Origin of the sequence: Kitasatospora sp. NPDC059599, from assembly GCF_042735125.1 — a bacterium.
Taxonomy (GTDB): Bacteria; Actinomycetota; Actinomycetes; order Streptomycetales; family Streptomycetaceae; genus Kitasatospora.
Window position 1 is genome coordinate 1 of sequence record NZ_JBHWCL010000082.1, and the last position, 41659, is coordinate 41659.

General features: G+C 74.3%; 33 protein-coding genes. 16 read left to right on the forward strand and 17 right to left on the reverse strand.

Annotation, left to right across the window (positions count from 1 at the left end; all coding sequences use genetic code 11):
- Positions 1–387: 387 nt before the first annotated feature.
- On the forward strand, positions 388–1809 hold the full coding sequence (locus ACFV04_RS25955; RefSeq protein WP_380350182.1) for an acyl-CoA synthetase: 1422 nt from the start codon (positions 388–390) through the stop codon (positions 1807–1809).
- 293 nt (positions 1810–2102) lie between these two features.
- Positions 2103–2969 carry a C40 family peptidase gene (locus ACFV04_RS25960; RefSeq protein WP_380350185.1) on the forward strand — a complete coding sequence of 289 codons (867 nt, stop codon included), beginning with the start codon at positions 2103–2105 and terminating at the stop codon, positions 2967–2969.
- Between the two features lie 81 nt (positions 2970–3050).
- Here the strand turns inward: ACFV04_RS25960 and ACFV04_RS25965 are convergent, their stop codons facing one another.
- On the reverse strand, positions 3051–3965 hold the full coding sequence (locus ACFV04_RS25965) for a PfkB family carbohydrate kinase (protein ID WP_380532730.1): 915 nt from the start codon (positions 3963–3965) through the stop codon (positions 3051–3053).
- A gap of 458 nt (positions 3966–4423) precedes the next feature.
- Here ACFV04_RS25965 and ACFV04_RS25970 point away from each other — a divergent pair, with 458 nt between their 5' ends.
- Together ACFV04_RS25970 and ACFV04_RS25975 are read left to right on the forward strand one after the other, a co-directional pair.
- Complete coding sequence (locus ACFV04_RS25970; RefSeq protein WP_380532733.1) at positions 4424–5491, forward strand: NUDIX domain-containing protein; 1068 nt, start codon at positions 4424–4426, stop codon at positions 5489–5491.
- A gap of 150 nt (positions 5492–5641) precedes the next feature.
- Entirely contained in the window at positions 5642–6499 is an 858-nt protein-coding gene (locus ACFV04_RS25975; RefSeq protein ID WP_380532736.1) for a DUF4184 family protein, read from the forward strand.
- Here ACFV04_RS25975 and ACFV04_RS25980 read toward each other — a convergent pair.
- Positions 6475–7839 carry a dipeptidase gene (locus ACFV04_RS25980; RefSeq protein WP_380345117.1) on the reverse strand — a complete coding sequence of 455 codons (1365 nt, stop codon included), beginning with the start codon at positions 7837–7839 and terminating at the stop codon, positions 6475–6477. The two genes, ACFV04_RS25975 and ACFV04_RS25980, sit on opposite strands and share 25 nt — an antisense overlap.
- Before the next feature lie 273 nt (positions 7840–8112).
- Between ACFV04_RS25980 and ACFV04_RS25985 the strand changes: the two genes are divergently transcribed.
- The gene (locus tag ACFV04_RS25985) at positions 8113–9375 is read left to right on the forward strand and encodes a geranylgeranyl reductase family protein (protein ID WP_380345115.1); all 1263 of its coding nucleotides are present in this window, start codon (positions 8113–8115) and stop codon (positions 9373–9375) included.
- A gap of 135 nt (positions 9376–9510) precedes the next feature.
- Here the strand turns inward: ACFV04_RS25985 and ACFV04_RS25990 are convergent, their stop codons facing one another.
- Complete coding sequence (locus ACFV04_RS25990) at positions 9511–11781, reverse strand: glycosyl hydrolase family 18 protein (RefSeq protein ID WP_380532739.1); 2271 nt, start codon at positions 11779–11781, stop codon at positions 9511–9513.
- 324 nt (positions 11782–12105) lie between these two features.
- Complete coding sequence (locus tag ACFV04_RS25995; protein ID WP_380345111.1) at positions 12106–13092, reverse strand: ArsR/SmtB family transcription factor; 987 nt, start codon at positions 13090–13092, stop codon at positions 12106–12108.
- A gap of 104 nt (positions 13093–13196) precedes the next feature.
- Between ACFV04_RS25995 and ACFV04_RS26000 the strand changes: the two genes are divergently transcribed.
- The gene (locus ACFV04_RS26000; RefSeq protein ID WP_380532742.1) at positions 13197–14621 is read left to right on the forward strand and encodes an MFS transporter; all 1425 of its coding nucleotides are present in this window, start codon (positions 13197–13199) and stop codon (positions 14619–14621) included.
- 80 nt (positions 14622–14701) lie between these two features.
- Here ACFV04_RS26000 and ACFV04_RS26005 read toward each other — a convergent pair whose 3' ends face one another.
- Both ACFV04_RS26005 and ACFV04_RS26010 read right to left on the reverse strand, forming a co-directional pair.
- A complete protein-coding gene (locus tag ACFV04_RS26005) occupies positions 14702–15106 on the reverse strand; it encodes a RidA family protein (RefSeq protein WP_380345107.1) in 405 nt (134 codons plus the stop codon).
- Positions 15107–15170: 64 nt separating this feature from the next.
- Positions 15171–16037 carry an ATP-grasp domain-containing protein gene (locus tag ACFV04_RS26010; RefSeq protein ID WP_380532745.1) on the reverse strand — a complete coding sequence of 289 codons (867 nt, stop codon included), beginning with the start codon at positions 16035–16037 and terminating at the stop codon, positions 15171–15173.
- Between the two features lie 428 nt (positions 16038–16465).
- Between ACFV04_RS26010 and ACFV04_RS26015 the strand changes: the two genes are divergently transcribed.
- Complete coding sequence (locus ACFV04_RS26015) at positions 16466–17239, forward strand: enoyl-CoA hydratase family protein (protein WP_360262565.1); 774 nt, start codon at positions 16466–16468, stop codon at positions 17237–17239.
- Between the two features lie 102 nt (positions 17240–17341).
- On the opposite strand, the gene ACFV04_RS26020 is transcribed toward ACFV04_RS26015, so the two are convergent.
- On the reverse strand, positions 17342–18106 hold the full coding sequence (locus tag ACFV04_RS26020) for a maleylpyruvate isomerase family mycothiol-dependent enzyme (RefSeq protein WP_380532748.1): 765 nt from the start codon (positions 18104–18106) through the stop codon (positions 17342–17344).
- Positions 18107–18277: 171 nt separating this feature from the next.
- Between ACFV04_RS26020 and ACFV04_RS26025 the strand changes: the two genes are divergently transcribed.
- The gene (locus tag ACFV04_RS26025) at positions 18278–19033 is read left to right on the forward strand and encodes an acyltransferase (protein ID WP_380345101.1); all 756 of its coding nucleotides are present in this window, start codon (positions 18278–18280) and stop codon (positions 19031–19033) included.
- Between the two features lie 120 nt (positions 19034–19153).
- Positions 19154–19477, forward strand: a complete 324-nt coding sequence (locus tag ACFV04_RS26030) for a peptidoglycan-binding protein (protein ID WP_380532751.1) — start codon at positions 19154–19156, stop codon at positions 19475–19477.
- Between the two features lie 256 nt (positions 19478–19733).
- Here the strand turns inward: ACFV04_RS26030 and ACFV04_RS26035 are convergent, their stop codons facing one another.
- The gene (locus tag ACFV04_RS26035; protein WP_380532754.1) at positions 19734–21203 is read right to left on the reverse strand and encodes a helix-turn-helix domain-containing protein; all 1470 of its coding nucleotides are present in this window, start codon (positions 21201–21203) and stop codon (positions 19734–19736) included.
- A gap of 222 nt (positions 21204–21425) precedes the next feature.
- Here ACFV04_RS26035 and ACFV04_RS26040 point away from each other — a divergent pair, with 222 nt between their 5' ends.
- The gene (locus tag ACFV04_RS26040) at positions 21426–22322 is read left to right on the forward strand and encodes an esterase/lipase family protein (protein WP_380532791.1); all 897 of its coding nucleotides are present in this window, start codon (positions 21426–21428) and stop codon (positions 22320–22322) included.
- 182 nt (positions 22323–22504) lie between these two features.
- Here ACFV04_RS26040 and ACFV04_RS26045 read toward each other — a convergent pair whose 3' ends face one another.
- Together ACFV04_RS26045 and ACFV04_RS26050 are read right to left on the reverse strand one after the other, a co-directional pair.
- Positions 22505–23086 (reverse strand): HutD family protein, encoded by a 582-nt coding sequence (locus ACFV04_RS26045; protein ID WP_380532757.1) that lies wholly within the window; start codon positions 23084–23086, stop codon positions 22505–22507.
- Positions 23087–23290: 204 nt separating this feature from the next.
- Complete coding sequence (locus ACFV04_RS26050) at positions 23291–24688, reverse strand: MFS transporter (protein WP_380532760.1); 1398 nt, start codon at positions 24686–24688, stop codon at positions 23291–23293.
- A gap of 68 nt (positions 24689–24756) precedes the next feature.
- Here ACFV04_RS26050 and ACFV04_RS26055 point away from each other — a divergent pair, with 68 nt between their 5' ends.
- Complete coding sequence (locus ACFV04_RS26055; RefSeq protein WP_360262583.1) at positions 24757–25989, forward strand: ROK family protein; 1233 nt, start codon at positions 24757–24759, stop codon at positions 25987–25989.
- Positions 25990–26223: 234 nt separating this feature from the next.
- Positions 26224–27426 carry a PLP-dependent cysteine synthase family protein gene (locus ACFV04_RS26060; RefSeq protein ID WP_380532763.1) on the forward strand — a complete coding sequence of 401 codons (1203 nt, stop codon included), beginning with the start codon at positions 26224–26226 and terminating at the stop codon, positions 27424–27426.
- 204 nt (positions 27427–27630) lie between these two features.
- Here ACFV04_RS26060 and ACFV04_RS26065 read toward each other — a convergent pair whose 3' ends face one another.
- The 5 genes from ACFV04_RS26065 to mscL form a co-directional block, all read right to left on the reverse strand.
- Positions 27631–27945, reverse strand: coding sequence for a DUF6191 domain-containing protein (locus ACFV04_RS26065; protein WP_380345089.1), 315 nt, complete (start codon positions 27943–27945; stop codon positions 27631–27633).
- Between the two features lie 102 nt (positions 27946–28047).
- Complete coding sequence (locus tag ACFV04_RS26070) at positions 28048–30582, reverse strand: right-handed parallel beta-helix repeat-containing protein (protein WP_380532766.1); 2535 nt, start codon at positions 30580–30582, stop codon at positions 28048–28050.
- Positions 30583–31012: 430 nt separating this feature from the next.
- Positions 31013–31888 (reverse strand): MOSC domain-containing protein, encoded by an 876-nt coding sequence (locus tag ACFV04_RS26075; RefSeq protein WP_380532768.1) that lies wholly within the window; start codon positions 31886–31888, stop codon positions 31013–31015.
- 199 nt (positions 31889–32087) lie between these two features.
- Positions 32088–32873 carry a DUF6643 family protein gene (locus ACFV04_RS26080; RefSeq protein ID WP_380345083.1) on the reverse strand — a complete coding sequence of 262 codons (786 nt, stop codon included), beginning with the start codon at positions 32871–32873 and terminating at the stop codon, positions 32088–32090.
- Positions 32874–33333: 460 nt separating this feature from the next.
- On the reverse strand, positions 33334–33780 hold the full coding sequence (gene mscL, locus ACFV04_RS26085; protein ID WP_380532771.1) for a large conductance mechanosensitive channel protein MscL: 447 nt from the start codon (positions 33778–33780) through the stop codon (positions 33334–33336).
- A gap of 562 nt (positions 33781–34342) precedes the next feature.
- Here mscL and ACFV04_RS26090 point away from each other — a divergent pair.
- The 3 genes from ACFV04_RS26090 to ACFV04_RS26100 all read left to right on the forward strand — a co-directional run bounded on the left by ACFV04_RS26090 (position 34343) and on the right by ACFV04_RS26100 (position 37398).
- Complete coding sequence (locus tag ACFV04_RS26090) at positions 34343–35506, forward strand: glycosyltransferase family 4 protein (RefSeq protein WP_380532774.1); 1164 nt, start codon at positions 34343–34345, stop codon at positions 35504–35506.
- A 165-nt stretch (positions 35507–35671) separates the two neighbouring features.
- A complete protein-coding gene (locus ACFV04_RS26095) occupies positions 35672–36346 on the forward strand; it encodes a thiol:disulfide interchange protein DsbA/DsbL (RefSeq protein WP_380532777.1) in 675 nt (224 codons plus the stop codon).
- A gap of 176 nt (positions 36347–36522) precedes the next feature.
- Positions 36523–37398, forward strand: a complete 876-nt coding sequence (locus tag ACFV04_RS26100; RefSeq protein WP_380532780.1) for an alpha/beta fold hydrolase — start codon at positions 36523–36525, stop codon at positions 37396–37398.
- Positions 37399–37431: 33 nt separating this feature from the next.
- On the opposite strand, the gene ACFV04_RS26105 is transcribed toward ACFV04_RS26100, so the two are convergent.
- Both ACFV04_RS26105 and ACFV04_RS26110 read right to left on the reverse strand, forming a co-directional pair.
- Positions 37432–38178 (reverse strand): SAM-dependent methyltransferase, encoded by a 747-nt coding sequence (locus ACFV04_RS26105; RefSeq protein WP_380532783.1) that lies wholly within the window; start codon positions 38176–38178, stop codon positions 37432–37434.
- A 91-nt stretch (positions 38179–38269) separates the two neighbouring features.
- The gene (locus tag ACFV04_RS26110; protein ID WP_380532785.1) at positions 38270–39418 is read right to left on the reverse strand and encodes a glycosyltransferase; all 1149 of its coding nucleotides are present in this window, start codon (positions 39416–39418) and stop codon (positions 38270–38272) included.
- Positions 39419–39475: 57 nt separating this feature from the next.
- Between ACFV04_RS26110 and ACFV04_RS26115 the strand changes: the two genes are divergently transcribed.
- The gene (locus ACFV04_RS26115) at positions 39476–40246 is read left to right on the forward strand and encodes a glutamate racemase (RefSeq protein ID WP_380532788.1); all 771 of its coding nucleotides are present in this window, start codon (positions 39476–39478) and stop codon (positions 40244–40246) included.
- The last annotated feature ends 1413 nt before the right edge of the window (positions 40247–41659 follow it).

A 41659-nucleotide genomic window follows, 5' to 3' on the forward strand; every position in this document is an offset into this window, starting at 1 on the left:
GAGCTGGTCGACTACGGCGTGGTCGGTGACCTCTTCGAGGTCCTGCCGCAGCTCACCGCCGAGGTGAAGGCCCGCAAGGCCTGATCCCGCGGGAAGGTTCGGAGGGCGTGGCGCCGGGTGCTCGGTGCCACGCCCTCCGTCGTCGTCCCCGGAGCACGGCGGGTGGTGCCGCGGCCCGTAGAGTCTGCGCGAACGCGTGTGACGTGCGGGCATGAGCCGTACTCATGTCGGGGGATGAGCGGGGCTCATGACCCGATCGTGTGGCGGGCGGGGCATGAGCCGTCCTCATACCCCTGACCTGTGGCGTCCGGGGCATGAGGTGAACGCATGACCCGGACGTGTGACGTGCGGGACGCGACAGCGTGGGACGAGGGCGAGGACGGTGGCATGGCACTGCTGACGGCACTTCAGGGCGGATTCGGCGACGCGGCGGACGCGCTGCGGATCGACGGTCGGACGCTCTCCCGGGAGGAACTGCTGGGCGCGGCGACCGCCGTCGCGGACCGGGTGGCCGGCGCCCCCGCGCTGGCGGTGCTCGCCCGGCCCACCGTCGAGACGGTCACCGCCGTGGTCGGCGGCCTGCTCGCGGGCGTCCCGGTGGTGCCGCTGCCGCCCGACTCGGGGCCCAAGGAGCGCGAGCACATCCTGCGCGACTCGGGCGCGACGCTGCTCGCCCACGCCGCCGGGGAGGCGCTGCCCGGGTCCGGCCCGGTGGAGGGCCTGCCGGTCGATCCGCTGCAGCGCTCCGCCGCCACGTACGCCGAGCCGGCCGCGGACTCCACCGGCTTCGTGCTCTACACCTCGGGCACCACCGGCGCGCCCAAGGGCGCGGTGATCCGGCGCGGGGCGATCGCCGCCGACCTGGACGCGCTGGCCGCGGCCTGGCAGTGGACCGCAGAGGACACCCTCGCCCACGGCCTGCCGCTGTTCCACGTGCACGGCCTGTTGCTCGGCGTGCTCGGAGCCCTGCGCACCGGCAGTCGGCTGGTGCACACCGGCCGGCCCACCCCGGCCGGGTACGCGGCGGCCGGCGGCAGCCTGTACTTCGGCGTGCCCACCGTCTGGTCCCGGCTGGCGGCGGACCCGGAGGCGGCGGCCCGGTTGGCCCCGGCCCGGCTGCTCGTCTCCGGCAGCGCGCCGCTGCCCGTGCCGGTGTTCGAGAAGCTGGCCGCGCTCACCGGGCACGCCCCGATCGAGCGGTACGGGATGACCGAATCGCTGATCACCGTCAGCACCAGGGCCGACGGCGAGCGGCGCCCCGGCAGCGTCGGCCTGCCGCTGGACGGGGTACGCACCCGGCTGGTCGGCGAGGACGGCACGCGGCTGCCGAACGACGGGGAGACCGTCGGTGAGCTGCAGGTGTCCGGCCCGACACTGTTCAGCGGCTACCTCAACCGGCCGGACGCCGACGCCGAGGCCTGGACGGCGGACGGCTGGTTCCGCACCGGCGACGTCGCGGTGATCGGGCCGGACGGCTTCCACCGGATCGTCGGCCGGGCCTCGGTGGACCTGATCAAGAGCGGCGGCTACCGGATCGGCGCGGGCGAGGTGGAGGCCGCGCTGCGCGACCACCCGTCGGTCGCCGACGCGGCGGTGGTCGGCGTGCCGGATCCGGATCTCGGACAGGCGGTCGTCGCGTACGTCATCCCGGACGGCGCCGTGACGGGGGAACAGCTGACGGCTTTTGTGGCGGAGCGGCTCTCGGTGCACAAGCGGCCGCGCCGGGTCGTGCTGGTACCCGAACTGCCCCGCAACGCACTGGGGAAGGTGCTGAAGAAGCAGCTGCTGACGGAGGCCGACGGCCGGTGATGAGGGGGCGTCGGACGCCTCCCCGGTGACGGGTGTTCACCCTGATGCGGCGTCGGTGCTCACCGCCCGTGACCCCTTCCATTGGCGCACTCCACTGCGCGCCGTGAGCGGATGCGTGCCTAACGTGACGAACAGGCAGGCCTCGGTCTGCCCGGCCGTGGGAACCGGTGGTACCGGGACCACGGCGGTTCGAATCAGTACCGCAGCCGCCCGTTCCGGCGGCAGTCCGCAGCGAGTCGCGGCGATCCGCAGCCTCTCGCTGAGATCCACAGCAGTGAAGGAAGTCAGCAGGGATGACCACCGTCAACACCGGCGCACCGGATGCCGCCGACGAACCGACCGCGCAGCAGGCCGCTGCCACCGCCCGTTCCTCCCGTCCCTCCAGGGCCGCGCGGCTCCGCCGGGGGATAGGCATGGTGGCCGTGATCGCGACCGGAGCGGGCGTGCTCGGCCTCGGCACCGGCGTGACCCCGGCGGCGGCCGAGACCGCGCCGGCGCACGCCGGGTGGGACGGCTCGCGGTACTGGTTCAAGAACAGCCAGGGGCAGTGGCGCTGGACCTCGCACTACGACGTGTACGTGGCGCGGACCGGTGGCGGGACGAAGTCCACGACCACGTCGTCGAGCGGGGGGATCAAGCAGGGCTGGGACGGTTCGCGCTACTGGTTCCGCAACAGCAAGGGCGAGTGGCGCTGGACCACGCACTACGACATCTACCTGGCGCGGACCGGGGGCGGTTCCTCGTCCTCGTCGGGTCCCGCGGGCTCGGGTTCGTCCGGCGGCTCGGTGGCCGCGGACCCGGACGTCGAGACCGCCGTGCAGTACGCGCTCGCCCAGCTGGGCAAGCCGTTCCGGACGGCGGGCAACGGGCCGGACGGGTACGACTGCTCGGGCCTGGTCCAGCAGTCCTTCAGGCGCGGCGGCATCAGCCTGCCGCGGGTCGCCAACGACCAGTTCGCGGCGACCACGCCCGTCAAGGCGAGCCAGCTGCGCCGCGGTGACCTGCTGTTCTGGTCGCCGGACGGGACTGCGCGGGGCATCCAGCACGTGGCGATCTACCTGGGCAACAACCAGTACGTCGAGGCCGCGCGACCGGGGACCACCATCCGGATCTCGGCGATCAGCAGCGGCTACTACCCGGCGTTCATGGGGCGGCCGTAGCGCCGTCGCGGGTACCCGGGTTCGCGCGTCGGGGGCGTCCGGCAGGGCCGGCGCCCCCGATGCGGCTCGTTCGGCGCGCGGTCAGAGGTCCGTCGGCCGGGGGAGTGCGCCGCGGGCGCCGAGGGCGGTGACGGCGAAGGCCCCGGCGGCGACGGCGGTGGCCGCCGCTCCGGGGAGGTCGGCGCCGCGCGCGAGGCCGGCGGCGAGGGCGCCGCAGAAGGCGTCGCCCGCTCCGGTGGTGTCGACCACCCGGACGGCGGGGGCCGGCAGCCGGCTCGACCGTCCGTCCGTGAGGACCAGGGCGCCGTCCCCGCCGAGGGTGATCACGACGCCCTCGGCGCGGTCGGCGAGGAGCCGGGCGGCTTCGGTGACGTCGGCGGCCCCGGTCAGCTGGCGGGCCTCGACCGCGTTGGCGACGACCAGGGGGCGGCGCCCGGTCGGGCCGGTGTCGGGCAGGGCTCCGGCCGGAGCGGTGTTGTGCAGCCACCGGGTCCCGCCGGAGGGGCCCGCGGCGGGCAGCGCCGCGGCCGTCGCGCGGATGCACGCCGCGGGGACCTCGTTGCTGGTGAGGACCACGTCGACGGGGAGCAGACGCAGGCGACCCAGGGCGGCGGTGACCTCCTCCGGGGTGAGGTGCGCGTTGGCGCCGGGGACGACGACGATGCTGTTCTCCCCGGACGGGTCGACCATGACGATCGCCTGGCCGGTGGGCGCGTCGGGGTGCGTCAGCACGGCGCCCGTCTCGACCTCCGCGCCGTGCAGGTCGGCGAGTGCCGCCTCGCCCTCGGCGTCGTGCCCGATCTTGGCGACCAGGTGCGTCGCCGCGCCCATCCGGGCCGCCGCCACCGCCTGGTTGGCACCCTTGCCGCCGAATCCCCGGGTGGCGGTGTCGGCGAGGACGGTCTCGCCGGGGGACGGGAGTACGGGGCAGCGGAGGATCCGGTCGGTGTTGACCGATCCGATGACGACGACCCGGCCGACTGGCAGCAGCTTCATCGTTCCTCTGTACGTGCCCGGGTGCGCGCTGCGCAAGCGGGCGGGGCGGGCCCGGCGGGCGGGCGCGGGGCGAGGGGCGGTGGCGGCGCCGGCAGGAGCGGACGGGTGCCGAGGGGTGCCGAGGGGTGCGGACGGGGCAGGTCGGCGGCGCGGGAGCCGGGGCGCGAGCGGTGAGCGGGTGGTTGTGCGCGGGAGGTCGACCCATCCGGCGTCCTGTGCGTGAGCAGTGGTGAAGGGGTGCAATTTTGATGTAGACCGGTCTGCATATTTCCGCGCGCGAGCGCCTGGCCTGGGCACATGCCGCTGTCACTGGGCAATTCGGGGCGCGCGGGCGGGCGCGTCGGAGAGGCATGGGGAGCGGCGTGGCGCGGGTACCACCACGGGTGGCGCTGGTTCGGCTGACGGGGGCGCTGCCCGGTGCGATCGGCATCGGGGGAAGTCGAGGGGCAGGGGACGTTGTGATCGTCTGGGTCAATGGCACGTTCGGGGCGGGCAAGACCAGTGCCTGCCGCGAGTTGGTGGAACTGCTGCCCGGGAGCGTGCTCTTCGATCCCGAGCTGGTGGGCTTCGGTCTTCGCCGGATGCTCCCGGCCGACCGGCTGGCGACGGTGTCCGACTTCCAGGACCTTGCGGCCTGGCGCCGGCTCGTCCCCGAGACGGCGGCCGCACTGCTCGACGAGGTCGGGGGGCCGCTGGTGGTCCCGATGACCCTGCTCAGAGAGGACTACCGGGACGAGATCTTCGGCGACCTCGCCTCCCACGGGATCACGGTGCACCACTTCGTGCTGGACCCAGAAGAAACGATCCTGCGCGAGCGCATCGCCCACCGCGAGGAATGCCCGGACGACCCGGAGGCCAGCGCACGGGTCCGCACCTGGTGCATCGAACACCTGCCCCGCTACCGTGCCGCCCGCCGCTGGCTGGTCGGCGACGCCCGCATGGTTGACACCAGCGCGCTCACGCCGCAGGAGACCGCCCGCCGGATCGCCGAGCTGGTCCGGGTCGGCGCAGCCCGCTGCCCGATCGTCCAGAGCCCGGACCCGACGGGGGACACCGTGGCCTCCGCCGTCCTGTTCTTCGACGAGCAGGACCGCGTCCTGCTGGTCGATCCCGTCTACAAACCCGACTGGGACTTCCCCGGAGGCGTGGTCGAGCGCGGTGAGGCCCCCACCGACGCCGCGCTGCGCGAGACCGCCGAGGAACTCGGCCTGCGCCTCGACCCGGCCGGGCTGCGCCTGCTCGCCGTCGACTGGGAACCGCGCACCGGTCCGCGCCGCGGCGGCCTGCGGCTGATGTACGACGGGGGCCTGCTGGACGAGGCGGGCCGCCAGAACCTGCTGCTGCAGCCGGAGGAGTTGCGCAGCTGGCGCTTCGTCACACTGGACGAGGCCGCCGAACTGCTGCCGCCGAGCCGGTACCGGCGCCTGGCGGCCGCCCTGGACGCCCGGCGCGGTGGCGAGCTGCGGTACCTGGAGGCGGGGTGCCGGGTGGCCGTCGGGATGGCGAGCGCGGCGGACGCGGCGTAGCGGGGGCGCGATCGGGCCGTGGGCGGCCGGGCGGCCGGGCGGTTGGGCGGTGGCGCGGCGGGCGCGGCCGGGCGGTTGGGCGGTGGCGCGGCGGGCGCGGCCGCACCTCCGGGTTCGCCCGGCCGTCGGCGTCGGCGGGAGGATGGGGTCATGCCCTTCACGCTGAGCCACCCCGCCGCCGTCCTGCCCCTGCTGCGCCGTGCCGGGGTGCGCGGGCCGTTGGTGGCGTCGGCGCTGGTCGCCGGGTCCATGGCGCCCGACGTGCCGTTCTTCGCCGAGTCCCTGCTGCCCGGGGTGTACGGCCACGGCGGGCTGACGCACCGCTGGTGGGCGGTGCCGACGCTGGACGTGGCGATCGCCGGCTCACTGGTGGCCGGCTGGCACGGGCTGCTGCGGGGACCGTTGGTGGCGCTGCTGCCCGAGCGGTTCGCGGGCGGCGCCGAGGCGCTGACGGCCCGCCGGGTCGGAGCCGGCGGTGCCCGGGCGGGTGGTGTCGCAGGTGCGGACGCGGCCTGGTTCGCGGCGTCGGCGGCGATCGGTGCGGCCACCCACGTCGGCTGGGACGCGTTCACGCACGGGGGCCGGCTGGGCGTCCGGCTGCTGCCCGTACTGGACCGGTCGGTGGCCGGTGTGCCGGTGTACGAGGCGCTGCAGTACGGCAGTTCGGCGCTCGCGCTGGTGGCGATGGGAGGGTGGGCGGCGCGTGCGGTGCGGGCCGTCGAGCCGGCGCGGCCGGAGGTGGCGCTCGCTCCCGGGACGCGGCGGGCCGCCGTCGCGCTGCTGGGAGCGGCGACGGCGGCCGGGGTGCTGCACCGGCTCAGCCCGCTGAAGCGGAACCTGGTGCCGGAGGTCTGCTTCGGCGCCGGGGCCGGCCTCGCGGTCGGTGCCGTCGGGTACGCGGCGGTGGTGGCGGCCGTCCGACGGGTGCGCGGCGGACGGCCGGGACCGGGAGCCGCGAGCGGCGGCTCCCGGCCGGACGTCCGTCAGACGGAGCGCAGCTCGGCGTAACGACGCAGGAAGAGGGCCTCGGTGAGGGCCATCCGCTCCAGCTCCTGCGGGTCGACGCTCTCGTTGACCGCGTGGATCTGGGTGGTCGGCTCCTCGACGCCGATCAGCACGATCTCGGCCTGCGGGTAGAGCGAGCGCAGCGTGTTGCACAGCGGGATCGAGCCGCCTTCGCCGGAGGCCACCATGTCGGTGCCGAACGCCTCGGCCATGGCCTCGCCCATCGCCTCGTACGCCGGGCCGGTGGTGTCGGCGCGGAAGGCGGAACCGCTGCCCTGGCGCTGGACGGTCAGCTTGGCGCCGAGCGGGACCTGCGCCTCCAGGTGGGCGACCAGGGTCTCCTGGGCGGCCGAGGCGTCCGTGCCCGGCGGGACGCGCAGGCTGATCAGGGCCTTGGCAGCGGCCTGGACGGAGGAGGTGGCGCCGATCACCGGCGGGGCGTCGATGCCGAGGACGGTGACGGACGGGCGGGCCCAGAGGCGGTCGGCGATGGTGCCGGTGCCGGTCAGGGCGACGCCGTCGAGCACCTTGGCGTCGGCGCGGAACTGCTCCTCCGGGTACTGCACGCCCTCCCAGGTCTGGTCGGAGGACAGCCCGGCGACCGCGACGTCGCCGTTCTCGTCGTGCAGCGAGGCGAGGATCCGGACCAGGGACTGCAGCGCGTCCGGGGCGGCGCCGCCGAAGGCGCCGGAGTGCAGGTTGCCCGCCAGGGTGGTGACCGAGGCCTCGACCACCGTCATGCCGCGCAGCGAGGCGGTCACCGTGGGCAGGCCGGGGGCGAAGTTGCCGGTGTCGCCGATGACGATGGCGTCGGCGGTGAGCAGCTCGGGGTGGGCCTCCGCGTAGCGCTCCAGGCCGCCGGTGCCCTGCTCCTCCGAGCCCTCGACGATGATCTTCAGACCGACCGGGTAGGAGTCCCCGTACACCTGGCGCAGCGCCCGCAGGGCGGTCAGGTGCATCAGGATGTTGCCCTTGCAGTCGGCGGCGCCGCGCCCGTACCAGCGGCCGTCACGCTCGGTCAGCTCGAACGCGGGGCTGATCCAGGCGTCCTCGTCGAGCGGGGGCTGGACGTCGTAGTGCGAGTAGAGCAGGACGGTCGGCGCGCCCTCGGGGCCCGGCAGCTCGGCGTAGACGGACTGGGTGCCGTCCGGGGTGTCGAGCAGTCGGACGCCGGTCAGGCCCTCGGCGGCGAAAGCGTCGGCGACCCAGCGCGCGGCCTTCTCGCACTCCTCGACCGGGAACTGGCGCGGGTCGGCGACCGACGGGAAGGCGACCAGCTCGGCGAGGTCGGTGCGGGCACGGTCCATCAGGGACCGGACGGCGTCGGCCAGGGGCTGTGACATCGGGGCTCCGAGGGGGTGGGGCCACCCGCGGGGTACCGCGGGCGGAGCGGGGCGGTTGGGGTACTGCCGATCATAGGTGGCGCGGATCCGGGCGGTCCGGGGCGGGCGTCCGGCCGGTTCCCGGCAGGGCGACGGCGGCGCGGGGGTCTGCGTGGCGCGACAGGGCCGAGTGGCGCGGCGGGGTTCGAGTGGCGCGGAGGGGTTCGAGCGGTAGGGCGGGGTTCGAGTGGTGCGGCGTCCGGTGGGGCGGGTGGACGCATAGGATTGCTCGACGTGACTGACTCCGGAAGCTCCGATTCCCGTAGCCCGCTCGACAGCCCGCTCGAAGGGACGGCCTCGCCGCTCGACGACGCGGTTTCGCCGCCGGACGGCGTCTGGGACGTCGTGGTGGTCGGCGCCGGACCGGCCGGCTCCTCGGCCGCGCACGCCGCCGCCGTCCAGGGCCGCCGGGTGCTGCTGCTCGACAAGGCCGAGCACCCCCGTTACAAGACCTGCGGCGGCGGCATCATCGGCCCCTCCAGGGACAGCCTGCCGCCGGACTTCCAGCTGCCGCTGCAGGACCGGGTGCACGCCGTCACCTTCGCGTACGACGGGCGGTACACCCGGACCCGGCGGTCCCAGCGGATGCTGTTCGGCCTGGTCAACCGGGACGAGTTCGACCTGCGCCTGGTGCAGGCGGCCAAGGCGGCCGGGGCGGTGCTGGTCACCGGCGTGACCGTCACCGGTGTCGAGCAGCGCGGCGGCGAGCACCGGACCGCGCTGGTGACGGCGGCCGACGGGCGCACCTTCGAGGCCCGCGCGGTGGTCGGTGCGGACGGCAGCGCGAGCCGGATCGCCCGGCACGTCGGCGTCACCTTCGACCAGATCGACCTCGGTCTGGAGGCGGAGATCCCGGTACCGCCGCAGGTCGCCGCGGACTGGGCCGGCCGGATCCACCTCGACTGGGGCCCGTTGCCCGGCAGTTACGGCTGGGTGTTCCCCAAGACCGAGACCAGCAGCCTCACCGTCGGCGTCATCTCGGCGCGCGGCGACGGCGAGCGCACCAAGCGGTACCTCGCCGACTACGTACGGCGGCTGGGCCTGTCCGGCTTCACCCCCACGGTCGAGTCCGGGCACCTGACCCGCTGCCGGGCCGAGGACTCGCCGCTCTCCCGCGGCCGGGTGCTGGTCGCCGGCGACGCGGCCGGGCTGTTGGAGCCGTGGACCCGTGAGGGCATCTCGTACGCGCTGCGCTCGGGCCGGCTGGCCGGCGAGTGGGCGGTGAAGGTCGCCGAGGCGGGCAACGCGCCCGCCGTGCGGCGCGAGGCGCTCAACTACGCGTTCGCGGTCAAGGCCGGGCTGGGCGTGGAGATGCGTGCGGGCAAGCAGCTGCTGGGTGCCTTCGAGCAGCGGCCGTACCTGTTCCACGCGGCGGTGTGCCTGGTGCCGGCGGCCTGGCGGGCCTTCGCCCGGGCCACCCAGGGGCACACCACCTTCGCCCAGCTGCTGCGGCAGAACCGGGCGGCGCGCAAGCTGATGTCGATGGCGTCGCGGTAGGTGGCGGTGGGCGGCCCGTCGTGCCGGTGCGGGGCCGGTGCTCCTCCCGTGGTGGAGGAGCACCGGCCCCGTTCACCTCGCGTGCCCGGACCGAGGACCGGGGACCGGGGGGCCCGGGCCGGGTGGCGGTGAGCGCTACCTGAGACCGGTGTCGAGCGCGGTCATGAGCGCGCCCGACGGGGTGTCGCCGGACATCTCCCAGATCATGCCGCCGAGCAGGTTCTTCGACTTGAGGTAGGCCGTCTTCTGGGCGATCGACCAGGCGTCGTCGAACGTCCACCACTGGCCGCCGGCTCCCGTGTAGCCGTACGTGGCAACGGACTTGGGGTCGTGGTAGACGGTGAGGCCGGCCAGGCCGGTGATCAGGTTGTGGTACCCGCGGGTGCCGGCCTCCTCGGCGAACTGGCCCGGTGCGGCGCCGTTCGCGGACTGCCACACGCCCTTGGCGCCGCCGTCCGCCACGCCCTGCCAGCCGCGCCCGTAGAACGGGAAGCCGATGGTCAGCTTGCGCGGGTTGACCCCGGCGCCGAGGTAGGCCTGGACGGCCGCGTCCACGCTGAAGTGGAAGCCGTACGGGTCGTTCGGGTCCGCGTACAGGTTGGAGGCCTGGCCGGTGCGGTCGGGTTCCCACGAATTGTCGCTGCCGGAGCCGTGGAAGTCGTAGCCCTGGACGTTGGCGATGTCCAGCGAGGTGAAGATCCTGCCCAGGTCCCAGCCGGTGGCGACCTTCGCCGGGTCGGCCGGGGTGAAGGCGGTGAGCAGCTTGTGCGAGCCGCCCGACGCGTCGAGCTGCTTGCGGAACTCGGCCAGCAGCAGGGTCAGGTTGTCCTTGTCGTCGGCGCTCCAGTGGTTGCCGGCGTGGCCGTCGCCGGAGCCCGGCCACTCCCAGTCGAGGTCGACGCCGTCGAAGATCCCGGCCGCCACGCCGTCGCCGCCGGCGCCGTTGTAGACCGGCAGGTTGCCCTTGATCCAGGTGTCCACGCAGGACTTGACGAACTTCTGGCGGGAGGCGTCGGTGGCGGCGACGTCGGAGAAGTACTTGGAGTACGTCCAGCCGCCGAGCGAGACGACCACCTTCAGGTTCGGGTACTTGGCCTTGAGCTTCTTCAACTGGTTGAGGTTGCCGCGGAGTTTGCCCCAGCCGTCGTCGGCCACGCCGTCCACCGACTGGTCGGCGCTCATCGGGCGGGCGTAGTCGGCGTCGGCGTCGCCCGCCCCGGTGCCCTGGTCCGGGTCCTGCGGGTTGGCGGTGGTGCCCCTGGTGACGCCCGCGAGGCAGGTCAGGTTGACCGGATCGATGTTCTCGAAGGCGTAGTTGACGACGTCGAGCTTGGCGGCGCTGCCCGAGGTGTCGAGGTTCTTGACGAAGTACTGGCGGCCGTAGATGCCCCACTGGACGAAGTAGCCGACCCGGGCGTACTTCCCGGCGCCGACGAGGTCCGAGGTGGTCACGGAGAGCGGGGCGGAGGCGGGCGAGGCGTTGTCGGCGGCGTCGCGGGCCTTCACGGTGAAGGTGTAGGCGGTGGACGGCGACAGGTTGCCGACGGACGCGGTCAACGTGCCGCCGGTGACCGTCGCCACCGGCGCGCCGCCCTGGTAGACGTCGTACGCGGCGACCCGGACGTTGTCGGTCGCGGCGTTCCAGGCGAGCGTCACGTCCGTCGAGCCCACGGCCGTGGTCCGCAGGGCGGTCGGAGCGGTGGGCGGCACCCGGTCGGTGGACGGGTCGAAGGTGGCGGCGGTGACGGGTGCGCTGAGCGGGCCGGTGTTGCCGCGGCTGTCCCTGGCCCTGACCGTCAGGGTGTAGGAGGTGGCCGGGGTGAGGCCGGTGACCAGGGCGCCGGCGGTCGGGCCGGAGGCGAGGACGGTGCTGCCGTTCAGCACGTCGTACGAGGCGACCGGGAAGTCTCCGCCGGTGGCGGCCGGCCAGCTCAGGGCGAGCGTGTGCGCGGTGGACTCGGTGACCGTCGGGGTGCCCGGGGCGGACGGCGGGACGTCCGGGGTGCCGTCGCACTTGTCGCCGTTGATGCGGCAGTTGAGCGGCGTGGTGACCGGGCCGGTGCCGACGAACCAGAAGCTGTACGGCTCGGTGGTGCCGTGGGCCTTGACGGTGGAGTTGTAGAACGCGGCGACCACGCTGACGTGCCGGCCGGTGACGGTGGCGGTGCCGTTGTAGGTGCTGCCCAGGGTGACGCCGGCCGGGAGGTCGAAATCGAGGGTCCAGCCGGACACGGCGGTCGCGTTGTCGTTGTGGACGATGTAGGTGCCCTGCCACCAGGAGCCGTTGTCGGCGGTGGTGAACGTGGCGGTGAGCTTCCCGGCGGCGTTTGCCGGGGCGGCCAGTGCGGTGAGCGCGGCGAGGGGGAGGAGCAGGACGCTGAGCAGTGCGAGCAGTCTGCTGCGCATGCGCGGGCGTCCGGCCCGGGACCGAACGGACATGGTTCTCCCTGTGGCTGTGGCTGTGGGGGTTGGAACAGGGGGCGTAGAACCGGGGTACGTGGAGCCGGGGTGCGCGGGGCTGGGTACGTGGAGCCGGGGCGCGTGGGGTCGGGGTGTGGGGAGCCGGGGTATGTGGAGCCGGGGTTGATCCGTGTGCGATCGGTGCCCGCGCCGTGGGGAGGCGGGGCATGGGCACTGTAGGAGGACTGGACCAATGCGTCAACAGGTCTGTACCACTTGGGAGTTGGCGGACGGTCGCCCGTCATCCCGCCGCGGGCCGGCCCTCGCCGGTCACCTGTTCGCCCCCGTCAGCTCGTCCCCGAGCGGGCTGCGCCGGTACAGCACCGACCGGCCGTGCCGGGCCCGGGTGACCAGGCCGGTGGCGGCGAGGACGGACAGGTGCTGGCTGACCGCGCCCGGAGTGACTCCGAGGCGGTAGGCGAGGTCCGTGGTGGAGGCCGGTTCGGCCAGCAGGGCCAGCAGCCGGGCCTTCGGTGCCCCGACCAGCGACTCCACGGCCCGCGACGGCACCGGCGCTCCCCGGCCGACCATGCCCGCCTGCCCGCGCGCCGGGTAACTGATCTGCGGCGCCCGGTCGTTGCTGATCATCGTGATCGCGCCGCGGACGAAGAAGGTCGGGCAGAGCACCAGCCCGCGTCCGTCCACGGGCGTCTCCACGTCCCCGTCCGTCCAGTGCCGGTTGATCGACAGGACGCCGTCCTCCCAGCGGAGCCGGTGGTCCAGATCGGCGAAGAGGGCCACCGCGCCGTGCCGGGCGAGCAGCCGGGCGCGGTAGACCAGGTCGGCCTCCAGCACCGCGCGGGCCTGCGGCCACCACGCGGGGGCGAGACACACCTCCCAGTACTCCTCCAGCGCGTCCGCGATCCGTTCCAACAGCCGCTCCGGGTCGGCGAGTCCGGCGTCGAGCGAGGCGGGCAGCGGTTGGCCGTGCGGGAGGAAGGCCTGTTCCAGTTCGGCGCGCAACTGCTCCGGCGGCAGGGCGCGGACGGTAGCGAGTTCGGAGCGGAACTCGGGGGAGGGCGAGGCCGGGCGAGGCGTCAGGAAGTCCGGGACCCAGCGGTTCCCGGCGACCAGCGAGAGCAGCAGCCGGGAGTCCAACCGCTCGAAGGCGGGCCTGAGTTGCTCGAAGGCCCGGCTCTGGAGGTGGTAGACGCCCGGGTGGGTCCACATCCGCAGGCTGAGCACGGCCTCGTGGATCGGGGAGGCGGCGAACCAGGTGGTGGCGAGGTCGGCCAGGCGGAGCGTGAACCGGTGCACGGGTGTCCTTCTACTGGGATCCGGGCGGGCGGGCGGCCCGACTGAGGATTCAGCCAGAGCCTAAAGGAGTACTGCTCGGGGCCGGGGCGCGGTGGGATCCCTGCATGACCACCTCGACGACGGAGTCCTCCGCGCCCTCCCCCTCCTTGCCCGAAGACCCGGTCGGGTCCGCGGTACCCCGCAGCGCCGGCGCCGGCGTCGTCGGCGCCGTGCGACGGCGACTGCACCCGGACCCGACGGTCCGTCGGCTGGCCGGGATCACCCTGGTCAACACGATGGGCAACGGTCTCTCCCTGGCCGTCTCGGTGCTGTTCTTCACCCGGGTGCTCGGTCTGAGCGCCGCCCAGCTGGGCCTCGGGATGACCGCCGCCGGTCTGTGCGGGGTCCTCGCGAGCGTGCCGGCCGGCCGCGCCGCCGACCGCTGGGGCGCCCGGCGGGTGCTGGTGGTGCTGGTGTCGGTGGAGGCCGTCGGCACTGCCGGGTACGCGCTGGTGCACAGCTATCCGGCCTTCGTCGCGCTGGCCTGCGTGGTCTCCGCCGTCGACCGGGGCTCCGCCGCCGTGCGGAACGCGCTCTACGCCGAGGTGTTGCCCGCCGACCGCCGGGTGGCCGGCCGGGCCCACCTGCGGGTGGTGACCAACCTCGGGATCTGCCTGGGCACGGCCCTCGGAGCGGTCGCGCTCCAGGTGGACACCCGGCCGGTCTACCTGGCGGCGATCCTGGCCGACGCCGCCTCCTTCGTGGCCGTCGCCGTGCTGTTCCACCGGCTCGCCGTGCCGCAGCGGGCGGTGGTGGTCCAGTCGTCGGCCGGAGCGGCCGGAGCGGCCGGGGCGGCCGGAGCTGCGGGGGCGGCGGCGGACACCGGTACCCCGAACCCGTCGGACCCCTCGCACGAGGCCGCCGAGCAGGGGCGTCGGCGCAACCCGGCGCTGCGGGACGGCCCGTTCCTGGCCGTGACCGTGCTGAACGCGGTGCTCTGCCTGCAGTTCGCCGTCCTGGAGGTCGGCGTGCCGCTCTGGATCGTCCAGGAGACCGACGCGCCGAGGATCACCGTCGCGGGCACCCTGATCGTCAACACCCTGCTGGTCATCGCCCTGCAGGTGCGGGCCACCCGGGGCACCGAGGAGCGGACGGCCGCCGCCCGGGCCTGCGGACGCGCCGGGGTGCTGCTGGCCGCCTCCTGCCTGGTCCTTTCACTGGCGCACGGTCTGCCCGCGATCGGCGCGGCGGTGGTGGTGCTGGGCGGGGTCACGCTGCAGTCGCTCGGAGAGGTGGTCGGCCAGGCGGGCGGCTGGGCACTGAGCTACGACCTCGCGGGCGAGCGCGACCACGGCGCCTACCAGGGAGTCTTCAACGCGGGGACCGCAGCGGCGATGATGGCCGGGCCGGCGCTGGTCAGCACCCTGGTGATCGGGTACGGCGCGGTCGGCTGGGCGGTCCTGGGCGCGGTGCTGGCGGCGGCCGGACTGGCGATGCGTCCCGTCGTCCGGTGGGCCGGACGACGGGACGCGGGCCTCCGGGCGGGGTGAGCCCCGTCGGTCTGCGCCGGCGCCTGCCGGGTTCAGCCGGCTCCCGTCGGCTCCCGTCGGCTTCTGTGGGTTTCCGTCGGTTACTCGGGGAGGACCGCCACCGCCTCGATCTCGATCAGCACGTCGGGCTTGAACAGGGCCACCACCTGCATCGCGGAGGCGGCCGGCAGGGGCAGGGAGCCCAGGTACTCGTCACGGGCCTCGCGGATGTCCGCGAGGTAGGCGATGTCGGTCATGAAGAAGGTGAACTTCACGACGTGCTCGAACCCGGCCCCGGCGGCGGCCAGGCAGCGGCGCAGGTTCTCGAAGACCTGCCGCGCCTGCGCCTTCGGGTCGCCCACGCCGACCAGGTTCCGCTGCTCGTCGAAGGCGACCTGGCCGGACACCTGGACCAGCCGGCCGGTGCCGGTGACGACCTGGGTGTAGCCGGTGCCGGGCGCGACCCCGGGCGGCTCGGTGATGTGGGTGAGGTGAGTGGTGGTCATGGCGCGGATAGTGCGCCATGATCCGTCCGCCCCGCAAGCCCCGGCTCCGTACCGCCGACCGGCCTCAGCGCACCACCTCGGGCAGCTCGCGCAGGAACGGGCGGTCGGTGGTGAGGAGTCGGGCGGCCGGCCCGCCCGACCGCAGGACCACGTCGAGGACCGCGGCCGGGTCGGCTGCGTAACCACCGCTGGCCCATGCCGCGTTGGCCTCGACGACGGCCCAACGTCCCTTCTCCGTAAGGCCGACGTCCACCACGGAGGCGCTCGGCAACGGAGCGCCGGCCGCGGCCGCGGCCAGTACGTCGCGGGTGAACGCGAGCACCTCGGCGGCCTCCCCGGCGGGCACTCCGCCGGCGTCCCCGCCGGCCTCCCCGGCGCCCTGCCCGGCAGCAACGCACGCGGTCTCCAACGGTGCGACGGACAACTCGCCGTCCACCGCGTACCGCGAACCGGCCCGCACCTCACCGTCCAGCACGAACAGGCGGTACTCCACGCCGAACCGCACCACCTCGCTCACCAGCACCGGCGTGTCACCGTCGAGCACGTCCGGCCCCGGCAGTGCGCCGCCGTCGGGGTAGACCCGGGCGGCGAACAGCTTGTCCGCCGGCGGCTTGACGAAGGCCGGCCGGCCCAGCCGGCGCGCCTCGGCCAGGGTGGTGGAAACGACCCGGCGCCCGGTCAGGGCCGGTGGCAAGCGGGTCAGCCAGTCGGCGGACGGCTCCAGCAGACCGAGTCCGAGGTCCCGTCCGACGGCGTCGCCGAACAGCGGACCGCCGTACACGTGCACCCGCTCGCCGAGCAGTTCGCGCGGCGCCTGCCAGGACGTCGCGACGCATGCGCGCAGGCCGCGGCGCCCTGCGGCGGTGCGCAGCTGGAGGCCGGTCTCGTTGATGCGCGGCGCGAGGAGCAGGACGGGAGTGTCGGCGGTCATGGCGACGATGCTGCCGTGGGCGCGGTGGCCGTGACCACCGGATTTCGGCCGGGGGCCGCGGTTCGTCGGCCTCGGCCGGGCGGGACGCCACCCCGGCGTGCGCGGGAGGCAGGGGCCGGTGGGTGATGGCTCCGCCGCCGGTACAGGACAGCCGGTGCGGGACAGCCGGTGCGGGGCAGCCGGTGCAGGGCAGGGTGCCCGCGGCACGCGGCGGGTCGGCTCCGGCACGCGGGAGGTCGGACGCTCCTGAACGGCGGGTCGGCCGCCCGTACCCGGTAGGTCGGCTCCGGCACGTGGCAGGTTGGCTCTGGCCGAGGGGCGGGTGGGCGTGCCAGAGTCGTCCGGGCGCCGTCCGGCACCCCGGACCGCGCCCGCAGTCCCGTAGTCCGCAGTCCGACCCACCCTCAGCCGGAAGGCAGGCCCCGCCGATGACCAGCGCAGAGCCCCTCGTCCGCGTCAGCACCGCCGACGCCGTCACCACGCTCACCCTCGACTCGCCGCACAACCGCAACGCGCTCTCCACCCGCCTGATGGCCGAGCTGCACGCCGGGCTGGCGTCGGCCGCGGCCGACGCGGACGTCCGCGCCGTGATCCTCGGGCACACCGGCAAGGTGTTCTGTGCGGGCGCCGACCTCTCCGAGGCGACCGGCGCGGACCCGACGGTCGGCCCGCGCGGCCTGGTCGAGCTGCAGCGGGCGATCGTGGACTGCGCGAAGCCGGTGATCGCGGTCATCGACGGGCACGTGCGGGCGGGCGGGCTCGGCCTGGTCGGTGCGGCCGACCTCGCCGTCGCCGGACCGGCCTCGACCTTCGCCTTCACCGAGGTCCGGCTCGGCCTCGCGCCCGCCGTCATCTCGCTGCCGCTGCGCCCCAAGCTGGATCCGCGCGCCGCCTCCCGCTACTACCTCACCGGCGAGGTCTTCGACGCCGCCGAGGCCGCCCGGATCGGCCTGATCACCAGCGCCGGCGGGTCCGCCGAGGACACCGGCGTGATCCTGAAGGGCCTGCTGGACGCGCTGCGCCAGGGCTCCCCGCAGGGGCTGGCGGAGTCGAAGCGGCTGGCGAACGCCGAGGTGGTGCGCTCCTTCGAGCGGGACGCCGACGAACTGGTGGAGCTGTCGGCGCGGCTGTTCGGCTCGGAGGAGGCGCAGGAGGGCATGCGGGCGTTCCTGGAGAAGCGGCCCGCGCGCTGGGTGCGCTGACCGTTCGCGGTGGTGACCGCGGGTGCGCCGGCCAGTGGCGTCGTGCCGGCCGGCGCATCCGGGGCGGGACGTGGGAGGCGTCAGGCCTCGGCCCTGTCCGGCCTAGCCGATCACTGCGGTGTCCCGCCAGAGGTCGAGCAGGCCCCGGTCACCGGTCCGCTCGACCTCCCCGGCCTGCTCGGCGGGCAGCCGGTTCCACAGCAGCCGGTAGAGCTCGCGGGCCGGGCCGGCGAGGGTCAGGTCGGCCGGTTCGGCGCTCGCGTCGGTGGTGACGGTCAAGGGTTCCCGGGTGATCGTCACGTGCCAGGAGCCGGGCCCGTCGGTCGCGCGGACCAGGAGGGTTCGCCGGTGGTCGCTGCGCAGGGTGCTCCGGCTGCCGGTCATGAAGCCGCGCAGCAGTTCGTCGATGCCGTCGAGGGCGAGCACGGTGTCCACGGGCGGCCCGGGCACACCGGCTGCGGCGTCCGCGTCCTGCCGGTGGATGGCGGTCTCGTGCGCCTGCCGCCGGGCCCAGAACGCGAGCGGGCTGGGCGTGGGCAGGAAGCTCCAGCACGCGAGGTCGGCCGGGGCCGTGGTGAGCGTGTCCACCAACGTGGCGTGGCCCTCGCGGTACCAGTCGAGCAGTGCGGTGTCCGAGGGCACCGGCCCGACGGCCGCCTCCGCAGTGGCCTCGTCCGGCGGCGCCGACAGGCCCCGGGCGGTGATGGTGGCGGCCCAGCGGTGCACGGAGCCGACGTGTCGGAGCAGGTCCCGCACCTGCCACTCCGGGCAGGTGGGGACGAGGGCGGACAGGTCGGTACGGGCGGCGGCCTCGGCGAGCCGGGTGCCCTCGTGTCGCAGCGCGTCGATGTGCGCGGTGATCTCCATGGAGCGGAGTCTTCCATCGCGGAGCCGGATGGTCCGCGATTTTCGGACAGTCATTCGAATGGTCGGGTTGGGGAGCCTCCGCGGCGGGTGTGGCGGGCGGGCCGGGAGGGGGTGGTGTGATGTTGGCCGCCCGGCGGCCGGGCCTCCGCTACGGGCCGGTAACGTGAGCGCATGCCGATAACCCGCTCCCTCGTCTCCGCCGTCCGGGCAGGCGGCCGCCGTGCCGCCGGGCGCCTCGTCCACCGGGGTTGGCGCTGGGTGCAGACGGCGGGCGCGGTCACCAACCGGAGCCCCGGCCCGTACCGGTTCGGCGAGCTGGGGGACGGCACGACGCTCGCGTTCCCGCTCGGCGCGGTGTTCAACGAGCAGTGGATCACCATCGGGCCGTTCTCGATCATCGGCGAGCGCGTCACCATCAGCGCCGGGTTCCTGCCCGGCCTCGACCTCGGGCCGGAGCCGATCGTGCGGATCGGCGGCGGCTGCGTGATCGGCCGGGACAGCCACATCGTCGGCCACCAGTCGATCGTGCTCGGCGACGACGTCTGGACCGGGCCCGGTGTCTACATCTCCGACCAGGCGCACGAGTACCGCGCCACCGACCTGCCGATCGGCAAGCAGTGGCCGCGCAACGAGCCGGTGGAGATCGGCGCGGGCAGCTGGATCGGGACCGGTGCGGTGATCCTGCCGGGCGCCCGGCTCGGCCGGAACGTGGTGGTCGCGGCGGGCGCGGTGGTGCGCGGTGAGGTGCCCGACCACAGCGTGGTCGCCGGGGCGCCGGCCAAGGTGGTCCGCCGCTGGACCGAGGAGGAGGGCTGGCAGCCGCCGCTGCGCCACGACGCGCCCCAGCCGGTGCCGGAGGGCGTGACGGCGGAGCAGTTGCGTGCGCTGGTCGGGTGGGACCTGCGGCTGCCCGGCGAGCAGGACTGACCATGGTTTTGTCGATCCTTTAGGTGAATCCTCCACTGTTCTGACGATCTGTCGGTTGGCGTGCCTTTCATTCGATTTTGATCGACCTATGGACGATCAACCTGTGAACGGGGGAATCTCATGCGCAACCGTCTCGTCGGCGGCCTCGTCACCGCCGGAATCGTGCTGGCAGCCGGGATCGCGACCGCACCCGCCGCCTCGGCGCAGGCCTCGCAGTACTGCGGATACACGGCCGCCCAGCCCACGCTGCGGTACGGCAACACCGGTGACGCGGTGAAGCAGCTCCAGTGCGAGCTCAACCACGTCACGTACTCCTCCGGCAGCGCCCGGCTGGACGAGGACGGGATCTGGGGCAAGGGGACCGACGCGGCCGTCTGGTGCTTCCAGCGTGCACCGGCCTCGGGCAGGACGGTGTCGTCGGCCCGCAGACCTGGGACAAGCTGAACGGCTGGGTGCTGACCCACGGCTGGATCGACTATGAGGTCCGGATCTCGCGGAGGCGCTCGGCCGGACGACTGACCGCGCCTGCCGTCGGCACCCGGGCTGCGGCCGTCTCGTGGACGGCGGCGGTGCGGGTGCCTCCGGTTCCGCCCGGTGTGGGGTGCCGGGGGTGCCGGGGTTGCCGGGGTTGCCGGCGTGATGTTCCCGGGGGATGGGGTGGGGGCGGGGTCGAACGGCCGTGCGCGGAAGGGGGCCCGAACTACCCTGCGATGGAGCCCTGTTCGGCGGCCCGCGCCGCGATGGCGGCGGTGATCCGCAGGACGTCGGCGGGCCGGGCCGGATCCAGGCCGGTCAGGGCGGCGATCCGGCGCAGCCGGTAGTCGACGGTGTTCGGGTGCAGGTGGAGCGCGCTCGCGGTGTGCCGGCGGTTGAGGCCGCCCGCCAGGTGGGTGCGCAGGGTGGTGAGCAACTCCCCGGAGTCGGCCAGGGGTTCGAGCAGGGCGGCGAGCCCCGCGCGGGCCCGGCTGGGGCGGCTGAGCTGGTACTCCAGCAGGACGTCGTCCAGCCGGTGCAGCCCGGGTGGGTGTCCGAACGCCCGGGCGACGTCCAGGACTTCGTAGGCGAGGGCGGCTGCCTCCGGCACCTCGGCGGGTACGGCGGCGGCCGCACCGGCCAGGACCGGCGCACCGGCGGCCCGGGAGGCGGCAGCAAGGGTGGCGGAGAGCCGGGTCCAGGGGATCCCGGCACCGCCGTCAGGAGGTTCCGGCGGAACCGAGCCCGTGGGCACGGCCGACGCCGACAGGCGCGACGGCCTCGGGGGCGCGGACCTTCCCGTGAGTACGGAGGGCCCGGACGGCTTGCACGGTTCGGACGGCTTGGACGGCTGCCACGGTCTCGGGGACTCAGGCCCGTTCGGGGCCCCCGGCGCGTCGTCGAGCGGGACGAGCACCAAGCCGCCGGAGGACGTGAGCGCCGTGAGGGCCGACTGCCGGGTGCGGTGGTCGAGTTCGGCGCCGAGCCGGCGGAGCTTGCGGTGGGCGGCGACGCCCGGGTCGACGCCGGGGGAGTGCTCGTCGGGGTGGTCGGCGACGGACAGGCAGAGCACGGCGTAGCGGGCGGGCAGCCGGAGCCCGGCGCGTGCGGCGGCCCCGTCGGCGGGGGTGCCCGCGAGCAGTGCGGTGAGCAGGGACTGCCTGGCCGTGGACCGCCGGTCGGCGGTCGGGCGACGTCCGTCCAGGTAGCCGGCCCCGGCCGCGGTCGCGGCCTGCCGGAGCTGGTCGAGCAACAGCCGGTTGAGGACCAGTAGTTCGGCGGAGTCGCCGTCCCGGGCGTGCCGGGTGACGAACTCCCAGCAGACCTCCAGCCCGAGGTGGTGGGCGAGCAGGACGGCGTCCAGCGGCAGGCCCTCCTCGGCGCGCCGGGCGGCGGACTCCCGGACGGCGGCGAACTCCTCGGCGGGGGCTGGGAGTCCGGTGCGGACGGTGTGGGCGAGGGCGCGGATCCGGCGCTCGGTGTCCCGGGTGAGTTCGCCGGTGAGCTGCTCGCGCGGCAGCCGGCGGTAGACCGGCACGCGGTCCAGCAGTGCGGCGACCACGGCCTGGGCCAACTCGCGTACCGCGCAGAGGAGCCGCTGGTCGGCCGGGAGACCGCCGATCACCGGGACGCGCCAACCCGGTGCCGGTGCGGGGGTGTCCGGGGGCGTGCAGTGGGGTGCGTTGTGACCGGTCACAGAGAACACCGTCCAGGTCTGGGGGACACCCAAGGGCCGGGCCGGAGGGGCGACCGCATGATGGAGCCACTCGGGTTACCTGTTGGTAACAAACTTCCGCTGTGGAGGCAACAGTTGAGAACCCCACTTCTCCGCTTCTCCGCAAATCCCCTGCGACGCACGCTCGGCGGCACGTTGGGCGCGGCCCTGCTGGCGGGTGCCCTGCTGGTCGGCACGACCGCGGTGCCCGCGACGGCGGTGCCTGCGGCCGCGGCCCCGGCCGCCGGAGCCGCTACGGACGCCGTCGCCGCTGCCGGTACGGCCCGCGTGACCGCCGCCGAACTGCCGCCCGACGGCGACACGGTGGCCTCGCCGCCCGGCGCCAACGACTGGACCTGCCGGCCGACCGCCGCCCACCCCGACCCGGTCGTCCTGGTCCACGGCACCTTCGCCAACCGCTACGAGAACTGGCTGGCGCTCTCCCCGCTGCTGAAGAGCCTCGGGTACTGCGTCTTCGCCCTGGACTACGGGACCATCCCCGGCATCACCTCCACCGGAAGCGGCCTGCTGCTCCCGATCGGCGGGCTCGGCGCGGTGCCCGACTCGGCCGCCCAACTCGCCCGCTTCGTGGACCTGGTGCGCAACGCGACCGGCGCGCCCAAGGTCGACATCGTCGGGCACTCGCAGGGCGGCATGCTGCCGAACTACTACCTGAAGTTCCTCGGCGGCGCGTCCAAGGTCGGCAAGCTGGTCGGGCTGGCGCCCTCCAACCACGGCACGACGCTCGACGGGATCGTCAACCTCGCACCGTACTTCCCCGGCGTGGCGAACCTGATCTACACCGTCTGCCAGGCCTGCCGGGACCAGGCGGTCGGCTCCGACTTCAACAAGGCGATGGCCTCCCGGCCGGACACCGTGCCGGGCGTGAGCTACACGGTGATCTCGACCGTGTACGACGAGGTCGTCACCCCGTGGCGGACCCAGTTCCTCAACGGTCCGGGCGTCGACGACGTGGTACTCCAGGACCACTGCCCGATCTCACTCGTTGAGCACGTCGGGATCGCGTTCTCGCCGACGGCGCTGCACCTGGTGACCAATGCCCTGGACCCGGCGCACGCCACACCGGTGCTCTGCGGCTGACGGCGGCAGCGGTGCTCCTGCCCCCCCCCTGAACCGGGGGCGGGAGCGCCGCCGTTGCGTGCTGCGTGCTGGTCGGTGCGTGCTGGTCGCTGCGTGCTGGTCGGTGCGTGCTGGTCGGTGGGAGTGTGCCGGGTGGCGCTTGGCCGGTCGGCGCGTCGGCGTGGCGGGCCGGGGCGCGTGCGTCAGTGGGCCGTACGGAAGGTGATGACGGCGGTGACGCCGTCGGGGCGCAGCTCGTACGTGCCCGCCGCGTCGAGCAGTGCCGCGTCGTAGCGGGCGAGTTCGACGGCCTCGGCACCGCCGACGACGGCCGAGCCCGCGAGGCACACGAGGAGGGAGGTGCTCCCGGCCCGGACCTCGACGACGGCGGGCGCGGTGGCGAGGTCCACGGTGGCCTCGACCCGGCCGCGCCGCGTCATCACGTTGAAGTCCACCACGGGGCCGGCCAGCAGGCGGCAGTCGGTGGTGGCGTCGCCGGAGAACGGGAACGGCCGGTACGGCGCGTCGACCAACTGCTCGACACCGTCGACGGTGAGTGCCATGCCGGCGCCCTCGACCAGGGTGATCACCCGGTCGATGCCGGGGAAGGGGGAGAACGGACCGGCCGAGGCCACGTCGGCCAGGCTGACCCGCCAGTCGAACCGGTCCAGGCCGGCTCCGGCCGGGAATCCGGCGACCTCCCTGGTCACCCCGCCCCCGTTGAGCCACGCCGTCGCCGGCCGCTCGCTCGCCCGCAGTACCTGGAAGCGTTCGCTGGTCGTCATGGCCCCGCATCCTGCCACTGTCGGGTCGGATCCGTCAGCCGGGGAGGGGGTGAGGGGGTGGAGGCGGCAACGGGCAGAGGGGCAAGGGGGCAGGGAACGGGCGTCAGCAAACAGATGACAGCTGACAGATTCCAACATCTGTCAGCTGTCATCTGTCATCCGCTACCCGATGTCCGTCGCCCGTCGCCCGTCGCCCGTCGCCCGTCACCTGAACCGCCGCCCGACCGACAACGGCAGCAGCGCCGCCGCCGTCGCGGCGACCGCGACCGTGGTGAGGGCCAGCGGCAGTCCGGCCGCGTCGGCGAGGAAGCCGATCACCACCGGGCCGATCAGCATCCCGCCGTAGCCGAGGGACGAGGCGAGCGCGACGCCCTGCGGGCCGCCCGCCTCGCCGGCCCGGGCGATGGCGAGGGGAAAGAGGTTGGCCAGACCGAGGCCGACCAGAACGAACCCGCAGATCGCCAGCGGTGCCACCGGGGCGAGGGCGGCGACCAGCATGCCGGCCGCGGCCACCAGCCCGCCGAGCAGCATCAACCGGGTCTGCCCGAGCCGGATGGACAGCCAGGTGCCGCCGACCCGCCCGCTCGCCATCGCGAACGCGTACGCGCCGTAGCCGGTCGCCGCCACCGAGGCGCTCGCGTGGACGTCGTCCGTGAGGTGCAGGGTGGTCCAGTCGGCGATCGCGCCCTCGCCGTACGCGGTGCACAGCGCGGTGACGCCGAGCAGCAGCACCAGCAGACGGGCCGGCGAACGGCCCGCTCGCGAGCCGCTGGTCCGCGAGCCGCTGGTCCGTGCGCCGCTGGTCCGTGCGCCGCCCGCGGGCCCGCCCGGCCCGTTCGTCGCGCCGCCGTTCGCCGCACTGCCGCCCGTGGCCCCGCCGTCCGTCGACCCGCCGTTCGGCGCACTGCCGTTCGCCGGCCCGCCGTGGTGCGCCCGTTTCGTCCGGTCGGGCGCGATCAGGGGCGCCGCCGGGCTGCGCAGCAGCACGACGCCGGCGCCGACGGTGACGGCCAGGCCGAGCAGTCCGCTGAGCGCGAGTGCCCACGCGGTGCTGAGTGGTCCTGCGAGCAGTCCGCTGACGCCCGTACCGACGAGCCCGCCGAAGCTGTACCCGGCGTGGAAGCTGGGCATGACCGGCCGTCGCAGTTGCGCGACGAGGTCGACGGCGGCGCTGTTCATCGCGACGTTGGCCCCGCCGTACCCGGCGCCGAACAGCAGCAGCGCGGCGCCGAGCGTGGCCACCGAGTGGGTGTGCGCGGGCAGCAGGACGGCGAGGCTGAGCAGGGCGAGCGAGCCGACGGTGACGGGGCGCGAGCCGTACCGCAGGCAGAGCCGTCCGACCGCCGGCATGGTGAGGACGGCCCCGATCGACAGGCAGAGCAGGGCGAGTCCGAGGGTGCTGTGCGACGCACTGACCTGGCTGCGGACGTCCGGGATGCGGACGACCCAGGCGGCGAAGAGGAAGCCGTCGACGGCGAAGAACGCGGTGAGCGCGATGCGTGCGGGGCCCCAGGGGCTGTCGGTCACCGGGGGTGTGCTGCGAGACTGGGGGGAGGGGCGGCTCGGTGCGGGATGGGCGCGGATTTTGTTTCGAAGCGGCACAAAGTAACAATAGGGGCGTGCAGCTCTCACCATCAAGCCCGCGGCCCGGCACCGGGAACGGCTCCGACGTGCAGCGCGACGGCCAGCGCCGCGCGGCCCCCGACCGGGGTCGGACGCTGCTCGGCCCCGCCCTCTCGCTGATCCACACCGGCCAGACGCCGACCCGCTCGGCGCTCACCCGTGCGCTGGACGTCACCCGGGCCACCGCCGGTGCCGTCACCGCCGAGCTGGAGGCGCTCGGGCTGATCACCGTCGACTCGCGCCCGGCCGGTGGCGGCCGCGGCCGCCCCTCGCACCGTCTCGCGATCGACCCGCAGGGCCCGGTCGTGGTCGCCGGGCAGATCCACGCCGACGGGCTGAGCGTCACCCTGGCCTGCCTCGGCGGGCTGCTCGACCCGCCGGTCCACCTACCGCTGCCCGCTGCCACCGACCCGGTCCGGATGCTGCGCGCCGTTGCCGAGGCGGGCGCCGAGCTCGCCCGCGCCACCGACCGCCGCTGCCTGGCCGCCGCGCTCGCGCTGCCCAACCCCGTCACCGAACCGGACGGCACCGCACTCGCCGCGCTGCACTTCGCCTGGCCCAGCGGCACCCCGGTCGCCGACCTGTACGACGTCGAGGTCGGCCGCGCCGACCACGGCCCGAACGCGCTGCGCCCGCTGCCCACCGCGCTCGCCAACGACGCCAACCTCGCCGCGCTCGCCGAGTACCGGCACGGCGCCGGCCGCGGCGCCCGCCACCTGCTCTTCGTCACCTCCGGCCACCGCGGCGTCGGCGGGGCGCTGGTGATCGACGGCCACCTGCACACGGGCAGCGCCGGCCTCGCCCTGGAGGTCGGCCACCTCACCGTCGACCCGCAGGGCCGTCCCTGCATGTGCGGCAACCGCGGCTGCCTCAACTCGGAGACCGACCCCGACGCGCTGTTCGCCGCCGCCGGGCTCACCCCCGAGGCGGGGCGCCCGCTGCTCGACCAGGCGCGCGAGCTGTGCCGGGCGGCCGCCACCGACGACCGGGCGCGCGCGGCGGTCGAGCACGTCATCGACCGGCTCGGGCTCGGGCTGGCGGGCGTCGCCAACATCCTCAACCCCGACCGGGTGGTCCTCAGCGGCCTGCACCTCGACCTGCTGGAGGCCGCGCCCGAGCGGCTGCGCATGGTGGTCGCGGAGCGCAGCCTGTGGGGGCGCAGCGGGCGGGTGCCGATCGTCGGCGCGGAGCTGGCGCACGGTGCGCTCGCGGGCGCGGCCGAACTGGGCTGGGGGCCGTACCTGCTGGATCCGCAGTCGGTGCCCGTCCAGGTCGGCTAGGGCGCGCGGCGCGTCGCGGTCCGGTGGCAGGGCGGGGCCGTGGTGGCAGAGTGTGCCCGGGCGCCGGGGTCGTGGTTCCAGGTTGCGGTTGTCGGCCCTTGAGCCCCGGCCCGGCCCGGCCCGGCCTATGCCGAAGACGATAAGCGGAAGCTGGGCCTTCGAAAACGGTTACTTATCGTGACAGTCATACACTCGTAGTGAGCAGCGGGGGGTCACCACGAGGGAGAAGTCACCATGAGCACCCAGTCCGACGCCGAGCGCGGCATCGAGCGCGGCATCGAGCGCGGCATCGAGCGCGGCATCGAGCGCGGCATCGAGCGCGAGTCGCGGTCCGGTATCGAGCCGACCATCGACGTCGACCGCTCCGACCAGGACTACCGGGTCTGGCTCAAGGAGGCGGTGCGCAAGGTCCAGGCCGACGCCAACCGCTCCGCCGACACCCACCTGCTGCGCTTCCCGCTGCCGGCCGAGTGGGGGATCGACCTCTACCTCAAGGACGAGTCCACCCACCCGACCGGCTCCCTCAAGCACCGACTGGCCCGCTCGCTCTTCCTCTACGGGCTCTGCAACGGCTGGATCCGCCCCGGAAAGCCGGTGATCGAGGCCTCCAGCGGCTCCACCGCCGTCTCCGAGGCCTACTTCGCCCAGCTCATCGGCGTGCCGTTCATCGCGGTCATGGCCAAGAGCACCAGCCAGGCCAAGATCGACCTGATCCAGTTCCACGGCGGCGAGTGCCACCTGGTCGAGCGCTCCGACGAGGTGTACGAGGCGTCCGCCCGGCTCGCCGAGGAGACCGGCGGGCACTACATGGACCAGTTCACCTACGCCGAGCGGGCCACCGACTGGCGCGGCAACAACAACATCGCCGAATCGGTCTTCGCCCAGCTGCGCCTGGAGCCGCACCCCGAACCGGCCTGGATCGTCGCCACGGCCGGTACCGGCGGCACCTCGGCGACCATCGCCCGCTACGTGCACTACATGCAGTACGACACCCGGATCTGCGTGGCGGACCCGGAGAACTCCTGCTTCTTCGAGGGCTGGGTGCGCCACGACCCGGACGCCGTCTGCGGGAGCGGTTCGCGGATCGAGGGCATCGGGCGGCCCCGGATGGAGCCGAGCTTCGTTCCGGGGGCGGTCGACCGGATGATGAAGGTCCCGGACGCGGCGTCGATCGCCGCCGTACGGGTGCTGGAGCAGGTCCTGGGCAAGAAGGCCGGCGCCTCCACCGGGACGGGCCTGTGGAGCGCGATGCGGATCGTCGCCGAGATGCGTGCTGCCGGACGGACCGGCAGCGTGGTCGGCCTGATCTGCGACCCGGGGGACCGCTACCTGGACAAGTACTACTCGGACGACTGGCTGGCCGGTGAGCGGATCGACATCGCGCCCTACCGGGCCGCGCTGGAGTCCTTCCTCGCCGGCGGCTCCTGGGTGGGCTGACGCATCGGTCGCCGGCGTCTCGACCGGCCGAGCCGTCGAGCGGTCGAGCGGTCGAGCGGGCCTACGGGCGGCACGGTGGCGGCGGCGTGGGCCGCGGCGAACAGATGACAGATGACAGATTTCAGACTCTGTCATCTGTCATCTGTCGTCTGTCAGCTGCTAGCTGTCGCATGTTCGCCGCCGGCGGCCCGGAGCCCGACGCTGTCACCCGGCGCCCGACTGTCGCCGAATCACCGCCCGGCCGCCCGCGAGGTCGATCCCGGTGCGCTTCGGCGCGCCGTCGTGCTCGTCGTCCCGCAGCACCAGCTCGACCCGTCGCTGCTCCAGCTGCACCCGCTTGCTCGGGTAGAGCAGCGCGTGCAGTTCCTCCGTCGCGGTCGCTCCCGCACCGCGGCCACCGGCCGGAGCCGATGTCGGGCGGGCGCGAAGCCGCCGTGCGACTGCGCCCAGGAAGAACAGCACCACCAGCCCGGCCGGCAGCAGCAATCCGCCCGCCGCGCCCGTCAGAAGCATGCCCATGTCCGCCTCAACGGCCCGGAACGGCAGGCGAGTTCCCGGCAGCGACACGGCGACCGCGGCACGGGCCGCGACACCGCGACCGCAGCACGGGCCATGATCGGGCTACGGCAGTGGCGCGCCCGGCAGGTCGGCCGGGACGAGCAGTTGGAGCTCCTCGGTGGACGGGTCGGTCAGGTGGGCGATGCGTACGGCGTGCCGCTCGACCATGGTCTCGAAGACCTGCCGCGCGGTGCGCCCGTTGCCGAAGTTGGGGCCGCGATCCAGCCGTCCGAAGTGGCCCAGCAGCGCCTGCTCCGCCTCCTCGGACAGTGCGTACTCGTGCTCCGCGCACTGGGCCCGGGCGATCTCCAGCAGCTCGTCCGCCGTGTAGTCGGGGAAGCTGATGGTGCGTGAGAAACGGGACGATACACCGGGGTTGGCGGACAGGAAGCGCTCCATCTCGGCGGTGTAGCCCGCCACGATGACGACGACCTCGTCCCGGTGGTCCTCCATGAGCTTGACCAGGGTGTCGATCGCCTCGCGTCCGAAGTCCCGTGCCCCGTCCTCGGGGGCGAGCGCGTACGCCTCGTCGATGAAGAGCACGCCACCGCGCGCCCGGTCGAAGGCGGCAGCGGTGCGGATCGCGGTGGAGCCGATGTGTTCGCCGACCAGGTCCACCCGCGCCACCTCGACCAGGTGCCCGCGCTGGAGGACCCCGAGCGAGGCGAGGATCTCGCCGTAGAGCCGGGCGACGGTGGTCTTGCCGGTGCCGGGGGCGCCGGTGAAGACGAGGTGTCGGCGGAGCGAGGGTGCCTTGAGCCCGGCTTGGCGGCGGCGCCGGCCGACCGAGATCAGATCGATCAGGGTGCGCACCTCCTGCTTCACCGTGGCCAGTCCGACCAGGGAGTCCAGTTCGGCGAGCGCTTCGTCGGCGGGGCGGCAGTCCGGGATCGGGGCGATCGCCGCCGAGGCGGTTGCGGAGGGTGTCAAGGCCGGTGCGGCGGCGAGTAGTTGTGACGCCCGGGGTGACGGTACGTCCGCACCCCCGAACGGCGACCCCAGCCCTGACCCCGGTGCGGAGCCCAGCCCCGAGCCCGGTCCGGATCCCGTTCCGGGCCCCGACCCCGACCCCGGCCCGGGCCCCAGGCCCGATCTGCGCCCGGATCCCGGTGGGGGTCCCGCCGCACGGACGTCGTCCGAGGTGCAGCCCTCCGCGACCGGCCCGGGCTCGGAGAACTCGAACCCGGCGCGCTCGTTCTGCTCCGCCCGGCACCGGGTGAGCTGTGTGCGGCAGCCGTCGATGATGTGGAAGCCGAAGCCCTTGCCGTGCGAGACCCGGCAGTCCTCGAAGGTGCCGCGTCCCTGCGCCGAGACGTACACCCCGGCGTCCGTGCTGGCCCGCACGCTGCAGTCGCGCAGCACCGGGTCGGCGCCCTTGGTGACGATCACCCCGGTGGCCACGTCGGAGATCTCGCAGTCGGTGAGCAGTCCGCCGCTGCCGTGGTCACGGAACCAGAGCCCGGTGCCCGCCTCCTGGACCCGGCAGGCGGCCAGGGAGACGGTGGCCCCGCCGCTGACCGAGACCGCCGAACTGCGGATCCGGCTGAACGAGCAGCCCTCGGCAGTGGCGGCGGAGTCGCGGTCGAGGACGAACAGGGCGTCCGGCAGGTCGTGCAGCGAGCAGTCGGTGAGGGTGAGCCGGGCGCCGTCGCTGACCCACAACGCCGGGTACTCGCCGCTGGATCCGTGGATCTGGCAGGCTTCGGCGATGGCCTCGGTGCCCTGGTCCCAGACGGACAGCGCGCCGCGCCCGAAGTCCCGGATGGTGCTGTGCGCGAGGCTGAGCCGGGAGCGTCCGCGCAGGTCGGCGCCGTTCTCCGGCAGGTCGTGCACCCGGCAGCCGGTCAGGACGAGTTCGGCCTCGCCGTCCAGGGTCAGTCCGTTGCCGGTGACGCGGTGGATCTCGCAGTCGACCAGTCGCCCGCCCGCCTGCGAATCGGCCTGGACGCCGCTGCCGCGGATCTCGTAGATCTCGCAGCAGGTCAGTTCGGCCGCGCTGCCGGGATCGGAGAGCAGCACGCCGGCGCCGGAGGTGTGGTGGACGCGGCAGCGGTCCAGGGCGGCGGTCGCTCCGCCGAGGACGGCGAGCCCGGCCTGGCCGGCGGCGGCGACCTCGCAGTCCTCGAAGGCGGCGGCGGTGCCCTCGCCGCGCAGCCGGAGGCCGAGCCCGCCGGGGTTGGCGACGACGCAGCCGCGCAGCGTCGGCCGGGCGCCGCCGGCGATCTCGATGCCGGTGGCGGAACGGGTCTCGATCCGGCAGCCGCTGAGCGAGGGCGTTGCCTGTGCGCCGGTGACCAGGACGGCCGGGGTGGAGCTGTCGCCGCCCTCGACGACCAGGTCGCGGACGGTCGCCGCGGCGGTGACGGTCAGTGCGACCCCGGAGGGCGGATCGATCCGTACGGTGCCCGGCCCCTGGGCCGGGACGATCGTCACCGCCTTGTCCAGCAGCACGTTCTCCCGGAAGGTGCCCGGCCGGACGGTCACGGTGTCGCCCGGTTCGGCGGCCGCGAGGGCTTCCGCGAGCGTGTCGTAGTCGCCTGCGCGGCGACGCCAGCGGGATGCGCTGTCCTGGGTGACCCGGACCCTGTGCTCAGCCATGACGGTCTGTCGTCCCCACCTTCGTCGAGCCGGCGTGCAACGGGCCGAACGCGCGGGGGTGCGCGGGCCGTCCGCCCACCGTAGCGCGCTCCCATGGGTGGTCCGGCCGCCCGTTGTCGCGCGGACACCGGTAGGGCCCACCGCCGCCACAGGTTCCGACCACTTGTTTCAACGAGCGCGCACAGTGGTGGTTCCGTGCGGTGCCGGACGCGCACGACTGGCCGTCACACCGGACGGTCGTCGAACCCGGTGGCCGTCGCCCCCGGTGGCCGTCGAACGCGGCGGGCGTTGAACCCGGTGGCCGTCGCCCCTGGTGGTCGTCACGTGCGGGCGACGGCCGTGGCACAGGGACGGCGGCCGCGCCGGGGCCGCTCCGCAGCGGAGCCGGTCCCGCGCGACCGCGCCCCCCCCGCAGGGTGCGGCCCGGCGCTCAGCGCTCGTCGGCCGACCAGTGCGCCCCGTCCTCCAGCACCTCGACCTCGTCGCCGAGGCGCAGCGTGCCGAGCACGTCGCCCTCGACGCCGGACGGCCGCTCGGGGATCAGGTTCTGCCCGAAGGCGGCCTTGCGCAGCAGCCGGTGGTGCCGGGCCAGGGTGCGCAGGGGTTCCTTGCCGCGGCGCTCGCCGGTCTCCTGGTCGGTGGTGGTGATGACGCAGCGGCCGCAGGGCTTGACGACCTTGAAGGTGAGCCCGCCGATCCGGATCCGGCGCCAGCCGTCCTCGGCCCAGGGCTCGGTGCCGGTGACCACCGCGTTGGGGCGGAAGCGCTCCATCGGCAGGGGCCCGTCCTCCTCGGGGTGCTCGGTGGCGATCAGTTCGTTGAGCCGGTCCAGTGAGGCGGTGGTGGTGAGCAGCAGGGGGAAGCCGTCGGCCATCGAGACGGTGTCGCCGGGCGTGCCGTACTCGGGGTCGACGGGCCGGGCGCGCGGGTCGTCGAGGTGTACCAGGCGGTAGTCGCCGAGGTGTTCGGCGATCCACTCGTGTGCTTCCTTGGGGGCTTCGGCGGCGCGGAAGCGGGTGCCCCAGACCTCGACGTCGGCGAGCGGGTCGCCGGCCGCGACGGCGGGGGCGGGGACCTCGATCCGGGAGCCGTCGGGGGCGGTCAGCGTGAGCGAGCCGTCGGGCCGGAGGGCGGGCCGGATCTGTCCGAGGGCGGCGTCCTCCCGCTGGCTGACGAAGCGTCCGGTCGCGTCGGCGAGCATCCAGCGGCGGTCTCCGGCCAGGCCCCAGGGATGGACGTCGGCGCTGTCCGGGCTCAGGCGGTACATGGACTTGACGGGGTAGACGTGGAGTCCGGTGAGCTGCATTCCCCCATCCTGCCAGCAGGTTTCCGGCCGGACGCAGGGCCCCCGTATGCGCACGGACCGCCCGGGACGCCGTGGGGGGCGTTCCGGGCGGTCCGTGGATGACCCGTTTCTCCGTTCGCCCGGCGCTCAGGGGTCGCCGGGTGGTGCTCAGGTGGTGCGGGTGCGGGCCGTGTGGGGGACGGCCTCGGGTGTCAGTGGTTCAGTAGCCCTGGCCCTGGGACTGGTAGCCACCGCTGCCCTGGAACTGACCGGGGTCGCCGTACGGGCCCGGGCGCTGCGGCTGCATCGGGCGGACGGGCGCGGCCGGCGCCATGGCCGGGCGCAACTGGGCGCCGCCGAAGGACTGGTCACCGCCCTGGCCCTGGAAGCCGGGGCCGCCGGCGGACGGGCCGCCGAAGGACTGCTGACCGCCGAACGACTGCGGACCGCCGGGCTGGGCCTGGCCGAAACCGGCCGGGCCGCCGGCCGGCTGCGCGCCGAACGACTGCTGGCCGCCCTGGCCGCCGATGAAGGTGTTCTGGCCGCCGAAGCTCTGGCCGCCGGTCGGCTGGTAGCCGCCGCTGGCGGTCTGGGTGAAGGCCGGCGCGCCGGGCTGCGGTCGCTGGTACGGCTGGGGGGTGCCGTAGCCGGGGAGCGCGGGCTGGGGGGAGGCGTACGCCGGCGCGGGCTGCGCGGGGATGTACGCCGTGGCGGGGCCGGCGGAGGGGCCGCTGCTCGGGCCGGGGCCCAGGGCGAGGCGAGCGGGCGGCAGCGCGGGGAGGTTGCTGCCGGGGGTGTCGTACCCGTTGCCGTACCGGTTCTCGTAGGACTGGCCGAGGCCGGATCCGTAGCCGGTGGACAGTGCCGGAGGGAGGGCGGCCGGCACGTTGATGGGTGCGATCTGGGGGACGCCGCGCTCAGCCACGAGGCTGTCGTAAATCGGCGTGCCGGAGGAGAAGGACGGAGAGGGGTAGCCGACTCCGTCGTAGGAGCGGGGCGAGGTCATGGGGCATACGGTAAGCCCACAATGCGCCTGCTGAGGAGAGCGGGAGGGGGAGCAGTTCGAGTGTTTACACAGTCTTCGCTCGCACAAAGGTCTCGAAAGTAGGAAGAACGGACATAGCGGAGATCGATTCAGGACAACCTTGGCACCCCGTCAGTGATCGAACAGTGACCGGACGGTGCCGTCGGTCGGCCTTGTGGTGACCGGCCGGTGGACGGCCGGGGGCCCTGCGGAGAAACTTTTGCGGACGGGGCGTGCGCTGGCGCATTCGAGCCCCCGCTGAGGGGGTGGCGGGGGCTCGTGAATGTTTCGGGCATAAAGATCCCGTCAGTGCGCTGACCGGCTGTTTCGGGGTCGCCGGTCGCCGGGTGCCGGTCGCCGGGCACTGCCCCGGGTTGCCGGTCACGAGCCCGGGTCGCCGGTCACGAGCCCCGATCGGTGGTCGCGGCTCCGGATGTGCAGGTCAGTGCGACTGCAGCGCCTGGTTCTGGGCGGGCAGGCCCGGCTTGGTGATCTCCGAGGTACAGAAGGAGCAGCGGGTCGCGGCGGCCGGGATCGAGCTCAGGCACTCCGGGCAGTCCGCCTTCGCAGCGGGCGCGGGCTTGGCCGATTCGAAGCGCGACTGCAGCTTGCCGACCGGCACCACCACGGCGAAGTAGATGACCGCGGCGGTCAGTACGAAGCCGATCACTGCGTTGACGAAGAGGCCGTACGGGAAGCGGGTGCCGGCCACCTCGAAGGTCTTCTGCGTGAAGTCGCCGACAGCGCCGGACGCGACGCCGACCAGCGGGGTGAGGAAGGCGCTGACGAACCCGGTGACGACGGCGGTGAAGGCGGCGCCGATCACGATGCCGACCGCGAGGTCCACCACGTTTCCGCGCAGCAGGAAGCTGCGGAATCCCTTGAACACCGGGCGACTCCAAATCCGTACGGGGAGGGGGAGACGGGGCACGCGGCGGCGCCCCGGCCGGACATCCTGCCGAGCGGTCCGGCCCGAGGTCCAACCGCGTTCACCCGATTCGCGTAACCGCCGTGGGGCCCGACGGTGACGGGCCGGGCGGGGCGCGGGCGCTCCGCGTACGGCCCTATCGGGCTCCGGAGGTGCGGGTAACCGGAGCGTGTAGAGCGGTACTTGGCCCGGTGGCCGCCCCGGCCCGGCCCGGGTCGTTCCCCGGCGCGGGGCGGCGCGGCGCGGCACCGGACGGCGCGGCGCGGCACCGGACCGCGCGGCACCGGACGGCACGAAACGGCACCGCACGAACCCGGCCGGCACCGACGAGCGGCACCCCGGCCCGGCGCGACGGTGGCGAACCGGAGCGCAGCCCGGGGCGAGACGGGGCGCACGGCGGTCGCAACCGGCGCACACCGGCGGCTCTCTGGCGCACACCGGGTGTACAAGCGCGGGCAGATAGGCCACCATCAGGTTGCGCGAAGGGGCTGTCCCCGGCGGAGCACTGTGCCAAGGTCGGTCCATGCCCGACCATATGTCGGCCGATCCGGCCGGAACCCGACCGCGCGTCCTGCACCTGATCAGTGATTCACGCCGCGGCGGCGCCCAGAACTTCGCCCGTGACCTCCACCGGGAACTGGGCCGCCGGGGCCAGTCCTCCGCGCTGTGTGCCCTCGCCCCGCACCCGGCCGTCCGCCCCGGCGACGCGGAGACCGACCCGGGGGACTGCCCCGGAGCCTCCGGCCTGCGCACCGCAGCCGTCCTCGGTCCGGGCCGGCTGCGCCCGAGCACCCTGCGGGCCCTGCGCTCCGCCGCGCGCGCCGCCGACGTGGTGCTCGCCCACGGCTCCGACACCCTGGCCGCCTGCGCCCTCGCCCTGGCCGGCACCCGGACCCCGTTCGTCTACGTCTCCGTCGGCCACCCCCGCTACTGGACCGCCAACCGGCTGCGCCGGGTGCGCGGTGGCGCGCTGATGCACCGCGCCGCCGCCGTCACCACGCTCACCGACGAGGCGCGGGCCGTCCTGGAGGAACAGTTCACGCTGCCCGAGGGCAAGGTGCACGTGATCCCCAACTCCCGTGCCGCCGAGAGCTATCCGCCCGCCGACGGCCGGGACGACCGGCGCGCCGCCCGGCATGCCCTGGGCCTTCCGGCGGACGTCCTGCTGGTGGCCTGGATCGGCGCCATAGCGCCCGAGAAGCGGCTCGACCTCGCCCTCGACGTGCTCGACCGCCTGCCCGACGTCCGGCTCGCCGTCGCCGGGGACGGCCCGCTGCGCGAGACACTGGCCCGCCACCCGGCCGCCGCCCGCGCCCACTTCCTCGGCCCCCTGCCCGACCCGGCACCGCTCTACCGCGCCGCCGACGCGCTGCTGCTCACCAGCGACAGCGAGGGCGTGCCCGGCGCGCTGATCGAGGCGGCGCTGGCCGGCGTCCCCGCCGTCGCGACCGACGTCGGCTGGGTGCGCGAGGTCGTCCGGGACGGCGCCACCGGCGCGCTCGTCGCCCCCGGGGACCCGCTCGCCCTCGCCGAGGCGCTGGGCAAGGTGCTGGCGGTCAACCGGGCCGGCCTCGGTGCGGCGGCCCGGGCGCACGCGCTGGAGCACTTCGAACTGGGCGCGGTGGTGGACGCCTGGCAGCGGCTGGTGGCCGAGGTGTGGACAGCGGGCGAGGCGCCCGCCGACTGACGCGGGACGGGTCGACGCGTCCGGTGCCGCTGTGCTGCTGCACCGCCTGCGCTGCTGCGCCGTTGCACGGCTGTGCCGATGCATGGCTGCGCCGTTCGGGCGAATCCCGGCTCGCCGTCGCACACCGACTCGTCGGTAACGAGCCGTCACCAGCAGACTTCCGGTGTGAACTCGAAGTCGCTGCTGCGGTCCACCGTCCTGCTCGCCGTCGCCGCCGGGATCGCCGCCTCCCCGGTCCAGGCCGGTGCGGCGATCCACCAAACCCCTTCCGAAGGTCCCCGGTTCGTCAGGCTCGACCAGCCCCAACCGGTGCGCGAGAGTGCCCGGACCGAGGCGGTGGAGTTCTTCTGGTACGACTGCGGCCACTCCCAGGCGCTCGAACAGCCCCTGCAGAACTGGGCCGAGAAGCACCGCTCGGACGTCGCGCTGCGCCGCGTCCCGGCGATCTGGCCGGGCAGCCCCGAGGAGGAGGTCCAGCGCGGCCACGCGCGGATGTACTACACGCTGGAGCGCCTCGGCCTGGTCGAGCGCCTGCAGGTCGGTGTCTTCCGCGCCGTCCACAACGACCACGCCGGCCTCGCCACCGAGGCGTCCGCGACCGACTGGGCGGTCCACCACGGTGTCGACGCCCAGCAGTTCCGCGAGGCCTACCGGTCCGCCGAGGTGCGCCGGTCGGTCGACGACGCCGCGGCCGCGTTCGTCCGCTACCGCATCGACGAGCTGCCGACGGTCATCGTCCAGGGGGAGTACCGGACTTCGCCGACGAAGGCCGGCGGCGTCGATCGGATGCCCGGGGTGCTCGACCAGCTGGTGCAGCAGGAGCAGGCGAAGCAGGGCTGAGCCCCGCGGATCCGGCGGCGCGTCCGGCGGCGCGTCCGGTGACGACTCCGGCGACGGACTCGGTGTCGCATTCGGCGACGCAGCCGGTGACGATCGATCAGCTCGCCCGTGCACGCGGGCCCGTGGGCTTCACTCGCGGGCTTGCCTAACCGTCTCAATGCGGTTTAATGGTTAGCATGAGCGAGCTGATGATCCCGCACGTCCACCACCGCCACGTCGACGTCGACGGGCTGCGCGTCTTCTACCGCGAGACCGGGCCGGCCGACGCCCCCGTCCTCCTGCTGCTGCACGGATTCCCGTCCGCCTCCCACCAGTACGCCCGGCTGCTCGACGCGCTCGGCACCCGCTACCGCCTGATAGCCCCCGACTACCCGGGCTTCGGCCACAGCGACAGCCCCGCACCCGACGCCTTCGCGTACCGCTTCGACACCCTCGCCGACGTGGTCGAGGGCTTCTGCCTCGCCCTCGGCCTGGACCGCTTCGCGCTGTACGTCTTCGACTTCGGCGCGCCGGTCGGCCTGCGCCTGGCCACCCGCCGGCCGGAGTGGGTCACCGGCCTGGTGGTCCAGAACGGCAACGCCTACGAGGAGGGACTCTCCGCCCAGGCAAGGGAGTTCATCGCCAACCGGCGCGGCGTCCCGGGCGCCGGGGAGGCCGCCCGCTCGATCCTCACGGCGGAGATCACCCGCAGCCAGTACGAGGGCGGCACCGGCGACCCGAGCCTGGTCGCCCCCGACGGCTGGACCCTCGACCAGCACTTCCTCGACCTCCCCGGCCGCAAGGACATCCAGGTCGAACTGGCCCTCGACTACTTCTCCAACGTCGAGCTCTACCCCGCCTGGCAGGCCTGGCTGCGCGCCCACCAGCCGCCCGCGCTGATCCTCTGGGGGCGCAACGACCCCTTCTTCACCGAGGCCGGCGCCCGCGCCTACCTGCGCGACCTGCCCGGAGCCGAACTGCACGTGTTCGACACCGGACACTTCGCGCTGGAGGAGAAACTGCCCGAAATCGCCCCGCTGATCGACGACTTCCTCGCCCGCACGCAGAAGTAGTCGCCCGGCCGGAGCGCCCGTCCGGGGGCGGGCTCAGTCGCGGCGCAGCAGGTACGTGACGAAACCGAGCGTCCCCCGGTAGCCGTGCAGCCACTCCGTGCGGTGCCGGTCCGCGGCCTCCCGGGCGGCCGCTGCATCAGGGTGGTCCGGGTGGTCCAGTGCCCATTCGGCGAGCGAGCCCGTCCAGGCGAACTCGTAGTCGTCCCAATCCCGTTCCGTGCTGACGTGCCCGGACACCGGCGTCCAGCCGTCCGCGAGGACCAGGCCGGTGGTCGTCGCCAGATCGCCGAACTCGTCCGGGGTCGAACCCAGCCCGTCCAGCGCGGCCCGGGACGGCTCGCGCTGCCAGAACGCCTCCCCGACCAGCAGCCGGCCGCCCGGGGCGAGGAGTTCGCGCGCCGCCGCGAGCGTCGGCAGCAACCCGCCGAAGGCGTGGGTGGAGCCGACGCACAGCACCAGGTCGAAGGGTTCCTTGGCGGTGAACTCCCGCGCGTCCAGGTGGTGCAGGCCGATCCGGCGCTCGACGCCGAGGGCGGTCGCGGTCTCCCGGGCGCGGGTCAGGGCCCGGGCGTCCAGGTCCACCCCCACGGCGTGCCAGCGCGGGCGCGCGGCCAGCGCACGGACCAGCCAGGCACCCTCACCGCAGCCGAGGTCCAGCGCCCGGCCGTCCTCCCGCCCGGCCGTCGCGCGCTCCAGCAGACGGGCCACCGACTCGTCCGCCAGCGGTGCCGCGATCGGGTGGTGGGCATGGGCGAGGCGGGAGATCTGCTGACGGTCCATCCGAGCAGTATGGAGCCGATGGGCGCGCCGCGCCGGAGAATTCCCCCGGTCCGCGGGGGAGACGGGGCCTGCTCGCGGGCGTGTGCGGGGGTCACGCCCGCGAGTAGGTCCGGCCCTTCCACGCCGCGCCCCGGCCGCGCCAGTGCTGCACCGCCGAGTCGACCGTCATCCCCAGGTACAGCCCGGCCGTGAACGGCAGCAGCAGCACGGTCGGGGCCGGCTGCCCGTAGTACCGGACCATCGGCAGGTACGTGCCCGCCATCAGCGCCCACGCCGCCCCGCCCGCGGCAGCCACCGCCGGGGCCCCCGCCACCAGCCCGGCCACCGTCGCCACCGGCGGCACCAGGTACACCAGCCCCAGCCCCAGCACCGTCCCGAGCAGCAGCAGCGGCGAGTACCGCAGCTGGGCGTACGCGCTGCGCGACACCATCCGCCACAGCTGCCCCAGCCGCGGGTACGGGCGGACGCTGTCCACGTCGTCGGCGAGGCCCAGCCAGGTCCGGCCGCCGGTGGCCTTCACCGCCCGGGCCAGCGACACGTCGTCGATCACGGCGCCCCGGATCGCCGCCACCCCGCCGGCCCGCTCCAGCGCCTCGCGCCGCACCAGCGAGCAGCCGCCCGCCGCGGCCGCCGTGCGTGCCCCCGGACGGTTGCTGCGGCGGAACGGGTACAGCTGGGCGAAGAAGTACACGAAGGCCGGCACGATCAGGCGCTCCCAGCCGGTCTCCACCCGCAGCCGGGCCATCTGCGACACCAGATCCAGGCCGTTGCCCTCGGCCGCCGCCACCAGCTCGGCGAGTGATTCCGGGCCGTGCGCGATGTCCGCGTCCGTCAGCAGCAGGTACTCGACGTCCGGACCGGCCAGCTCGACCCCGTGCCGCAGCGCCCACAGCTTGCCCGTCCATCCCGGCGGCAGCGGGGGAGGGGTGGTGACGGTCAGCTCCAGCCCTTCGATCGTCCGCAGCTCCGCCGCCACCGGGCCGGTGCCGTCCGAGCTGTGGTCGTCCACCAGGATCACCCGCGCCCGCCCCGGGTACTTCTGCGCCAGCAGTGTCGGCAGGCTCGCCGGCAGCACCGCCGCCTCGTCCCGGGCCGGTACCACGATCACCGCCTCCGGCCAGCGCGCCGGCGGGCGACGCGGCGGCAACCGCACGTCGGTCCGCCAGAACATGCCGTGGCAGCACGCCAGCCAGAGCCAGACCAGCAGGGAGAACGCGGCGATCCACAGCAGGACGGTCACTCCGGCAGTCTGCCGCAGAACAGGGCCGGACGGACGGATCGACTAAAGTCTTGACCCGTGAAGATCGCACTGATGGACTCCGGAATCGGCCTGCTGGCCGCCGCCGCCACCCTACGGAAGCTGCGCCCGGACGCGGACCTGGTGCTGTCCTCGAACCCGGCCTCGATGCCCTGGGGGCCGCGCACACCCGAAGAGGTCACCGAGCTGGCCCTCGGCTGCTGCCGGGCCGCCGCCGCGCTGGAACCCGACGTGCTGGTGGTCGCCTGCAACACGGCCTCGGTCCACGCGCTCGCCGCCCTGCGCGCCGAGCTGGAGCCCGGGCTGCCGGTGATCGGCACCGTCCCTGCCATCAAGCCCGCGGCCGCGCTGGGTGGCCGGGTCGCCATCTGGGCCACCCCGGCCACCACCGGGAGCGCCTACCAGCGCGGGCTGATCCGCGACTTCGGCGGAACGGCCGACATCGCGGAGGTCGCCTGCCCGGGCCTCGCGGACGCCGTCGAGCACGGCGACGACGACGCCATCACGGCCGCCATCGCGGACGCGGCCGCCCGTACGCCGGCCGGCACCGACGTCCTGGTGCTCGGCTGCACCCACTACGAACTCGTCGACGACCGCATCCGTGCCGCCGTCGCCCCGACCGCCTCTGCGGCGCTCACCCTGTTCGGTTCCGCCGACGCCGTCGCCGCCCAGGCCCTCCGCCGGGTCGGCGACCCCACCCGGACGGGTAACGGCACGCTCACCGTGCTCCACGCTGGTGCCACCGCCACGCTTCCCGCGGCGGCGGCCCTCTACCCGCAGGGCAGCGCGCTGGCCACCCTGATCGGCTGACCCGCCGGCGCGGCTTCCGACCGCCGGCGAGGACACCGGGACCTCGCAGGCGGGACCTCCCGCCCGGACTTCCCCGCCCGGACTTCCCCGCCAGGAGTTCCCTGCCAGGACCTCGCCACCAGGACCTCTCCGTCACGGCGCCCCGACCGGGGCCTCGCCGCGAGCCGGGGAGGTCCTGGTGTCTTCGCCGGCGAACGTGGGCCCGACGTGCGACCGGGAATCGGGTGGCCGTGTCCCGAATGCGCCGGATTCGGGGATGCGGAATTCCCGCAGCAGCCTCGCGACCCGTCTTTCCTGGCGTCATGGAGGATTCCGGCAGGAATGCCGGGAGAGGGATCGGGCATTTCTTCCGGTGCGGAGGGCCGACGTATTCGGCACTGGTTTCCGTACCATTCTTCGCGCTTGCGGAGTCGGCCCGGCCGGCTTGTCGGATGCGCCCGGGTTGTCGGCCGGCTCGGTGTACAGCTGTTCGCCGCATTGCGCGGGAAGTGGGCCTGCCCGACGTCTCGCTAGCGCGATTCCATTTCTGTTTCCATGCGCGTGGAGGGATCCGGGCTGCCTGCCGGTGCGGGAGGGGTCGATCACGTCGACGCCCTGGGGTGCGAGGCGGCGGTCGGCGGTCCTCCCGGCCGGTGAGCTGCGGCGGACTGCGCGGGAAGTCGACCCGGCCGACCTCCCGCGCGACCCACAGGTCGGCCCTGGCGCGCCGGTGTGCCCCTGGCGGTGGCGTGCCGTGTGAGGGATCGGCGGGATCGGGCTCCCGGCGCCGGGCAAGTTTGTCGTGCTCATGCAATTGTGAGCGATATCCGTGCGCGGGAATTTGATGTGTGCATGCCCTGTGCGCCTGGGAAGTCGGCCTGGTCGACTTTCCGTGCGGGTGGCCGACGGGTGGTGGCCGGCGGTTCGGGGAGTCGAGCGTGCCGCGTTATGGGGTGGACTGTATCTACTCGCGTAGAAGTTCCTGTCGGGCATGAGAAGTCGGATTGGTCGACTTCTCATGCGAGGGGCGTGGTGGCATCTCGTGTTGTCGGCGTGTGGCGATGGTGTCGACTGCGCGGGATTTCGGGCGATTCGGCTTCTCTGTCCGGCAATGTCCGCCCGGCAATTCGCAGCCGAGAGCTACTCGCGTAGATCCGGTGACGCCGACACTCGCGGCGGCACTACTCGCGTAGATAGCGGGAAAGGGCGCATTCGTGCCGAATAGGCATTGTGCGTGACTACCGGGCACATGCCGCCCGGGCGGCAGCGCGGCAACCGGCCATGCGACCAACCGGCCGTGCGGCCGGTTGGTGCGGCGTGGGGGGGGGGGGGCGGCGGGCCAACGCCCCACCCCCGCCCGGGCGGGGCCGGCGGCGCGCCCGCGCGGGGGGGGCGGGCGGGGGGGGGCGGGGGGTGGGGGTCGGCGTCGCGTCG

What these genes read in the sequence shown, in the direction of transcription:
- ACFV04_RS25955 (WP_380350182.1), top strand. Translation starts at nt 388, where the DNA reads ATGGCACTGCTGACGGCACTTCAGGGCGGATTCGGCGACGCGGCGGAC.
- ACFV04_RS25960 (WP_380350185.1), top strand. Translation starts at nt 2,103, where the DNA reads ATGACCACCGTCAACACCGGCGCACCGGATGCCGCCGACGAACCGACC.
- ACFV04_RS25965 (WP_380532730.1), bottom strand. Translation starts at nt 3,965, where the DNA reads ATGAAGCTGCTGCCAGTCGGCCGGGTCGTCGTCATCGGATCGGTCAAC.
- ACFV04_RS25975 (WP_380532736.1), top strand. Translation starts at nt 5,642, where the DNA reads ATGCCCTTCACGCTGAGCCACCCCGCCGCCGTCCTGCCCCTGCTGCGC.
- ACFV04_RS25980 (WP_380345117.1), bottom strand. Translation starts at nt 7,839, where the DNA reads ATGTCACAGCCCCTGGCCGACGCCGTCCGGTCCCTGATGGACCGTGCC.
- ACFV04_RS25990 (WP_380532739.1), bottom strand. Translation starts at nt 11,781, where the DNA reads ATGCGCAGCAGACTGCTCGCACTGCTCAGCGTCCTGCTCCTCCCCCTC.
- ACFV04_RS26000 (WP_380532742.1), top strand. Translation starts at nt 13,197, where the DNA reads ATGACCACCTCGACGACGGAGTCCTCCGCGCCCTCCCCCTCCTTGCCC.
- ACFV04_RS26005 (WP_380345107.1), bottom strand. Translation starts at nt 15,106, where the DNA reads ATGACCACCACTCACCTCACCCACATCACCGAGCCGCCCGGGGTCGCG.
- ACFV04_RS26010 (WP_380532745.1), bottom strand. Translation starts at nt 16,037, where the DNA reads ATGACCGCCGACACTCCCGTCCTGCTCCTCGCGCCGCGCATCAACGAG.
- ACFV04_RS26015 (WP_360262565.1), top strand. Translation starts at nt 16,466, where the DNA reads ATGACCAGCGCAGAGCCCCTCGTCCGCGTCAGCACCGCCGACGCCGTC.
- ACFV04_RS26020 (WP_380532748.1), bottom strand. Translation starts at nt 18,106, where the DNA reads ATGGAGATCACCGCGCACATCGACGCGCTGCGACACGAGGGCACCCGG.
- ACFV04_RS26025 (WP_380345101.1), top strand. Translation starts at nt 18,278, where the DNA reads ATGCCGATAACCCGCTCCCTCGTCTCCGCCGTCCGGGCAGGCGGCCGC.
- ACFV04_RS26030 (WP_380532751.1), top strand. Translation starts at nt 19,154, where the DNA reads ATGCGCAACCGTCTCGTCGGCGGCCTCGTCACCGCCGGAATCGTGCTG.
- ACFV04_RS26045 (WP_380532757.1), bottom strand. Translation starts at nt 23,086, where the DNA reads ATGACGACCAGCGAACGCTTCCAGGTACTGCGGGCGAGCGAGCGGCCG.
- ACFV04_RS26060 (WP_380532763.1), top strand. Translation starts at nt 26,224, where the DNA reads ATGAGCACCCAGTCCGACGCCGAGCGCGGCATCGAGCGCGGCATCGAG.
- ACFV04_RS26065 (WP_380345089.1), bottom strand. Translation starts at nt 27,945, where the DNA reads ATGGGCATGCTTCTGACGGGCGCGGCGGGCGGATTGCTGCTGCCGGCC.
- ACFV04_RS26070 (WP_380532766.1), bottom strand. Translation starts at nt 30,582, where the DNA reads ATGGCTGAGCACAGGGTCCGGGTCACCCAGGACAGCGCATCCCGCTGG.
- ACFV04_RS26075 (WP_380532768.1), bottom strand. Translation starts at nt 31,888, where the DNA reads ATGCAGCTCACCGGACTCCACGTCTACCCCGTCAAGTCCATGTACCGC.
- ACFV04_RS26080 (WP_380345083.1), bottom strand. Translation starts at nt 32,873, where the DNA reads ATGACCTCGCCCCGCTCCTACGACGGAGTCGGCTACCCCTCTCCGTCC.
- ACFV04_RS26090 (WP_380532774.1), top strand. Translation starts at nt 34,343, where the DNA reads ATGCCCGACCATATGTCGGCCGATCCGGCCGGAACCCGACCGCGCGTC.
- ACFV04_RS26100 (WP_380532780.1), top strand. Translation starts at nt 36,523, where the DNA reads ATGAGCGAGCTGATGATCCCGCACGTCCACCACCGCCACGTCGACGTC.
- ACFV04_RS26105 (WP_380532783.1), bottom strand. Translation starts at nt 38,178, where the DNA reads ATGGACCGTCAGCAGATCTCCCGCCTCGCCCATGCCCACCACCCGATC.